46 protein-coding genes (2 of these 46 cut by a window edge) are annotated in these 57671 nt (G+C 65.2%); 29 read left to right on the top strand and 17 right to left on the bottom strand.

What is annotated here, in order from left to right:
- Both VRZ08_RS19380 and VRZ08_RS19385 read left to right on the top strand, forming a co-directional pair.
- On the top strand, positions 1–134 hold the 3' portion of the coding sequence (locus VRZ08_RS19380; RefSeq protein ID WP_414533569.1) for a TIGR02217 family protein. 505 nt of this gene lie to the left of the window's left edge; 134 of the gene's 639 nt are visible here — the last part of the coding sequence; its start codon lies beyond the left edge, outside the window; its stop codon occupies positions 132–134.
- 91 nt (positions 135–225) lie between these two features.
- The gene (locus tag VRZ08_RS19385) at positions 226–1758 is read left to right on the top strand and encodes a hypothetical protein (RefSeq protein WP_414533570.1); all 1533 of its coding nucleotides are present in this window, start codon (positions 226–228) and stop codon (positions 1756–1758) included.
- A 286-nt stretch (positions 1759–2044) separates the two neighbouring features.
- On the opposite strand, the gene VRZ08_RS19390 is transcribed toward VRZ08_RS19385, so the two are convergent.
- The 3 genes from VRZ08_RS19390 to VRZ08_RS19400 form a co-directional block, all read right to left on the bottom strand.
- The gene (locus VRZ08_RS19390; RefSeq protein ID WP_263991316.1) at positions 2045–3052 is read right to left on the bottom strand and encodes a transporter; all 1008 of its coding nucleotides are present in this window, start codon (positions 3050–3052) and stop codon (positions 2045–2047) included.
- 118 nt (positions 3053–3170) lie between these two features.
- Complete coding sequence (locus VRZ08_RS19395) at positions 3171–4166, bottom strand: HAD family hydrolase (protein WP_414533571.1); 996 nt, start codon at positions 4164–4166, stop codon at positions 3171–3173.
- 17 nt (positions 4167–4183) lie between these two features.
- Positions 4184–5878: an arylsulfatase gene (locus tag VRZ08_RS19400; RefSeq protein ID WP_414533572.1), complete on the bottom strand. Its 1695-nt coding sequence runs from the start codon at positions 5876–5878 to the stop codon at positions 4184–4186.
- Positions 5879–6369: 491 nt separating this feature from the next.
- On the opposite strand from VRZ08_RS19400, the gene VRZ08_RS19405 reads away from it, so the two are divergent.
- From VRZ08_RS19405 to VRZ08_RS19420, 4 genes are all read left to right on the top strand, one after another.
- Positions 6370–7560, top strand: coding sequence for an anaerobic sulfatase maturase (locus tag VRZ08_RS19405; protein WP_414533599.1), 1191 nt, complete (start codon positions 6370–6372; stop codon positions 7558–7560).
- A gap of 128 nt (positions 7561–7688) precedes the next feature.
- Positions 7689–8600 carry a DUF2163 domain-containing protein gene (locus tag VRZ08_RS19410; RefSeq protein WP_414533573.1) on the top strand — a complete coding sequence of 304 codons (912 nt, stop codon included), beginning with the start codon at positions 7689–7691 and terminating at the stop codon, positions 8598–8600.
- 39 nt (positions 8601–8639) lie between these two features.
- A complete protein-coding gene (locus tag VRZ08_RS19415) occupies positions 8640–9092 on the top strand; it encodes an NlpC/P60 family protein (protein ID WP_414533574.1) in 453 nt (150 codons plus the stop codon).
- 65 nt (positions 9093–9157) lie between these two features.
- On the top strand, positions 9158–9583 hold the full coding sequence (locus tag VRZ08_RS19420) for a GFA family protein (RefSeq protein WP_107357462.1): 426 nt from the start codon (positions 9158–9160) through the stop codon (positions 9581–9583).
- Positions 9584–9622: 39 nt separating this feature from the next.
- On the opposite strand, the gene VRZ08_RS19425 is transcribed toward VRZ08_RS19420, so the two are convergent.
- Positions 9623–10090: a hypothetical protein gene (locus VRZ08_RS19425; protein ID WP_107355105.1), complete on the bottom strand. Its 468-nt coding sequence runs from the start codon at positions 10088–10090 to the stop codon at positions 9623–9625.
- A gap of 152 nt (positions 10091–10242) precedes the next feature.
- Between VRZ08_RS19425 and VRZ08_RS19430 the strand changes: the two genes are divergently transcribed.
- The 14 genes from VRZ08_RS19430 to VRZ08_RS19495 all read left to right on the top strand — a co-directional run bounded on the left by VRZ08_RS19430 (position 10243) and on the right by VRZ08_RS19495 (position 26812).
- The gene (locus VRZ08_RS19430; RefSeq protein WP_414533575.1) at positions 10243–10716 is read left to right on the top strand and encodes a MarR family winged helix-turn-helix transcriptional regulator; all 474 of its coding nucleotides are present in this window, start codon (positions 10243–10245) and stop codon (positions 10714–10716) included.
- The gene (locus VRZ08_RS19435) at positions 10717–11169 is read left to right on the top strand and encodes a hypothetical protein (RefSeq protein WP_414533576.1); all 453 of its coding nucleotides are present in this window, start codon (positions 10717–10719) and stop codon (positions 11167–11169) included.
- 26 nt (positions 11170–11195) lie between these two features.
- On the top strand, positions 11196–11741 hold the full coding sequence (locus tag VRZ08_RS19440; RefSeq protein WP_414533577.1) for a cytochrome b: 546 nt from the start codon (positions 11196–11198) through the stop codon (positions 11739–11741).
- Between the two features lie 120 nt (positions 11742–11861).
- The gene (locus tag VRZ08_RS19445; RefSeq protein WP_414533578.1) at positions 11862–15731 is read left to right on the top strand and encodes a baseplate multidomain protein megatron; all 3870 of its coding nucleotides are present in this window, start codon (positions 11862–11864) and stop codon (positions 15729–15731) included.
- A gap of 9 nt (positions 15732–15740) precedes the next feature.
- The gene (locus VRZ08_RS19450) at positions 15741–17108 is read left to right on the top strand and encodes a DUF2793 domain-containing protein (RefSeq protein WP_414533579.1); all 1368 of its coding nucleotides are present in this window, start codon (positions 15741–15743) and stop codon (positions 17106–17108) included.
- A 123-nt stretch (positions 17109–17231) separates the two neighbouring features.
- Positions 17232–17990: a glycoside hydrolase family 19 protein gene (locus VRZ08_RS19455; RefSeq protein WP_414533580.1), complete on the top strand. Its 759-nt coding sequence runs from the start codon at positions 17232–17234 to the stop codon at positions 17988–17990.
- A 2-nt stretch (positions 17991–17992) separates the two neighbouring features.
- On the top strand, positions 17993–18565 hold the full coding sequence (locus VRZ08_RS19460; RefSeq protein WP_164634687.1) for a 3TM-type holin: 573 nt from the start codon (positions 17993–17995) through the stop codon (positions 18563–18565).
- A gap of 111 nt (positions 18566–18676) precedes the next feature.
- Positions 18677–19351, top strand: a complete 675-nt coding sequence (locus tag VRZ08_RS19465) for a response regulator transcription factor (RefSeq protein WP_011157420.1) — start codon at positions 18677–18679, stop codon at positions 19349–19351.
- A gap of 15 nt (positions 19352–19366) precedes the next feature.
- Complete coding sequence (locus tag VRZ08_RS19470) at positions 19367–20758, top strand: ATP-binding protein (protein ID WP_414533581.1); 1392 nt, start codon at positions 19367–19369, stop codon at positions 20756–20758.
- Between the two features lie 96 nt (positions 20759–20854).
- Entirely contained in the window at positions 20855–21319 is a 465-nt protein-coding gene (locus VRZ08_RS19475) for an RT0821/Lpp0805 family surface protein (protein ID WP_414533582.1), read from the top strand.
- A gap of 224 nt (positions 21320–21543) precedes the next feature.
- On the top strand, positions 21544–22947 hold the full coding sequence (locus VRZ08_RS19480; protein ID WP_263991328.1) for a hypothetical protein: 1404 nt from the start codon (positions 21544–21546) through the stop codon (positions 22945–22947).
- A gap of 162 nt (positions 22948–23109) precedes the next feature.
- Entirely contained in the window at positions 23110–24216 is a 1107-nt protein-coding gene (gene ccmI / locus VRZ08_RS19485) for a c-type cytochrome biogenesis protein CcmI (RefSeq protein ID WP_414533583.1), read from the top strand.
- A gap of 113 nt (positions 24217–24329) precedes the next feature.
- Positions 24330–24833, top strand: a complete 504-nt coding sequence (gene ccmE / locus VRZ08_RS19490) for a cytochrome c maturation protein CcmE (RefSeq protein WP_107355116.1) — start codon at positions 24330–24332, stop codon at positions 24831–24833.
- Complete coding sequence (locus tag VRZ08_RS19495) at positions 24830–26812, top strand: heme lyase CcmF/NrfE family subunit (protein ID WP_264076245.1); 1983 nt, start codon at positions 24830–24832, stop codon at positions 26810–26812. The genes ccmE and VRZ08_RS19495 overlap by 4 nt, the downstream gene beginning before the upstream one ends.
- 1 nt (position 26813) lies before the next feature.
- Here VRZ08_RS19495 and VRZ08_RS19500 read toward each other — a convergent pair whose 3' ends face one another.
- Positions 26814–27290, bottom strand: a complete 477-nt coding sequence (locus tag VRZ08_RS19500; RefSeq protein ID WP_263991331.1) for a helix-turn-helix transcriptional regulator — start codon at positions 27288–27290, stop codon at positions 26814–26816.
- Positions 27291–27299: 9 nt separating this feature from the next.
- Complete coding sequence (locus VRZ08_RS19505; protein WP_107343890.1) at positions 27300–27542, bottom strand: type II toxin-antitoxin system RelE family toxin; 243 nt, start codon at positions 27540–27542, stop codon at positions 27300–27302.
- A 136-nt stretch (positions 27543–27678) separates the two neighbouring features.
- Between VRZ08_RS19505 and VRZ08_RS19510 the strand changes: the two genes are divergently transcribed.
- On the top strand, positions 27679–28143 hold the full coding sequence (locus VRZ08_RS19510; RefSeq protein WP_107355119.1) for a cytochrome c-type biogenesis protein: 465 nt from the start codon (positions 27679–27681) through the stop codon (positions 28141–28143).
- A 116-nt stretch (positions 28144–28259) separates the two neighbouring features.
- On the opposite strand, the gene VRZ08_RS19515 is transcribed toward VRZ08_RS19510, so the two are convergent.
- The 3 genes from VRZ08_RS19515 to VRZ08_RS19525 form a co-directional block, all read right to left on the bottom strand.
- Positions 28260–29282, bottom strand: a complete 1023-nt coding sequence (locus VRZ08_RS19515; protein ID WP_414533584.1) for a formamidase — start codon at positions 29280–29282, stop codon at positions 28260–28262.
- A 405-nt stretch (positions 29283–29687) separates the two neighbouring features.
- Entirely contained in the window at positions 29688–30176 is a 489-nt protein-coding gene (locus tag VRZ08_RS19520) for a ferritin-like domain-containing protein (RefSeq protein WP_107355121.1), read from the bottom strand.
- Positions 30177–30229: 53 nt separating this feature from the next.
- The gene (locus tag VRZ08_RS19525) at positions 30230–31138 is read right to left on the bottom strand and encodes a ferritin family protein (RefSeq protein WP_107355122.1); all 909 of its coding nucleotides are present in this window, start codon (positions 31136–31138) and stop codon (positions 30230–30232) included.
- Between the two features lie 367 nt (positions 31139–31505).
- On the opposite strand from VRZ08_RS19525, the gene VRZ08_RS19530 reads away from it, so the two are divergent.
- From VRZ08_RS19530 to VRZ08_RS19550, 5 genes are all read left to right on the top strand, one after another.
- Positions 31506–33077, top strand: coding sequence for a Do family serine endopeptidase (locus VRZ08_RS19530; RefSeq protein WP_164634671.1), 1572 nt, complete (start codon positions 31506–31508; stop codon positions 33075–33077).
- Between the two features lie 276 nt (positions 33078–33353).
- Positions 33354–34034 carry a winged helix-turn-helix domain-containing protein gene (locus VRZ08_RS19535; RefSeq protein WP_414533585.1) on the top strand — a complete coding sequence of 227 codons (681 nt, stop codon included), beginning with the start codon at positions 33354–33356 and terminating at the stop codon, positions 34032–34034.
- Positions 34035–34396: 362 nt separating this feature from the next.
- Entirely contained in the window at positions 34397–35566 is a 1170-nt protein-coding gene (locus VRZ08_RS19540; protein ID WP_413776056.1) for a PAS domain-containing methyl-accepting chemotaxis protein, read from the top strand.
- A 226-nt stretch (positions 35567–35792) separates the two neighbouring features.
- A complete protein-coding gene (locus VRZ08_RS19545) occupies positions 35793–37241 on the top strand; it encodes a sensor histidine kinase (protein ID WP_414533586.1) in 1449 nt (482 codons plus the stop codon).
- Positions 37238–40210, top strand: a complete 2973-nt coding sequence (locus VRZ08_RS19550; protein ID WP_414533587.1) for a bifunctional [glutamine synthetase] adenylyltransferase/[glutamine synthetase]-adenylyl-L-tyrosine phosphorylase — start codon at positions 37238–37240, stop codon at positions 40208–40210. The genes VRZ08_RS19545 and VRZ08_RS19550 overlap by 4 nt, the downstream gene beginning before the upstream one ends.
- A gap of 58 nt (positions 40211–40268) precedes the next feature.
- Here VRZ08_RS19550 and VRZ08_RS19555 read toward each other — a convergent pair whose 3' ends face one another.
- Complete coding sequence (locus tag VRZ08_RS19555; RefSeq protein ID WP_414533588.1) at positions 40269–40520, bottom strand: hypothetical protein; 252 nt, start codon at positions 40518–40520, stop codon at positions 40269–40271.
- 217 nt (positions 40521–40737) lie between these two features.
- On the opposite strand from VRZ08_RS19555, the gene VRZ08_RS19560 reads away from it, so the two are divergent.
- Together VRZ08_RS19560 and VRZ08_RS19565 are read left to right on the top strand one after the other, a co-directional pair.
- The gene (locus VRZ08_RS19560) at positions 40738–40953 is read left to right on the top strand and encodes a hypothetical protein (RefSeq protein WP_414533589.1); all 216 of its coding nucleotides are present in this window, start codon (positions 40738–40740) and stop codon (positions 40951–40953) included.
- Between the two features lie 318 nt (positions 40954–41271).
- On the top strand, positions 41272–44124 hold the full coding sequence (locus VRZ08_RS19565) for a TrlF family AAA-like ATPase (RefSeq protein WP_414533590.1): 2853 nt from the start codon (positions 41272–41274) through the stop codon (positions 44122–44124).
- Positions 44125–44272: 148 nt separating this feature from the next.
- Here the strand turns inward: VRZ08_RS19565 and VRZ08_RS19570 are convergent, their stop codons facing one another.
- A complete protein-coding gene (locus VRZ08_RS19570; RefSeq protein ID WP_414533591.1) occupies positions 44273–45295 on the bottom strand; it encodes a helix-turn-helix domain-containing protein in 1023 nt (340 codons plus the stop codon).
- Positions 45296–45691: 396 nt separating this feature from the next.
- Here VRZ08_RS19570 and VRZ08_RS19575 point away from each other — a divergent pair, with 396 nt between their 5' ends.
- The gene (locus VRZ08_RS19575; protein WP_414533592.1) at positions 45692–49162 is read left to right on the top strand and encodes a S8 family peptidase; all 3471 of its coding nucleotides are present in this window, start codon (positions 45692–45694) and stop codon (positions 49160–49162) included.
- A 390-nt stretch (positions 49163–49552) separates the two neighbouring features.
- Here VRZ08_RS19575 and VRZ08_RS19580 read toward each other — a convergent pair whose 3' ends face one another.
- The 6 genes from VRZ08_RS19580 to VRZ08_RS19605 all read right to left on the bottom strand — a co-directional run.
- Entirely contained in the window at positions 49553–51862 is a 2310-nt protein-coding gene (locus tag VRZ08_RS19580) for a PAS domain-containing sensor histidine kinase (RefSeq protein WP_107355129.1), read from the bottom strand.
- A 217-nt stretch (positions 51863–52079) separates the two neighbouring features.
- Positions 52080–53459, bottom strand: coding sequence for a cation-efflux pump (locus tag VRZ08_RS19585; RefSeq protein ID WP_414533593.1), 1380 nt, complete (start codon positions 53457–53459; stop codon positions 52080–52082).
- Between the two features lie 124 nt (positions 53460–53583).
- Positions 53584–54552 (bottom strand): zinc-binding dehydrogenase, encoded by a 969-nt coding sequence (locus tag VRZ08_RS19590; RefSeq protein WP_414533594.1) that lies wholly within the window; start codon positions 54550–54552, stop codon positions 53584–53586.
- A 45-nt stretch (positions 54553–54597) separates the two neighbouring features.
- Entirely contained in the window at positions 54598–55593 is a 996-nt protein-coding gene (locus VRZ08_RS19595; protein WP_164601683.1) for an NAD(P)H-dependent flavin oxidoreductase, read from the bottom strand.
- 242 nt (positions 55594–55835) lie between these two features.
- Positions 55836–56621, bottom strand: coding sequence for a fumarylacetoacetate hydrolase family protein (locus tag VRZ08_RS19600; RefSeq protein ID WP_414533595.1), 786 nt, complete (start codon positions 56619–56621; stop codon positions 55836–55838).
- Positions 56622–56837: 216 nt separating this feature from the next.
- Positions 56838–57671, bottom strand: partial view of a 2-dehydropantoate 2-reductase gene (locus VRZ08_RS19605; RefSeq protein WP_414533596.1) — the 3' portion only. It continues 147 nt past the right edge of the window; 834 of the gene's 981 nt are visible here — the last part of the coding sequence; its start codon lies off the right edge, out of view — the gene reads right to left on this strand; its stop codon occupies positions 56838–56840.

Consider the following 57671-nt stretch of genomic DNA (forward strand, 5'->3'; position numbering starts at 1 on the left):
CCGGCGCAGCGGTGACCGCCGGCTTTCAGTTCGACGTCCCGGTGCGGTTCGACACCGACTACCTCGAAGTCGATCTCTCGGCGTTTGCCGCCGGCGCGATCCCGAAGATCCCGTTGGTCGAGATCAGGGTGTGAGTTCGAACGTGGACTGAGCCGAAGCTGCGAGTCTGTATTACCCTTGGATGCAATCAGATAGTTAGATCATTAATCCTGTGCTGAAACCGGCATGATCGTTGGGCGACACGCGCATCTGATCAGAACAGTTTACACCTCTGAATTTACCCGGTGGCAATCAGGCAGTGCCGATCCTCAGCGCCTTCATGCGACCCGCGCGGTCGGCATTAATGGCGGCGTTGAGAATTTCATGCAGCGACTCATACTTTTGGTTTTCGGCCTTCTTCTGCCAATGGCCGCAGATGCGAACGAAGCTGCTCCGGCGATACCTCATCGGTGTGAGAACTGCAGCTCGACACCGGTCGAGGTTGCGACGCAGTCCCGCGAAATGTCGGACATGTGCCGTTCCGCGGGTGGGACGCCACGATCGGGGCCTGACATTCAGCAGGGCCGTTTTCCGGACGGTCCCGTTTTCTGGGCGATCGACGAAGCCACGCTCGCTTGCGATGGAGCAGCAGCACTGTTTTCCACCAATCACGGAGCAGTGGTCCACATCTTCGTCGAAACCGACGATGGGCACGCAATCCAAGCTTTCGAACACGCGGCCGTTGGAGTGACGTTGGAGCGTAGCAGCGACGCCAACAGGGTTTGGTTGAACGTTGGCGGTGCGCTCTGTGGTCAGAACACGGATGGTCTGTCGACAGCGGACATGCGCGCGTGTCAGCGTCCCCTCAAATGGGACGCTGGGACCCGCAAGCTCGATTTTGCACCGCTGTCGGAAATCCGGGATTTGCCGCAGGCCGAGGATCAGGAGGCGCAGGCGGGCGAATTGCCCGCCAACAGGATCTACGATTCCGGTTCGGAGCTCGTGAGTAAGCGGGATTACGTTCTCAACGCATACTGGAAGGACAAGATCGACCTCATTCCCTTGAAGCCACGCGGTGCCATGCAAGGGACGATCTTCAATTGGCCGTTTGCGTCACCGGATGGACGATCGTTGATGGTATCGCTGCTGCAGGCACCAGCGGTCTGCACCCCCAAATGTCCGGCGCGCTTCATCAATGCACAACACCGGGTCGTGTTGGAAATCATGGTGTGTGCCGACAGAACAAAACACGGGTTCTCGCCTGATAACAGGACGTTCATCGCCTGCGGAGAACGGTTCTCCATCCCGCAGGTCGACGAGCGGACGGCACTCCTTGACAATGCCCCGCCGGGTTCGAACCCCGAGGCTTATCTCGAGGTCCAGCGTCGCCTTCGTGCGCAGCCAAAAAACAGGCCGGAGCCGATCCGAGTTGATTCAGCGCTTCACAACGATTCCCAGATGCTCATTCGCGAGTGGAAAGACGGTTCGGTCGAGATCGCCTATGACGTCCCGAAGCAAACACTGCCCGTGGTGCAGGGGACGTTGTTGTTCCGTGGCACGCGTAGCGGTTCAAATTATCAGGGAACGGCGTTCACGTTTCGAGACGGTTGTGCGCCCGCGCCCTACGAAGTGCGCGGATATCGAGACGCGAAGCGGGAGCTGGTCGTTTTGACCGGTGCGGCCCCTCGGCGCGGCAGAGGCTGTGACATCATCGGGGATTCGGTTCGCTCCAATCATGCGCGACTCGTGTTCGACACCCGAGAGCTGGGCGACAAATAAGGACGAGCCCGCCGCTGCGCCGCGGGCTCTGTGCGAACCGTAGCTAACTGACCAGCCGGCCTGGACGACCAGCGTGAGGTTATGAACGCCCGGTCGGCACCGTGTCAGATCGGGCCGAGACCCGGTCGTGCATTGCCAGAGTCGCGCGCAGGTCCCCCCATGCTCACCATTCCGTCGGCCTTGCAGGCGAAGCTCGCTACCGGCGCGATTCCGAATCTCTCGCTGGTCGAGATCAGGGTGTGAGGGGTTTCTCCCGGAGGCCGCGGTTCGAGCCTCAGCCGTTGCTTCAAGGCTTTCGCGGCATCGGCCCCGCGGCTGCCGGCTGCGGCGGTGCGGGCGATACGACGAACGACAGCCAGGCGTTCCAGCCTTCCGGCCGGTTCTGCGCGGCGAACTCCTTGTAGCCCTTCAGGTTCAGATAACCCTGCATGTCGCCGACCGGAAACAGGATGCCGAGCTGCGGTCCGACGCCGGCGACACGCGACCGAAACCCGCCAAGCAACGCCGGCGCGCCGGAATCGTCGCTGATCTGCTGGAAGTAATAGCCGACCAGCCCAAGCTGGAATTGTTTGGTGAGGAAGTGCGACGCGCCCCAGTCGACGTGAAAGTCGACGCCGTTCTGGTAGTTCGCCGATGTGTTCTTGAAGTTGTAGGTCGCACCCGCGACCGCCGAGAATTCGTTGCCGGCGAGTGGATTGAAATAGGTGTAGCCGACACCGAAGTCGATTGCGCCGTGGCCGATGCCGAGATTGGCGAGGCGGTGCCGGTCGTAGTCGCCGACCGGAATGTCGCCGGTGCCATACACCATGAAATTATTGACGCCCACGTTCCATTTCAGTGCGATCTGCGGAATCACGTCGCCGTATGAGGTGAGATCCTGCGTCCGGCCTAGCGCGATGGTGCGGCCGGAGACATCGCTCAGCGACGCTTCAGCCGCCGCCTGGTTGCGGCCCGCAACGCCGAGCAGGGTCGCGGACAATTGGCCACCGAGAACCGGCGTCGCGAACACGTAGCTCGGGCCGTACAGGCCGAGGTCGCCCTTGCCGGAGACCCCGACATCGACCCGTCCGCCCCGGGGAAACTGCATGCCGGCGCCTGCGCTGACGTCTGTGTGATAGTAGATTGAGATCCAGGACCAGCCTGGCGTGCCCGGTGCCGCTGCAAGGCTGCCGAAGAAGCCAGGGACCCAGAAGCTGATGCCCCCTTCGTCGGCCGATGCCGCTTGCGGGCCTTGGAGGGCCAGCAGCGCTACGGCTGCCAATCCGCCGATGATACGGTGCGAATATTGCGACATGCCACGTTCCGGTGTGTTCTGGTCGGCTCTGACCGTTGTCACGTCTGCGCCAAAACCGGCGCAGGATAATTGTGCGGAGACCACCCCGGATCGCCGGCCCGGGCGATCGGCGCGGGCGTCATTCCGTAAAGATCCGGCTCCAGTCGTTCTTCATGTCGACGACCGTCCAGCCACCCGCGGCCGCCGCATCGAGCGCCTTGTCGAGCTTGCCGATTTTGGACTGGCGGTCGTAGGCATATTCCCGTTCGGCATCGGTGTGATGGACGAGCCCGGCAAACCGCGGGCCGGCGCCGGCGACGGTCCATTGCAGCATTTCGAAGTCGCCGTCCGAATTGCCGAATGCGAAGATCGGCCGGCGCCCGATGAACCGGTTGATGCCCACCGGCTTGCCGGGGCCGTCGTCGACGAATTCGACCTTGGTGAGCTTGATCAAGCGCGGCTTGCCGGTGGCATCAGTCTCGAATTTGACGACGCCGGACGAGCCGACCACCTGCTCGGGCGGTATGCCGTAGGCTTTCTCCACCCACGGCCGCATGAATTCGACACCGCCGCCCGATACGATGAAGGTCTTGAAGCCGTTCGCACGCAGATATGCCAGCAGTTCCAGCATCGGCTGGTAGGTCAGTTGGTTGTAGGGCCGCCCGAAGCGCGGGTGCCGTGCGGTTGCCATCCAATCCCGCACCGCATCGGTGAACTCGTCCGTCGTCATCCTCGCATGAGTTGCCGCGACGACCTCGAGCAGGCCACTTTCGCCCGATGACGCGAATGCCGCCTTGTCGTTTTGAAGCAGCGCCTTGAACGGCTCGTGATCTTTCCATTCCGGATGCTGCGGAGCCATCGCCTTGATCCGATCGAACGCAAAGGCGAGTTGGAAGTAATAGGGCTGCTCGGCCCACAGCGTGCCATCATTGTCGAAGGTGGCGATCCGCTCGGCTGTTGGCACGAAATCCGCACCTTGCTCCGTCGTCACGCGCGCGACGAAGGCGAGGATCGCCTGTTTCGCGGTCCCGTTCGTCCATGACGGCAACGGATCGGAGGCGCCGGTCGCGAAGCCGACGACGGGCGAGCCGAACACGGCGGCCGAGAGAGCGAGCAGGCTGCGTCGGGTGATCATGGCCGTTCTCCGGGGCCTCAATTCTCGTTCGGTCTCGCCGTCGTGATCTTCTCCATCACGTCGCTGATGGTGAAGCTCGCGGCCTTGGCCCGCGGCGGAAACTCTTTGAAGCTCTCAGCCCAATGCGCCACCAGGGCCTGCGCCGGGATGATCAGGAACATGCGGTGATCCATCCAGTCGCCGTAGTTCAGGCTGGCGGTGGCTCTTTCGAATGGATCGGCCCGCAAATTGTAGATGTTGGGGGCGCGAAGCTTGGTGAACTGGCCCTGCCAGACGCCGGCGGGCGTTTGCGGCGAGACCTCGGTGTTCTGCTCCAGGAAAGCGAATTTCCAATTCCGGATTCGGATCGCCATCAGTTCGCCGTCGTCGCTCCAATACAGGAAGCCTTCGCGCGGTGACTGTTTCACTTCATTCTTGAAGAACGGCAGCAGGTTGATCCCGTCGAGATGCACCTTGAACGGCTTACCGTTCAGGGTCGTGCCTTGCTTGAGACGATCCACGATGCCGGTGTCGCCGGTCGCGGCCGCAAAGGTCGGGATGAAGTCCTCATGCGCGCAAATATCGTTGACGATCGTGCCGGGATTGATCACGCCCGGCCAGCGGATCAGGCAGGGCACCCGGAAGGCGCCTTCCCAATTGGTCGCTTTCTCGCCCCGGAACGGCGTCGTGCCGCCGTCGGGCCATGTGAACACTTCGGCGCCGTTGTCGGTGGTATAGACCACGATGGTATTGTCGACGGCTCCGAGGTCGTCCAGCAGTTGCAACAGCTCGCCGACATGGCCATCGGTCTCGACCATCCCGTCCGGATATAGTCCGAGCCCGCTCTTGCCTTGCGATTCCTTTTTCAGATGCGTGAAGACGTGCATCCGCGTGGTGTTGAAGTAACAGAACCACGGCGTTTGAGTCTTGTGCTGCCGGCTGATGAAGTCTTTGGCCGCGGCGAGAAACTCCGCGTCGACGGTCTCCATGCGCTTGGTGTCCATCGGGCCGGTGTTCTCGATCACCTGCTTGCCGACGCGGCCGTAGGTCGGATCAATCGTCGGGTCGTCGCGGTCGCTCGCTTTGCACTTCAAGACCCCGCGCGGCCCGAACTTGGCGCGGAAACGCGGATCCTTCGGATAGTCCGGGTTCTCCGGCTCCTCCTCGGCGTTGAGATGATAGAGATTGCCGAAGAACTCGTCGAAGCCGTGGACGGTGGGTAGGTGCTCGTTGCGGTCGCCGAGATGGTTCTTGCCGAACTGCCCGGTGGCATAGCCGTACGACTTCATCACGTCCGCGACGCTCGGATCGAGCGGGCCGAGCCCGAGTTCGGCCCCGGGCAGCCCGACCTTGGTCAGCCCGGTGCGAATGGGGGATTGCCCGGTGATGAACGCGGCGCGTCCCGCCGTGCAACTCTGCTGCCCATACCAGTCGGTGAAGGTGGCGCCTTCTCGGCCGATCCGGTCGATGTTGGGCGTGCGATAGCCCATGATCCCCATGTTGTAGGCGCTGACGTTGAACCAGCCGATGTCGTCGCCCATGATGAACAGGATGTTCGGTTTGGATCCGGCGGTTCCGCCTGCGACGGGAGAGGCCGGAGCTTTCTTGGCGGCTTGTGCGAATGCACCGGTCGTTAGTGCCGCCGCCGCGACCAGGGTTGATGTCCCCAGCAGGAGATTCCGACGATCAATGGCGCCATTGGGCACGCGCTGGTGCTTGTCTTCGCTGTTCATCTGACACTCCCGATTGTGATCCGGTGTGCATTCGGCTGCGGCGATCCGCCCGTGAAGAGGCGGTGCGCGGAACGAGCGTTGCGGAGTGAAGTCCGATGATCTGGCTGGGCAGAGGATGGAATCGCGTTTGCGGTGGAGCGCGATCGTCGTTGAGGCGCGGTGCGATCACTGGTCGGCACGAGCCGGTCTCCAGCGAGTCATGAGGAGCGTTCATGCACCATGATTGTGTGGTCGTGCTAACCATCTGTCGTGCAATCAATCTGGAATGGAGTTGCACTGCGTTGCAGGATCGCACTACGAAATATGATAAGGATGCAGCTAATCGGCGTGCAAATCGTTGAGGCTCGTCAATTGCGATACTGTGTCGGGTTTCGTGTAATAATGGTATGCCACTGAGGGATCAGTACCAGGTCACCAATTCCGAGTGAGTGCTGCTCGTGCCCGACAAACGGCAGTTATCGCAGGTTGGCGTTCAACGCCGCTTCCACGTCATGGCCAAGCCTGCGGGCTCGTCCTGCAATCTCGACTGCAGATATTGTTTCTATCTAAGTAAGCAGACGCTCCGAGGAGGGCCTGGTACCGGGCGGATGGCGGACCGGACTCTGGAGCTGTTCGTTCGGCAGTATATCGAGGCGAATACCGGGCCGGAGGTGGTGTTCTCGTGGCAGGGCGGTGAGCCGACGCTGCTCGGCCTGGAGTTCTTCCAGAAGGTCGTCGAGCTGCAAAGACGATACGCGAAGCCCGGTCAGCGTATCGAAAATGACCTTCAGACGAACGGAATTTTGCTCGATGCCGGATGGGCCGAATTTTTGAAGGAGCACCGGTTCCTGGTCGGACTTAGTATCGATGGTCCGCGCGAACTGCATGATCGCTACCGGGTGAACAAGGGAGGCGCGCCGACATTCGACAAGGTCATGGCTGCGGCGACGGTGTTGCGGAAGGCAGGGGTGCCGTTCAATACGCTCACCTGCGTACATCGCTTCAATGCCGAGCGCCCGCTGGATGTCTATCGCTTTCTCCGGCGGGAGCTGGATTCGACCTACATCCAGTTCATTCCGATCGTGCAGGCGAGGGGTTTCGAGACCGATGCGCCGGATGATTACGACACCGGGCGTATGCCGATCATTGGAAGCGCGCGGTCGAAGCCCGATCATCCGGAATCGATCGTCACCGACTGGTCGGTCGATCCCGACCGGTACGGCTATTTCCTGTCACGCGTATTCGATGAGTGGCGACGGCGAGATCTCGGCAGGGTGCTGGTCAATCATTTTGAAACGCTGGTCGCTCAGCATCTCGGGCTGCCCGCGCAGATCTGCATCTATCATCAATTCTGCGGCAAGGGCGTGGCGCTGGAGCACGATGGCGGCGTTTATGCGTGTGACCACTATGTGTATCCCCAATATCTGCTCGGCAATCTCAGCGAGACGCCATTGGCTGAGATGGTCTTCTCTGAGCGTCAGATGGCATTCGGCTACGCCAAGTCGGAGATGCTGCCGGACGACTGTCGAGCCTGCGAGTATTTGCGGGATTGCTGGGGAGAGTGTCCTGGAAATCGTCTTCTGCGGACGCCGTCAGGCGAGCCGGGGCTTAACTATCTGTGCAGTGGACTGAAGAAATTCTTCAAGCACGCACGGCCAGCCATCGACGAAATTGCGGCCGCGATCCGGAAGCAGAACGGCTAGCCGGGACCGCAGGGCCGATGCGCCGATGATGCTGAGTAATCTCGCGTCGACCTCGACCTGTCGCTGCCAGCTTACGATTCATCCGTGATTCAAGCGACGCGCTATTCCCGCTCCAGGACAGGTCCCCCATGCTCACCATTCCGTCGGCCTTGCAGGCCAAGCTCGATGCCGGTGTGACCACGCTGGCGCAGTGTTGGATCGTGCGGCGGCGCGACGGCGCTGTGCTCGGCTTCACCGATCACGACCGCGACCTCACGATCGACGGCGTGAGCTGCTGCGCCGGCACCGGCTTCTCGGCGTCCGAGGCGTCGCAGCGGTTCGATCTGTCGGTCGATGGCGCGGAGATTTCCGGGGCACTCGATGACGCGCTGCTGCGCGAGGCGGATTTGGCCGCCGGGCGCTTTGACGCTGCGGCGATCGAGAGCTGGCTGGTGGATTGGAGCGCGCCCGAGCTGCGGGTGCTGATGGCGCGCGGCACGCTCGGCGAGGTACGGCGCGAGGGCTCGGCCTTCACGGCGGAACTGCGCGGGCTGGCCGATCTGTTGTCGCAGGAGACCGGCCGGCTCTACACCGCGGCGTGCAGCGCCGATCTCGGCGATGCGCGCTGCCGCGTCGATCTGAATAGTCCGGCCCGGCGCGGCGAGGGGGCGGTCGTCGCGGCGCCCGGCACCTCGACCCTCACGGTTTCGGGTCTCGACGGCTTTGCGCCCGGCCTGTTCAGCGCAGGGCGGCTGAGCTGGCGCAGCGGCGCCAATGCCGGCGCGGCGGTCGAGATCAAGCAGCATCGCGTCGTCGGCGGTGAGGTGCGGCTATCGCTGTGGCAGGCGATGGCCGAGCGGATCGCCCCCGGCGACAGCTTCGTCGTCACCGCCGGCTGCGACAAGCTGTTTGCGACCTGCCGCGACCGCTTCGGCAACAGCGACAATTTCCGAGGCTTCCCGCAGATCCCCGGCAACGATTTCGTCGTCAGCTATCCGGTGCCCGGCGCGCCCGGCAACACCGGCGCGCCGATCGGCCCGGTGCTGCGCGGCGACGTCTGACCGCCGGCATAGTCCCTCATTCGTTCGAGCGAGAGCACCATGGATCAGCCACTGGGTCGCGACGCGCTGGTCGCCGAGGCACGCAGCTGGATCGGCACGCGCTATCGGCATCAGGCGTCGGTGAAGGGCGTCGGCTGCGATTGCCTCGGCCTGGTGCGCGGGGTGTGGCGCGCCTGTCTCGGCGAGGAGCCGGAAACGCCGCCGCCTTACGCACCGGATTGGGCCGAAGCCGGCGGCGACGAGACGCTGGCGGCGGCCGCGCTGCGCCATCTCGTGCCGGTGCCGTGCGATGCGTTCGATCGCGGCGACGTGCTGCTGTTCCGCTGGCGCGACGGCTGCGTCGCCAAGCACGCGGCGATCGCCAGTTCGGCGACGACGATGATCCATGCGCATGACGGCGCGGCGGTGTGCGAGGTGGCGATCACGCCGTGGTGGCGGCGCCGGCTCGCCTATGCGTTCACGTTTCCCGGCGTTGCAGATCCGCTGCGTTGACGTTGGCGAAGGCGTCTGGTCAGGTCCGGCCGAGTTTCGAACGGACCAACCTGGAGGCCTGCGGGATGGATCACGACAGCAACGTGCGGACCGGCGGATGCCACTGCGGGGCGGTGCGCTTCGAGGTGACGCTGAGCGATGGCTTCGACTCGATCCGGCGCTGCACCTGTTCGTATTGCCGGATGCGCGGCGCGGTCGTCGCCATGGCGGAGATGGGCGGGATCAAGATCCTGCAGGGCGAGGACGTGCTGACGACCTATCGTTTCCACACCGGCACGGCGCAACACTTCTTCTGTTCACGCTGCGGCATCTACACCCATCATCAGCGGCGATCCAATACGAACCTGTACGCCGTCAATGTCGCCTGCCTCGACGGCGTCAGTCCGTTCGACTTCACCGAAGTGCCGGTGATGGACGGCGTCAATCACACCAACGACACCGGCCAGCCGACCCGCCGCGCCGGCACGCTGCGCTTCATCGCGTCAGAGTGACGACGCGCGCTTAGCTCGGCTGGTCTGGACGGCTGAGGCTCAGGCCGACGCCTTGGCGCGGGCGGCCTTGGTCTCGACGATCATCCGCTTGATGGCGTCGACCGTCTCCGGCGGCAAATGCTTGGCGGCGCCGAGGGCGACGTACAGCGCGTTGAGCGTGTTGCGGCGGGCCTCCGGCGGGATCACCATCTTGGCGCGCGGGCCTTCGGCGAGGCCGTACAGCGCCTGGGCGGCGAGATCGAGATCGTAGCCCCACACCCAGCACCACAGCCGCACCGCGGTCGACCATCCGCGCTCATAGGCGCGCAGCGAGGTGCCGGCTTCGAACAGCGCCTTGACCGCGGCATCGCGGGTCTCCTCGGGCGCGCCGGCCTCGACGCCGGAGTAGCGCTCGGCGACGTCGAGCACTTCGATCCGCTTGGCCTGCAACGCCACCACCGGCTTGCCGATGAAATACACCGCGCCATAGGCGACGATCGCCACCACTACGCTCGCTAGAAAATCCATCGCCTGATCCTGCCGGCCGCCTCGCCCAAGCCGGGTACGATGCAAATGTCGTGCACGCCGTCAACGCCGCCGGCATTGAACTTCCGTCGCGTCCGGCCGAGCAGGGCGCTCGGCTAATTGACAGCAAGCTGTCAAAATGACAGAATGCTGTCATGATGCAAACCGGTCACGCCCCGTTCGACCATCCCGCCAACGCCCTCGTGCTGGAGGTTTTCCGGCTCAACGGCGCGCTGATCAGGTTCGGCGATGCGCTGGTGAAGCCGCTCGGGCTGACCAGCGCGCGCTGGCAGGTGCTGGGCTCGATTGCGCACGGCCGCGGCACGTTTTCGGTGGCGCGGCTGGCCGACAACATGGGCCTCGCGCGGCAGTCGGTGCAGCGGATCGTCGACGAGCTGGCTGAAGCCGGGCTGGTCGGCTTCGCGCCGAACCCGGCGCACAAGCGTGCCAAGTTGGTGCTGCTGACGCCGCGCGGCGAGCGGGTGTTCAAGCAGGCGAGCGAGCTATGGGCGCCGGTCGCCGACGCGATGATTGCCAGCGCCGATCCGCGCCAGCTGCGCAAGACCCGCGACGCGCTGATCGCGCTGCGCGAACGGCTCGACGAGCAATTCAGTGACAGGAGTGCGTAAATGATCAGGAAGCTTCACCCGATCGCGGGCATCATCGCGTTTCTCACCATCCTCGTGTTCTGGACGTCGACCGTCGTGGTCGAACTCGGCGGCGACGAGGCGGCGATTGCGGCCGTGAAGCTCCGCATCCTGTGGGGCCTCGCGGTGCTGATCCCGGCGATCGCGCTCGCCGGCGCCAGCGGCTTCAAGCTCGGCGGCAAGTCGCCGCATCCGGTCGTCGCCGCCAAGCGCTGGCGGATGCCGTTCATCGCGCTCAACGGCATCGCCGTGCTGGTACCGTGCGCAATCCTGCTGCAGCAGCGCGCCGCCGCCGGTCAGTTCGACCAGATCTTCACGGTGGTGCAGGCGGTGGAGCTGATCGCCGGCGCGATCAACCTGACGCTGATCGGCCTCAGTATCCGCGACGGCTTCCGGCTGGCGCGCCGGTTCGGCCTGTCGGCCGCGGCGCGGTGAGATCGTCAGCAGCCAGGACGATCACGATGGCGCTGCATAGTTCATCCGATCAATACGGCACCGTGGCTGTGACGATTCACTGGCTCACCGCGGTTCTGATCCTGATCGCGCTGCTGACTGGCTTTCGCGCTGCGGCGGCCGAGGAGGCCGCCACCAAGGCGGCGTTGCTCCGGGTGCATCTGCCGGCGGCCGCGCTGGTGCTGGTTCTCACCGTCGTCCGCGTGGTGTGGTGGCTCGGTATCGACAACAAGCCGGAGCCGATCGACGGCGCGCCACGCTTGCAGCAGTGGATCGCGCGCGCGGTGCATCTCATGTTCTACGTGGTGGTGTTCGGCATGATCACGAGCGGCATCGGCATGATGCTGGCGAGCGGAGCAGCGCCGGCGATCTTCTCGCACGAGGTAACAGCCTTGCCGGAGTTCTGGCACTACCGGCCGCGTATCCCGCACGGGTTCGGTGCACGGCTGTTGGTGCTTCTGCTGATCGTGCATGTCGCGGCGGCGCTGTATCACCATCTGCGCGGCGACCGCGTGTTCGGCCGGGTCTGGTTTCCGCGGGGCTCGCAGCCTTAGAGGTTCGCGCGAAACGCGATCCTGAGAATTCAGCGCTCACTCTCTCGACATCGTGCCCGGCCTTGCGCCGGGCATCTTCGTTTTTGACCAACGTTTACGCCCTCGATCGAAGTCAATCCCATGGCAGCTCTCGTTCTTTCCGTCGCCGGCGCTGCGGCTGGCGCGCTGTTCGGTCCGGTCGGCGCGATTGCCGGGCGGATCGCGGGCGCGCTGATCGGCAATGCGCTCGATCAGTCGCTGTTCGGCGGCAGCAGCGATAGCTCGCGCGCGGTCGAAGGGCCGCGGCTCGCTGATCTCGATGTGATGGCCTCGACCGAAGGCGCGCCGATCCCGCGGGTCTATGGCCGCGCCCGGCTCGCCGGCCAGGTGATCTGGGCGACCGCGCTCGAGGAGGTGATCAGCGTCGAGCAGAGCACCACCGGCGGTGGTGGTGGCGGCAAGGGCTTTGGCGGCGGCGGGGGCGGGCAGACCACGACCACCACCACGACTTACAGTTACTTCGCCAATTTCGCGGTCGGACTGTGCGAAGGACCGATCGGCCGGGTGGTGCGGATCTGGGCCGACGGCAAGCCGCTCGATCTGTCGGGCCTCAACGTTCGCGTTCATCGCGGCACCGAGGATCAGGCGCCCGACGGACTGATCGTCGCCAAGGAAGGCGCCGGCAGCACGCCGGCGTATCGCGGGCTGGCGTACGTCGTGTTCGAGCGGCTGCCGCTCGCCGATTTCGGCAACCGGATTCCGCAATTGTCTTTCGAGATCGTGCGGCCGATCGGCGAGCTCGAACAGATCACCCGCGCGGTGACGCTGATCCCCGGCACCACCGAATTCGGCTACGAGCCAGCGACGCGGGTGCAGGTGCTCGGCGCCGGCAGCGCCGCGCCGGAGAACCGCCACGTTGCCTATGCGCCGTCCGACGTGCTCGCTTCGCTCGACGATCTGCAGGGCGTCTGCCCGGGGCTGCAGCGCGTCGCGCTGGTGGTGGCGTGGTTCGGCACCGATCTGCGGGCGCAGGCCTGCACGGTCGAGCCCGGCGTCGAGCGCCGCGACAAGAGGCTCGATCAGGGCTCCTGGTCGGTGGCCGGCGCGACCCGCGCCAGCGCACGGCTGATCTCGCAGGTGAATGGACGGCCCGCCTATGGCGGCACGCCGTCCGACGACAGCGTGGTGCATCTGATCGGCGAGCTGAAAGCCCGCGGGCTGAAGGTCACGTTCTATCCGTTCGTGGTGATGGACGTGCCGGCCGGCAATGGCCTTGCCAATCCGTGGACCGGCGCGGCGCCGCAGCCGCCTTATCCCTGGCGCGGCCGCATCAGTTGCGATCCGGCGCCGGGCGTGCCGGGCTCACCGCAAGGCACCGCGACGGCTGCCGCGCAGGTGGCGCAGTTCTTCGCCGGCGGCGCCTGGAATTATCGCCGCATGATCCTGCATTACGCGCAGCTTTGCGCCAATGCCGGCGGCGTCGATGCATTCCTGATCGGCTCGGAGCTGCGCTCGCTGACGCGGGTGCGCTCGGCGCCCGGCGTGTACCCGGCGGTGCAGCAGCTCGTCGCGCTCGCCGCCGACGTCAAGGCGATCGTCGGCGCTGGCACGCTGGTCACGTATGGAGCCGACTGGACCGAATACGGCGCCGACGTGGTGACGCCGGATGCGTCCGAGGTGCGGTTTCCGCTCGATCCGCTGTGGGCGTCACCGGCGATCGGCGCGATCGGGATCGATTACTACGCGCCGCTCGCCGACTGGCGCGACGACGCCGGCCATCTGGATTCGGCGATTGCTGCCACCACTTACGATCGCGCTTATCTTGCCGGCAATGTCGAAGCCGGGGAGGGCTACGACTGGTACTATCCGGACGCGGCGGCGCGCACAGCCCAAGCGCGGGTGCCGATCACCGATGGGCTCGGCAAGCCGTGGATCTACCGCGTCAAGGACATCCGCAGCTTCTGGTCACAGCCGCATCACGAGCGGGTCGGCGGCGCCGAGCTGGCCTCGTCGACCGGCTGGGTGCCGATGAGCAAGCCGGTGTGGCTGACCGAGGTCGGCTGCCCGGCGGTCGACAAGGGTGCCAATCAGCCCAGCGTGTTTCCCGATCCGAAATCGAGTGAGAACTACGCGCCGTATTTCTCCAGCGGCGAGCGCGACGATCTGATCCAGCGCCGCTATCTCGAATGCCTGATCACGGCGTTCAGCGCCGACGCCCGCAATCCGGTGTCGCCGCTATACGGCGGGCGGATGATCGACCTGTCGGCGATCCATCTGTGGACCTGGGACGCGCGGCCCTATCCGGTGTTTCCTGCCGCCGATGAGGTGTGGAGCGATGCGCCGAACTGGACCAGCGGGCACTGGCTGACCGGCCGGCTCGGCGGTGCGCCGCTCGATGCGCTGATTGCCGCGCTGCTGGCCGATGCCGGTGTCGGCGGCGTCGACAGCCGCGATCTGCGCGAGGGTTGCGACGGCTATGTGGTCGACCGGCCGATGGCACCGCGCGCGATGATCGAGCCGTTGGCGCTGGCCTACAGCTTCGAGGCGGAGGCGGCCGGCGGCGTGCTGCGCTTCGTGCAGCGTGGCGCTGTGCCGGTGATCGAACTGAATGAGGACGATCTGGTGCTGCCCGACAAGGGCGCGCCATGGCGATTGACGCGGGCGCAGGAGACCGAGCTGCCGCGCGAAACCGCGATCGCCTACAGCGATGCGCTGGCCGACTATCGTCGCGCCGCCGCTGGCTCGCGCCGGCTGGTCGGCGGCGCGGCGCGGATGGTGAAGGCCGATCTTGCGGTCGTCACCAACGATGCGGCAGCGGCGCGGCGCGCCGAGATCGTGCTGCAGGATCTGTGGGCCGGCCGCGAGCGCGCCAGCTTCACGCTTGGCTTGCGACATCTGCGGCTCGCGCCCGGCGACGTGGTGGCGCTGACGCTCGCGGGCCGGCGGCGGTTGTTCGAGATCGACGAACTGGTTGACACGAATACGCGGCAGGTGACGGCGCGCAGCATCGATCCCGACGTGTTCGCGCTGCCGCAGCGGATGCCGCGGCCGTCCGCGGTGGCGATCCCGGCCGCGCTCGGCCCCGCGGAAGTGATCGCGCTCGATCTGCCGGTGATCGATGCGACTACGCCGGACGTGCTGACGCGGCTCGCGGTGTTCGCCAATCCGTGGCCGGTGGCGGAGGCGATCTACGTCTCGGCCGATGGCGCGAGCTATCAGCCGCTGGCGAGCGCGGCGGCGCGGAGCATCATCGGCACCACGCTCGATCCGCTGCCGCGCGGGCCACTGGCGCGGTGGGACCGCGTCACCTCGTTTCGCGTCCAGATCGCCGGCGGCGCGCTGGCGTCGCTGTCGGAGCTGCGGGTGCTGGCCGGCGGCAACGCGGCGGCGGTGCAGACTTCCGACGGCGGCTGGGAGATCCTGCAATTCGCCGGCGCCGAACTAATTGACGGCAACACTTATCGACTCTCGCATCTGCTGCGCGGGCAGGCCGGCAGCGATAGCGCGGTGCGCGACCTGGTGCCGGCCGGCGCGCGGTTCGTGCTGCTCGACACCCATCTGGTGCCGATCGCGCGCGGGCTGTCGGCGCTCGGCCGTAGCCTGCGCCTGCGGATCGTCGCGGCCGGGCGCAGCCATGACGATGCGAGTGCGGTCGACCTGACCGTGGCGCCGGGGCTGACCGCGCTACGGCCGCTGGCGCCGGTGCATCTGTCTGCGCGCCGCACCGCCGACGGCGTTCGCATCGGCTGGATCCGCCGCACCCGGATCGACGGCGACGGCTGGGGCGTCGAGGTGCCGCTCGGCGAAGACAGCGAAGCCTATGCGGTCGACATTCTCGGCGGCGGCGCGGTGGTGCGGACCATGCAAACAACCGTGCCGCAGGCGCTGTATCCGGCCGCGGACGAGCGGGCCGATTTCGGCGCGGCGCAAGCCTCGCTCACGCTCCGCGTCGCGCAGCTGTCCGCCACTGTCGGCCCAGGCTTTGCCGCCACCGCCACCTTCGCGCTGTGAGGACTGATCATGACCACTGCCAATCTCGGCCTGCCGCTGATCGAGGCGAGCCAGGCGCAGAAGCACGTTACCCACAACGAGGCGCTGTTCAGCCTCGACGGTCTTGTGCAACTCGCGGTGCTGTCGGCGGCGCTGAGCACGCCGCCGCCATCGCCAAGCGAGGGGCAGCGCTGGATCGTCGCGGCCAGTGCCAGCGGCGCCTGGGCCGGCAAGAGCGGGCAGGTCGCCGCGTACTACGATGGCGACTGGCGGTTCTTCGCACCGAACCCAGGCTGGCTCGCCTACGACCTGTCGACGCAAACGTTGCTCGCCTGGAGCGGCGCGGCGTGGGTCAACGCGCTGGCGGCGTTTCAGAACCTGCCGCTGCTCGGCGTCAACACCACGGCGGATTCCGGTCGGCGGTTGTCGGTGAAGTCCGACAACGTGCTGCTGTCGAACGACGACGTCACGCCCGGCAGCGGCCATATGCGCGTGACCATCAACAAGAGCGCCGCCGCGAAAGACGCCGGGCTGATCCTGCAGGACAATTGGAATTCGCGAGCGCTGCTCGGCCTGCTCGGCAGCGACGACTTCGTCGTCAAGCTGACGCCGGATGCGGCGAATTACTACGCGGGCTTGCGCGGATGGTCGGGGTTGCACGGCCGGCTCGATCTGAAGGACGCACGGCGCCGGCAGCCGCTGCAATGGTCGCCGCGGCCGGGCAGTACCACGCTCGATATGGTCGGCCTCGGCGCTACGCTCACCGGCACCGCGACCGCGGTGAGTCCATCGGCCGGCAATCTGTTTCTGTCGTCGCCGCGGCTCGATCTCGTCTCCGCCGCGACAAGCGGCGCATCGGCCGGGGTGAGCGGATCGGCGCTGACGCTGTGGCGCGGCAATGCCGCGAGCCTCGGCGGTTTCTATTTGCTGATGCGGTTCGGCATCGAGTGGTTTCAAACCAACTGCCGGCTGTTCGCCGGGCTGTATGGCTCGGCGAGCCCGATCGGCAATGCCAATCCGAGCACGCTGCTCAACCTGATCGGCGTCGGTTTCGACTCCGGGGATACGACGCTGTCGCTGCTGACGAACGACGGCAGCGGCGCCGCAACCAAGACCAGCCTTGGCGCCGGCTTCCCGACCACCGGCGGGCAGGATCTATACGAGTTGTTACTGTCGGCCGAGCCGAACGGCGGCGAGATCCGCTACCGTGTCGAGCGGCTGAATTCGGGCGACGTCGCGACCGGCGTCGTCACCAGCGACCTGCCGGCCGCGACGCAATTCCTCACCCCGCATCTGTGGATGAACAACGGCAGCACCGCCGCGTCGGTCAACGTCGCGCTGTTCCAGATGTACGCCGAGCCGGCGGCGCTTCTCGGCTCGCGTGGCGCGATTGGGTAACTATCAAGTCATTCAACCTCGTCATTGCGAGCGAAGCGAAGCAATCCAGAGCGCCGAGCACTGAAGCTGGATTGCTTCGTCGCTGCGCTCCTCGCAATGACGCTCCGCCTCAGAGGCAATCCCATGAAAATCGACGAATCCTTGCTGCGGCGATTGTGGCCGCGGGGCGATCGGCGCGTGGCGGGACTGATTGCCGGCACCGCGGCGGCGTCGGAGAGCGTGTTCGCGCGCTTTGGTATCACCACGCCCGAACTTGCTGCGCATGTGATGGCGCAACTCAGCCACGAATGCGGGGCAGGGCAGGAGGTGGTGGAGAACATGAACTACACCGCGGCGCGGATGATGCAGGTATGGCCGTCGCGATTTCCGACGCTGGCAAGCGCCGCGCCTTATGCGCATGATCCGCGGGCGCTCGCCAACAAGGTCTATAACGGCCGCATGGGCAACCGCGCCGGCTCCGACGACGGCTGGAGCTATCGCGGCCGCGGTGCGGCGCAGACCACCGGGCGCGAGGGCTACGCGAGGCTCGCCGCGCTCACCGGCCTCGACTTGGTCAATAATCCCGAGCTGCTAATCGATCCGCGCTACTTCCTCTTGTGCGGCGTCGCTGACTTCGTCGCTTGCGGCTGTCTGCCGTTCGCGCAGGCCGACGACATCGTCGGCGTCACCCGCCGGCTCAACGGTGGCACCATCGGGCTCGCCGAACGCAAGGCGTGGCTGGCGAGCTGGAAGGCGGCGCTGGCCGAAGCGCCGGTGGTGATCGCATCGCCGCAGCCGTCGCCGCCGCGCACCGAAGTGCCGCCTCAATCGCAAACACAACCGCCGCCGTCGCGGTGGAGCCAATTCGTCGCCGTGCTGCGCGCGGCCTTCCGGAGGAGCTGACCATGGATTGGGCCGATCTCGCCAAACAGGTGATTGCGCTCGGCGCGCCGATGCTGGGCACCGCGCTCGGCGGACCGCTCGGCGGCGCGGCCGGCAAGATCCTGTCCGATGCGCTCGGCGCGTCGGTGCCGACCCCGGAGGTGGTGCAGGCGTCGCTGCCGGCGGCCGCGCCGGAGCGGATCGCGGAGGCCGAGGCGCGGTGGTGCGAGGCGGTCCGCGCCGAGGCGGAAGCCCAGCGCACTGCGATCGCCGAGACCCAGGCGACGATCCGGGCCGAGCTCGCCGCCAGCGACCCGGTGCAGCGCTGGTGGCGGCCGGTGTACGCCTTCGAGCTGACTGCCGAATGCGCCGCGCTGTGGGCGGTGCTGGTGCACGAATTCTGGACCGGCGACGTCGCCACCATCAACGCGCTGATCGGTGCCACTGCGCTCCTGGTCGCCTATTGGGGTTTCCGATTCGGCGTGCTAGGCGTCTATGTCAGCGGTCGGACCCGCGAAAAGGTCTGTGCCGCCACCGGGCAGGACAGCCCGGGTATGATCGACAGGCTGGTCAAAGCGGTCGTGAAGAAAAAGTAATCCGGCGCCGCGCCGTCGTTCACCGCGCATTCACCCCGCCGCCGCTCATCTTCACATCCGTCATGCTGTCAGCGCTTCGCCTGCCAGTGCATCAAACGACCGGAGTTGAAGGTGCGTCTGCTCGTCGTCGAAGATGACCCCGATCTCAACCGCCAGCTCACCACTGCGCTGACCGATGCCGGTTACGTGGTCGACCGCGCCTTCGATGGCGAGGAGGGGCATTTCCTCGGCGACACCGAGCCGTACGACGCCGTCGTGCTGGATATCGGCCTGCCGAAGATGGATGGCATCTCGGTGCTGGAAGCGTGGCGGCGCAACAGCCGCGCGATGCCGGTGCTGATCCTCACTGCGCGCGACCGCTGGAGCGACAAGGTGCAGGGCTTCGACGCCGGCGCCGACGATTACGTCGCCAAGCCGTTCCACCTCGAGGAGGTGCTGGCGCGGATCCGCGCGCTGCTGCGGCGGAGCGCCGGCCACGCCCAATCCGAACTGACCTGCGGCCCGGTGGTGCTCGACACCCGCACCGGCCGGGTCAGCGTCAGCGGCAATCCGGTGAAGCTGACCAGCCACGAATATCGGCTGCTGGCCTATCTGATGCACCACTCCGGCCGGGTGGTGTCGCGCACCGAACTGGTCGAGCATCTTTACGATCAGGATTTCGACCGCGACAGCAACACCATCGAAGTGTTCGTCGGCCGCATCCGCAAGAAGCTCGGCGTCGACATCATCCAGACCGTGCGCGGGCTCGGCTATCTGCTGTCGCCGCCGGCCGCGGACGCGCATTAGCGCGCCGGCGACGCGGTGACCGCCAAACCCTCCCGCCGCGGCAGTTCGCTCGCCACCCGGCTGTTCCTGTCGGCGACCGCGTGGGTGGTGGTGATCCTGGCGATCACCGGCATCGCGCTGTCGTCGGTGTATCGCGGCGCCTCGGAGCGCGCGTTCGATCGCCGGCTCAACCTTTATCTGCGCACCATCATCGCCGAGGTCGCCACCCCCGACACCACCCAGGAGGCGTTCCAGTCGATCGGCGAGCCGCTGTTCGATCTGCCGCTGTCCGGCTGGTACTGGCAGGTGGTCCGCACCGACGGCGAGAAGCCGGAAACCCGCGCCTCGCGGTCGCTGTGGGACCGCAAGCTGCCCCGGCTGGAAGATCAGGGCATCGAGCTCGGTCCGTCCGGCGTGCGGCACGGTTATGTCGACGGGCCGGAAGGCCAGACCCTGCGGATGGTCGAGCGGCCAGTTGATCTCGGCCTCGACGGCAAGTTCGTCGTCACCGTTGCGGGCGACGCCACCGAGATCTTCGAAGAGACCCGCACCTTCGACTACTATCTGGCCGGCACCTTCCTGGCGCTGTCGATCGGCCTGGTGCTGACCACGATCTTCCAGGTCCGGTTCGGCCTCGCGCCGCTGAAGCGGATCTCGGAGTCGATCGCCGACGTCCGGTCCGGCCGTGCCGAGCGGCTGGAGGGCCAGTTCCCGGTCGAAATCGCCACCCTGGCGCGTGAGACCAATGCGCTGATCGAGGCCAATCGCGAGATCGTCGAGCGCGCCCGTACCCATGTCGGCAATTTGGCGCACGCGATCAAGACGCCGCTGTCGGTGCTGGTCAACGAAGCGGGCGCCCGGCCGGGCGACCCGCTGGCCGCAAAGGTGATGGAGCAGGCCGAGCTGATGCGCAGCCAGGTCACCCACCATCTGGAGCGGGCCCGGATCGCGGCCCGGCTCACCGTGGTCGGCACCATCACCGAGGTCGAGCCGGTGATCGAGGCGCTGCGCCGGACCATGGAGAAGATCCACCGCGACCGCGCCATTCAGGTCCGCGCCGAGGTCGCTGCCGGCCTCAAGTTCCGCGGCGAGCGCCAGGACCTCGAGGAGATGGTCGGCAATCTGGTCGACAACGCCTGCAAATGGGCGGCCGGACGGGTGTTCATCGCGGTCACCGGGGAGAAGAGCGACGAGCCCGGCGGTCCGCCCAAACTGCGGATCGTGGTCGACGACGACGGTATCGGGCTATCGGCTGAGCAGCGCGCGCTGGTCGCCCGGCGCGGCAAACGGCTCGACGAGAGCAAGCCCGGCTCCGGCCTTGGATTGGCAATTGTCGTTGATCTTGCAGCGCTTTACGGCGGCGAGCTGAAGCTCGACAACGCCCCGATCGGCGGCCTGCGCGCCGAGCTGACCCTGCCTGCGGCATAACGAGCCCCGCGATTGCCACAGGGGCGCCAGAATTTGCATCTTGTTTTCCTTAACGGTTATGGATGTAGGCTGTTGGCCTTCGGGGAGCCGTTGGGGATGACCATGACGTCTTGGGGGGTGAAGCTGCTGTTGCTGCTCGCCGGCGCGCTGGCGCTGGCCGGGTGCGATCGCACGTCCGGGCTGGTGGCCCGGGTGGATTCCTTCACCAGCACCGCGACCTCGGATTTCGGCCGCAATGACGGCAGCGCCGCGGTCGATGCCGCCGCGATGGGCGGCCTGATCGGACCGAAGATCGGCGCGCTGCTCAATGCCGAAGACCGCCGGCTGGCCTATGCGGCCGAGCTGGAGGCGCTCGATCGCGGCGAATCCGGTGCGCCGGTGGCGTGGAAGAACGCGTCCTCGGGCCGCTACGGCAACATCGTGCCGGGTCCGGTCTATATGAAGCAGGGCTCGACCTGCCGCGGCTATTCGCACGCGGTGACGATCGGCCAGCAGATCGAGATCTCCCGCGGCACCGCCTGCCGCGCCAATGACGGCGCGCCCTGGACCGCCCAAAGCTAGCCTTGCGTCCGCCAGCTGAGGTGTTGGAAAACGAAACTTTCCAGCACCTTATCCACATGAGCGGCAGTGTCAGAAGAGTGTGAATCCAGCGTTCGACGCGGTCACCTCAACCCCTTCTTAACATCGCCGTGGCTATCTCTGGAGGGTAGCGCCGTGGCGTGACGGGCACCGTGCGAGCGGTGCGCAAGTCCACGCGTGCGGACAGCCTGCAAACCATTGGGCGCATGAGCCAGACACCCACCGAACGGCTGAGAGATTATCTCTCCCAGCTCCCGCCGCAGTCCCAAGCGCTGCTGATGCGGGAATTCGAGCGTGCGCTCGAACGGGGCGAGGATGTGGCGGTCGCCAGCTTCGTGCTGGAGGAGTTGCGCAAGATCGTTCGCGGCTCCGAGGACGACAACAAGCCGCGCTCCGATGATCCCGCCCGGCTGATGTTCCGGGTGTTGGAACCGTTCCTGATCGATCCGAAGGAAACGCCGCGGCCCGGACAGCTCCGGCGCTCGTCGCTGACCTCGGTCTGGCAGTGGCTGGAGCGCGAGGGCATCCCGGATCAGATCCGCGAATTCGAGGCCGGGCTGATCGGCCTGCGCGGCGCGCCGGCGTCGCAGGTCGAGCAGCTGGTCCGCAAGCTGCAACAGGCCGCGGCCGCCGCGATCGACAAGCTGATCAACCCCGAGCCGGGAGTCGACCGCCAGCGCACGATGTCACGTGTCGGCCCGCCGTCGGCGGTCGAAGATCTGGCGCCGATCGGTGCGGTGCTGAAGAACCGCGACGCCATCGACACCTTCAACGGCAAGCTCTCCAGCAACCTGCGGGTGTTCGGCGACAGCCAGGTTAATTCGATGATCGCGGCGCTCAACGTGCCGGCGCTGCAAACGCCGATCCTGCTGCCGTTCGCGTTGACGCTGATCCTCAACCACCTCAATCAGCCGTGGCAGATCGTCCGGTTGGCCATCAAGGTCGCCGGCTCGGACGACGAGATCAAGGTCGCTGCCACGCCTTACGGCGTCGCCGTCACCATGGCGATCCAGGATCTGGCGCGGCTCACCGCCGATCTGCGCGAGGAAATCCGCCGCGGCCACTACGGCAACGTCGCCGAGAATCTCAAAGTGATTCACGACGGCATTCGCGGCCTGCGCACCGAGCTCGACATCCGCAGCGACTCGTCGTGGGGCAAGCAGCTCGCCGCGATCCGCGTCGACATCTCCAATGCGGTGAAGTCGGAGATCGAGAGCGTGCCGGGCAGGGTGCGCCGGCTGCTGCGCCAGCGTCCCGACAAGGACATCGCCAGCGGCGCCAGGCTCGACCAGCTCGAGGTCGACGAGACTGCCGCGCTGATCGATTTCGTCGCGGTGTGCCGCACCTATGCCAGCGAACTTGCGATCAACGAAGTGACGCAGCGGACCTATTCCGAGCTGCAGCAATATGTCGAGAAATCCACCGACGCGCTGGTGCAGTCGCTGCGCGGCTCCGACGCCCGGGTGAAGCCGTTCCGGCATCAGCAGGCGCAGGCCGCGGTCCGGTTCTGCGAATTGCTGTTCAGCCACGACTACGCCTCGCTGATGAGTCGCGCGGTCGAAAACGCCATGGTTGTAGTGGAACGCAAGCCGGCGGCGCGGGCGGGCTGAACTCCCCTTTGATTCAAATCAAGTTTCGTCCCCTGCGGCGCCTTATCCGGTGCCGCAAATGTCAATTGCGGCTATCGTCCGACCATGGTGTAACCCGCCCGGATTTTCGACCTGCCGGGCCGGTGCCGCGGCTCCATAGTCTTCACCCGGAACCTCGCTCGAATGGCGCTTTGGTTTGTGTTCGCGATGATGACGGCCGTGGCGGTGTTCGCCGTGCTGTGGCCGCTCGGGCGTAGCGTCAAGGCGCAGCGCGATGGCAGCGAGGCGGCGGTCTACAAGGACCAGCTCGCCGAAGTCGACCGCGACGCCGCGATCGGGTTGATCGGTCCCTCCGAAGCCTCCGCCGCCAAGGTCGAGATCGGCCGCCGGCTGCTTGCCAGCGCCGAGGCCGAACGCTCGACGCCGACCACCACCCGCCGCGGCCTGCGCCGCATGGTCGCGGTGGTGGCGCTGATCGGACTGCCGGTGCTGGCGATCGCTGTGTATCTGCCGCTCGGCTCGCCGATGCTGCCGGACGAACCGCTGGCCGCGCGTGCCAAGGCGCCGCCGAGTTCGCAGCCGCTCGACAATCTGGTGGCGCAGGTCGAGGCGCATCTGGAAAAGAACCCGACCGATGGCCGCGGCTGGACCGTGTTGGCGCCGGTGCTGGCCAAGACCGGCCGGTTCGACGATGCGGCGCGCGCCTATCGCAATTCGATTACTTACGCCGGCGAGACCGCCGACCGCCGCGCCGATCTCGGCGAGGTGCTGACCTCGGCGGCGGGCGGCGTCGTCACTGCCGATGCCAAGACCGAGTTCGAGCGTGCGGTCGCGCTCAATCCGGATGAAGCCAAGGCGCGCTACTTCCTCGGCCTTGCGGCCGAGCAGGATGGCCGCCCGAAGGACGCCGCGACGATCTGGCGCGCGATGCTGGAGAAGGGGCCGGCCGACGCGCCGTGGCGGCCGATGCTGCAGACCGAGCTCGCCCGCGTCGACGGCACAGCCAAGCAGCCGGCATTGCCGGAAGGCGCGGCCGCTGCCGTGCAGAACATGAGCGAAGCCGAGCGTGCAGCGATGATCCAGGGCATGGTCGCCAAGCTCGCCGCGCGGCTCAAGCAGAACGGCGACGATGTCGACGGCTGGCTGCGGCTGGTGCGCGCCTATATGGTGCTCGGCGACACCGACAAGGCCAAGAGCGCGCAGACCGAAGCGCGCCAGGCGGTCGCCGACAAGCCCGACCGGCTGAAGCAGCTCAACGAAGGCCTCAAGGGCCTCGGGCTCGACGGCTGACGATTGCAGCACGAACGATGTGGTTTCGACATCTTCGTCAGACAAACACTTCGAGCGACGCCGCCAAGCGTCGCTTGTGAACATCCGGTAGAGGACGCCGAGGCGAACGAACCATGACGCGTAAACAGCGGCGGTTGTTGATGATCGGGGGCGCGGGCGTGGTGCTCGTGATTGCGGTGGGCCTGGTGCTCAACGCGCTGCGCGACTCGATCGTGTTCTTCTCGACGCCGAAGATGGTCGCCGAACAGCACATCGAGGCCGGCCGACGGTTCCGGCTCGGCGGCGTGGTCGAGCCCGGCTCGCTGCAGCGTGGCGAGCAGCTCCGAGTGTCGTTCAAGGTCACCGACGGCAGTGCCACCCTGCCGGTCGCCTACAAGGGCATCCTGCCGGACCTGTTCCGCGAAGGGCAGGGCGTAATCGCCGAAGGCTCGCTCGACAAGGCCGGCGTGTTCGAAGCCGACACCGTGCTTGCCAAGCACGACGAGAAGTACATGCCGAAGGAAGTCGCCGACGCCTTGAAGAAGGACGGCCACTGGAAGGACGACTACGGCAAGAAGTCGCCCGGTGAGACCACCGCCGGCCAGACCTCGGCGAATGCGGCGGAGGGCGGCAAATGATCGCCGAGGCCGGGCACTACGCACTGGTTCTGGCGCTGGCCCTGGCGCTGATTCAGTCCACCGTTCCGCTGCTCGGCGCCCGGCTCAATGACGGCGCGCTGATGAACGTGGCGCGCTCGACCGCGCTGGTGCAGCTGTTGTTCGCCGGCCTGTCGTTTACCGCGCTGGTGTGGCTGCACGTCACCTCCGACTTCTCGGTGGTGAACGTCTACGAGAACTCCCACTCGATGAAGCCGCTGCTCTACAAGATCACCGGCGTGTGGGGGAACCACGAAGGCTCGATGCTGCTGTGGGTGGCGATCCTGGCGCTGTTCGGCGGCCTGGTCGCGGCGTTCGGCAACAACCTGCCGCTGTCGCTGCGCGCCCACGTGCTGGCGGTGCAGGGCTGGGTCGCGACCGCGTTCTATCTGTTCATCCTGATTACCTCGAACCCGTTCGCGCGGATCGCCAATGCGCCGGCCGAAGGCCGCGATCTCAATCCGGTGCTGCAGGATATCGGCCTCGCGGTGCATCCGCCGATGCTGTACCTCGGCTATGTCGGGTTCTCGATCTCGTTCTCGTTCGCCGCCGCGGCGCTGATGGAAGGCCGGCTCGACGCCGCCTGGGCGCGCTGGGTGCGGCCGTGGACGCTGATCGCCTGGATCTTCCTGACCCTCGGCATCGCGATGGGCTCGTATTGGGCCTACTACGAACTCGGCTGGGGCGGCTGGTGGTTCTGGGACCCGGTCGAAAACGCCTCGCTGATGCCGTGGCTGGCCGGCACCGCGCTGCTGCATTCGGCGCTGGTGATGGAGAAGCGCAACGCGCTGAAGGTCTGGACCATCCTGCTGTCGATCCTGACCTTCTCGCTGTCGCTGCTCGGCACCTTCCTGGTCCGCTCCGGCGTGCTCACCTCGGTGCACGCCTTCGCCACCGATCCGTCGCGCGGCGTGTTCATCCTGATCATCCTGTGCGTATTCATCGGCGGCAGCCTGACGCTGTTCGCCTGGCGCGCGTCGTCGCTGAAGCAGGGCGGGCTGTTCGCGCCGATCTCGCGCGAAGGCTCGCTGGTGTTGAACAATCTGTTCCTCACCACCGCCTGCGCCACCGTGTTCGTCGGCACGCTGTATCCGCTGGCGCTGGAGGTGCTGACCGGCGACAAGATCTCGGTCGGCGCGCCGTTCTTCAATCTCACCTTCGGCCCGCTGATGGTGCCGCTGCTGGTCGCGGTGCCGTTCGGTCCGCTGCTGGCGTGGAAGCGCGGTGATCTGATCGGAGCCGCGCAGCGGCTGATCGCCGCCGGGGTGGTGGCGCTGCTGGCGGTCGCCTTCGTGTACGCCTGGGTTCATGGCGGCGCGGTGCTGGCGCCGCTGGCGATCGGGCTCGCCGTGTTCGTGATCGTCGGCGCGCTGGTCGATATCGCCGAGCGGATCGCACTGTTCCGCGGTCCGCTGTCGATCTCGCTGCGCCGCGCCTCCGGCCTGCCGCGCTCGGCCTGGGGCACGATGTTCGCCCATGCGGCGCTCGGCGTGACGCTGATCGGCATCGTCTGCGAGAGCACCTGGAACAGCGAATACATCGCGGCGATGAAGCCGGGCGACAGCACCAAGCTCGCCGGCTACGAATTCAAGTTCGAAGGCGCCAACCAGCGCCAGGGCCCGAACTATCGCGAATTGCTGACCCAGTTCACAGTCACCGAAAACGGCCGGCTGATCGGCGGGATGGCGCCGTCGAAGCGCAGCTTCATCACCCGCGGCTCGTCGACCACCGAGGCGGCGCTGCTGACCCGCGGCTTCAGCCAGCTCTACGTCTCGCTCGGCGACATCAACGAGCAGGGCGCAGTGACGGTGCGGATCTATCACAAGCCGATGGTGCTCTTGATCTGGTTCGGCCCGATCCTGATGGCGCTCGGCGGCCTGCTGTCGCTGTCCGATCGCCGCCTGCGGGTCGGTGCGCCGAAGCCCGCCAAGGCGCCGCGCGTGCTGCAGCCGGCCGAGTAGGCTATTCGTGACCTCGGCTTCGCCGCGTCTCCGCGACGGCCTTCCTCTGTGTCGCAACGCGCTGCGGGTCGGCCTCCTGCATCGAAACTGCGATTGACGAGAGCAGATCGAACGGGACGCCGAGGCTGGCTGCGATCTTGCGATGCAGTTCAAACGGCCCTTTGCGCTTGCCGGTTTCGAGGTCGGACAGATAGTTCTGAGTGATCCCGACACCTTCGGCTGTGGCGAGCTCAGCCTGAGTCAGCCCACGGAACTGACGCAGCACACGGATCGGGTTTTCGCCGGAAGCCAATCGCTCGACGACTTCGATTGGCAGCATCGGTGCACCATCGGCGACGTCGCGCTTCGCTTGGGCGACCAACCGCGCGGTGCCGGAGTCCTCGAGGCTTTCGCGCTCGATCTCCTTGAGGCGTTCGTACTCGGCGCGCGGCAGGATCGCCACTTCGCCTTCCGCCGTCGACTTGAATTTGACTTTCATCGATCCCTCTCAATCGTAGATCTCGCGTCGGTGACCGACTGCGGCGATTACGATCTGTTCGTCGTCCTCGTAGAAGATCACCCGCCAATCACCGACCCGAAGTCGGGCGCCGGCTTGGCCCTTGAGCTTTTTGATATCGCCCTGGCCCGAAGCCGCGAAAACGTCGAGTTTGGCGCGTATCCGTAGCCGAACTTGCGGAGCAAGCTTCAGCCATTGGCGTGTCGCTGTTGGCGTAAACGCAATGGGACGCATGTATCAATATCGCACAATGCGATATTGATGTCCAGCCCTGGTCCGATTGCCGCGAGGCTCGAAACTCTGGTAGATCCTTGCGGCCGAACCGGTGGAGTTTGATGTGAGGTTCCTGCGCGCCTTTTTCCTGTCCTTGATGATATTGGCATTCGCGGCGCCGCTGGCGCATGCGGTGCAGCCCGACGAGGTGATGGCCGATCCCGCGAAGGAAGCGCGCGCGCGCGAGCTGTCGCGCGAGCTGCGCTGCATGGTGTGCCAGAACCAGTCGATCGACGATTCCGATGCGACGCTGGCCAAGGATCTGCGGCTCTTGGTGCGCGAGCGGATCGCGGCCGGCGACAGCAACAAGCAGGTGATCGATTATCTGGTGTCGCGCTACGGCGAATTCGTGCTGCTGAAGCCGCGGTTCGAGACGCACACGCTGCTGCTCTGGCTGCTGCCGCCGCTGGTGCTGGTCGCCGGCGGCCTCGGTCTGTGGCTGCACATCCGCCGCCGCGGTCGCGACGCCGCCCGCGCCACCGACGCCCCGAAGCCGCTCAGCGCCGACGAGCAGGCCCGGCTCGACAAGCTGCTGGCCGAAGGCGCGGATCAAGCGCGCTAACCTTTCAGCAGAGTGGCGAAGTGTTGGAGGGCGGTCCGGCATTCAAGCCCACCTCACTCAAGGACCCGGTCGCCGTGGCGGCCGGGTCTCCCTTGAGATGACGAGATCGGTGGGAGCTACTCCGCCGCGATCGGCTTCGGCATCGGACCGAGCTTGACGCCGTCCGGATAATACTTCCAGCCGTCACGGACCTTGATCTTGTCGTCCCAGGGAAGCGTGTAGTTGCCCTCGGCGAGATCACGTACCCAGGTCAGGTAGTTCGCCTTCTCGCCGCCGGGCTTGCCGACATAGGCGCGGCAGCCGAGGTTGAAGATGTTGTTCTCCAGCGCCCAGTTCTCGCGCGCCTTGTCGACCAGGCGGGGGAATAGCTCGGCGGTGACGATCTCCCAGGGATTGCGGTGGCCCTGCTGGATGACGTTGCCGTCGTAATTGCACACCGTACCTTCGCCGAAGTAATAGAACACGCCGTCGTAGCCGGCCAGGTTCACCGACATGGTGTACATCAGGTTCTGCCAGGCGTTGGTCCGGTTGGTCCAGATCCACTGATCGTTGACCTGAGTCGAATAGCCGGAGATCCGGATATAGACGTTGGCGCCCTTGTAGGCGGCCTCGCGCGCCAGCTCCGGGAACATGCCGTCGTGGCAGATGCAGACCGCCAGCTTGGCGCCCTTCGGGCCGTCGCACACCGGCATGCCGTAATTGCCCGGCGACCACGGCTCGATCGGCACCCACGGCTGCAGCTTGCGATAATGCAGCGCCAGTTCGCCGTCGGCGTTGATGATGATCGCGGTGTTGAACGGCGGCAGCGACGGATCGTCGTTGCGCTCCATCAGCGAGAACACGCCCCAGACCTTGTTGCGCTTGCACGCCGCCTTGAAGGCGCCGATCTCCGGTGAATCCACCGTCAGCAGCATCTCGTCATAGGTCCAGATCGCGGTGTTGAGACCCTGAGTCGAATATTCGGGGAACACGATCAGATCGAGATCGGGGTAGCCGGCTTTGGTAGTGTCGACCGCGCGGCAGATCTGCTTGACCTGGGTTTGGATATCCTTCGGCCCGCTGACCACCGGCACGGGATATTGGATCATTGCGACGAGCAGGGCTTCGTCCCACGCGCTTACGCTTCCGGTACTTGCCATAACTTGGCTCCATGTAACGTTAGAACGTCAGGTCTATGGAACCGCAGCGGTCGGTGGCGAATACGCTGTTCTACGTAACGTGCTTCGTAATCTTGAGCAGAGACGATCGGATAATGCCTTCAAGCCGCATTGGTTACCGTAGCCATCGTGGAAACGGATCTGACAGGCAGTGGTAATTGGCGCGATCAAAGATCGTGGCAGGATCGGGATTGGCCAGCCATCGCTCCAGCACGGTGATAACGCGGTCGCGGATCATCGATGCGAGCATGCCGACGATTGCGATCTGCTGGCCACGACTTTGCACCGCGTCTTGCGATCAGATCGCAGTAAATGGTGGCGAGGCCGTCGTCGGCCTCGCGCAGTTCGATCGGATGGCCAGTCGGCGGGGCTAGGAGCCGCCGCGGCTTAGAACGGCGTAATTTCCATCGGCAGCGGCTTGCCGGCCTTGTGCAGCGCGATCCAGCGGTGCAGTTCGGCGACGTGACCGCTTTCCTCGGCGACGAATTCCTTCGCCAGCATCTTGATCTCGGGATTGTCGGTGGTGTCGAGGACGTTCTTGTACCAGTCGAACGCACCTGTCTCGGCTTCCAGCGCGATCTGCAGCGCGAGGTCGCGGCCGATGAACGGGTCGGTGCCCCAGATCGCGGCGGCTTCCGGGCTTTCCAGGCCCGGCCATTGGAAGTCGCCGGGCTCCATCTGCGGGATGTCGCGGAAGCCGGCGCGCGCCTGCGCATCGGCCTGATGCATCCGCGAGTAGTCCGCGAGCTGGCGGAACAGCTTCGATACTTCCTTGTTGCCGCAACTATCCATCGCGTCGGCGAGCTGACCGAACCGCAGCGCGGCTTCCTGCTCGAGCTTGATCGAATGCGCCAGAAACTCTTCGACTGTTTCCATCGTCGTCTCTCCTTGTTCGGCCGTCGCCGGAGTGGCGACGGCCGTCGCTGTCGTCAGGCGTTCTCCGCAGCCTTGGAGGCGTGCTTGAGCGACCATTCCTCCTGGGTGATCCAGGCCTCGAGAATGCGGACGTGCTCGGCTTCTTCGTTGACGAATTCCTTGGCCGCCGCGGCGACCTCGGGCGATTTGGTGGTGGCTTCGACCGCGCGATAAAACTCATAGCCGCGCCGCTCGCCCTGCAGCGCCGCCTTCAGCGCGCCGAGCCGGGTGAGGGTGGTGTCCGAGGCCCACACCGCGGCGCGTTCCGGCGTCGCATGGTCGGGCCAGGCGTAGTCCGGCGGCACGTTCTTGCTGAGGTCGACGCTGCCGGCGCGCGACTTCACTTCGGCCAGGTGCAGCCGCGAGAAGTCGGCGAGCTGCGCGAACAGCTTCGCCACCGGCGCGTTGCCGGCATCCGCCATCGCCTTGGCGAGGCTGTCGTAGTGCAGCGCGGCGTCTTCCTCGACCTTGGCGGCGTAGCTGAAGAACTCCTGCGGCGTGTTGATCTCCATGCCGCCCTTGTAGTGAGCGGCGGCCGGCGTCACGGCGAGGCGCTGCGGCTTGGTCTTGTCGCCCTCGAACCGCACCAGGATGTCTTCGTTGCGGACGAAGCACTGGCAGGCGAGGCGATAGCGCGGCGGGATGTCGTTGACTTCGGCGTTGGCGATCTCGTCCTTGGTGATCTTGCCGAGCTGGCGCAGCACTTCCTTTTCCTTCTCGGTCAGCGCCACCGCCGACTTCGCTTTCGGATTGAAGTGCTCGACCTGCACCAGGCAGGAGCCGCATTCGCCGTCCTGGCAGTCGAATGGAATCGGAATGTTGTGCGATTTCGCAACCGCCAGAATGGTCCCGCGATCGCCCGCCACCGCATACACGGTGACGTCCTTCGCCATGACCGGGGATGAGAAGGTAATGTTCGCCACGTCGCACTCTCCTGTCGTCAGGGGTTGATCGACGCCTTGCCGGCGCCCTCCGGCAGCGCCTTGGCAAGAACCAGGCCAGCGGTGATCACTAAGTAATTCAGTAGTTGCAGCGCATGGGCGATCCCCGGCTGCGACCAAAGGCGGATCGGATTCCCGACACGAATGTATGAACGGCGACAATTCTGCGGGCCGGCGCAGGGCGGGTAAGCGACCATCCGTCGCGCCCCGCGGCGGCCGAATACCGCCAAAATTACAAAAGTTTAATTCCCTCGCCAGACCGCCGTAAGGCTCCAGCCCCCATCTTCCGAAGCAACGGTGCTGATCAGTCCGCACCTTCCGTTTCAACTGGTCTTCGGAGCCTCACGCAATGCACGATCGTCGTCCCGTCCTGTCCACGCAGTCTTCGCACCGGCCGTTGTCGAGGTCGCTGCTGTCGGCGCGCAAGTTCGCGCTGATGGCCTCGGTCGTCGCCGGTCTCGGCGCGGGCGCTGTCGGGCTCGGCCATGGTCCGTTCGATCTGATCGCCACCCCGGCGCATGCGCAGCAGGTCGGCGCCAACGTCCAGCCGTCGCAGCAGCCGGTCGGTTTCGCCGACATCGTCGACAAGGTGAAGCCGTCGGTGATTTCGGTGAAGGTCAACATCGCCGACAAGATGGCCAAGAACGAAGACCGCGAGGACTTCTCGCTGCCGCCCGGCTCGCCGATGGAGCGCTTCTTCCGCCGGTTCGGCGGCGAGATGCCCCCCGGCCTGCGCGGCCATCGCGGCGGCGGCATGATCACCGGCCAGGGCTCGGGCTTCTTCATTTCGGCCGACGGCTACGCGGTGACCAACAATCACGTGGTCGAAGGCGCCGACAAGGTCGAAGTCACCACCGACGACGGCAAGACTCACAAGGCCAAGGTGATCGGCACTGATCCGCGCACCGACCTGGCGCTGATCAAGGTCGAAGGCGCGTCGAACTTCCCGTACGCCAAGCTGTCCGAAGGCAAGCCGCGGATCGGCGACTGGGTGCTGGCGGTCGGCAATCCGTTCGGCCTCGGCGGCACCGTCACGGCCGGCATTGTCTCGGCGATGGGCCGCGACATCGGCAACGGTCCGTATGACGATTTCATCCAGATCGACGCGCCGGTGAACAAGGGCAACTCCGGTGGCCCGGCGTTCAACACCGCGGGCGAAGTGGTCGGCGTCAACACCGCGATCTACTCGCCGTCGGGCGGCAGCATCGGCATCGCGTTCTCGATCCCGGCCAACACCGTCAAGGCGGTGGTCGAGCAGCTCAAGGATCGCGGCACGGTGAGCCGCGGCTGGATCGGCGTGCAGGTGCAGCCGGTGACCCCGGAGATCGCCGACAGCCTCGGCCTGAAGAAGGCGGAAGGTGCGCTGGTCGCCGAGCCGCAGTCGAACGGCCCCGCCGCCAAGGCCGGCATCGAGTCCGGCGACGTGATCACCGCGGTCGACGGCACCTCGGTGAAGGACGCTCGCGAGCTCGCCCGCACCATCGGTGCATTCGCGCCGGGGCATTCGGTGAAGCTCACCGTGTTCCACAAGGGCAAGGAGCGTGAGCTGACGCTGACGCTCGGCGAACTGCCGAACAAGATCGAAGCTAGCAACAACACCGACCGCGGCGATCGCGGCGGCGCCAATCAGGGCCTGGACCTGCCCAAGCTCGGCCTGACGCTGGCTCCGGCCAGCTCGGTCGCCGGTGCCGGCAAGGACGGCGTGGTGGTCACCGACGTCGATCCGAAGGGCGCCGCGGCCGATCGCGGGTTCAAAGAAGGCGACGTGATCCTCGAGGTCGCCGGCAAGAACGTGTCGAGCCCGGCGGATGTCCGCGACGTGCTCGCCACCGCGAAGACCGAGAACAAGAACAGCGTGCTGGTCCGGGTCCGCAGCGGAGGCGCCTCGCGCTTCGTTGCCATCCCGATCGCCAAGGGCTGATCGCCCGCGCTGAGAAATTGGAGAGTGTCGCCGGCAATCGTCGCCCCCAGCCGACGGCGCTGTCCCGGGGACGGGTCCCAACCCCGCTCGTCCCCGCCTTTACACCTTCCGGAAGGAGTTCAGCCCCCCTCCGTCGGAAGGTCTAGGCGGGCGGTGGAGTCCCCCAGCTCCATCGCCCGTTCCCCCCTTGGGGCCGATCGAGCCGCCTTGCAAGGAGGCTGAAGCCGCGTCATGTTGCATCAGAGCCCGCAGAGTTTGAACAAATCCGACAGCAATATGCGTCTGTTGATCATCGAGGACGACCGCGAATCCGCCGACTATCTCGTCAAGGCGTTTCGCGAGGTCGGCCACATCGCCGATCTCGCCAGCGACGGCGAAGAGGGCCTGGCGATGGCGGAGAGCGGCGACTACGACGTGCTGGTGGTCGATCGCATGCTGCCGAAGCGCGACGGCCTGTCGGTGATCGGCAGCCTGCGTGACAACGGCAACCGCACGCCGGTGCTGATCCTGTCCGCGCTCGGCCAGGTCGACGACCGCATCAAGGGCCTGCGTGCCGGCGGCGACGACTATCTGCCGAAGCCCTACGCCTTCGCCGAACTGCTGGCGCGCGTCGAGGTGCTGTCGCGCCGTCACGGCGGCCCGGCGGAAGAAACCAGCTACCGCGTCGCCGATCTCGAACTCGACCGGCTGTCGCATCGCGTCACCCGCGGCGGCGAGGAGCTGACGCTGCAGCCGCGCGAATTCAGGCTGCTCGAATATCTGATGAAGCACGCCGGGCAGGTGGTGACCCGCACCATGCTGCTGGAGAACGTCTGGGACTATCACTTCGACCCGCAGACCAACGTCATCGACGTCCACATCTCCCGGCTGCGCGCCAAGATCGACAAGGGCTTCGATCACCCGCTGCTGCACACCATCCGCGGCGCCGGCTACATGATCCGCGACGGGCTGCGCTGAGCCTCGCTCTGCGCCTCGTCGCGCCTGTGGCAAGGCTCTCCGACAAGACCAAACAGATGCTCGACGGCCGCGCAGACGCCCAGTCTGGCGCCGTCTGCGTAGCGCTGCTCAGCGGTGGCGAATGCTGCAAAAGCACTACCCCCGTAGTGTTGCTGGGTATCTAAATACAGCGCGCCCATCGTTTCTTAACTTTCACATGCGAACGTCCTGCAAACTCACTGCTAATCAGGGATGTGAAAAGCCGCATGTTGATGGGACGCCAGAAGAAACAGGAGCTGCTGCAGAAGGCCGAATGGCTCGACACCCTGTCGCTTCATTGCGGCATCGGATTGTGGGACGCGATCCTGCACGAAGGCGATGCGATGCATCCCAAGGCGCGGTGGACCTGGTCGTCCGAATTCCGCCGGCTGTGCGGCTATAGCTCCGAAGCTGAATTCCCGAACGTCGTGCAGTCCTGGTCGGACCGCTTGCATCCCGACGATGTCGCGCCGACCTTCGCGGCCTTCACCCAGACCTGCCAGACCGGCATCGGTTACGACGTCAAATATCGCCTCAAGGTCAAGGACGGCAGCTATCGCTGGTTCCGCGCCACCGGCGGTGTGGTGCTTGACGAGAACCGCAAGCCGCGGCGCGCCTGCGGCTCGCTGGTCGACATCGACGACCTGGTGAAGGCGGAAAACCAGAAGCGCGACTCGATCCATCAGCTCGCCAGCGATTTCGAAAGCGCGATCGGCAAGATCGTCAGGACGGTGTCGACTGCGTCGGCCGATCTCGAAAGCTCGGCGCGCCAGCTTGCCACCACGGCAGACACCTCGCAGCATCTCGCCAGCAACGTCGCGGCCGCGTCCGAGGAAGCGACCTGCAACGTGCAGTCGGTGGCCTCGGCGACCGATCAGTTGTCGTCGTCGATCCGCGAGATCAGCCAGCAGGTGCAGGAATCGGCGCGGATCGCCGGTGACGCCGTCGGCCAGGCGCGCAACACCACCGAGCGCGTCAGCGAGCTGTCGAAGGCCGCGACCCGGATCGGCGACGTCGTCGAACTGATCAACACCATTGCCGGCCAGACCAACCTGCTGGCACTAAACGCGACGATCGAGGCCGCCCGCGCCGGTGAAGCCGGTCGCGGCTTCTCGGTGGTTGCGGCCGAAGTGAAGGCGCTGGCCGAGCAGACCGCGAAGGCCACCGGCGAGATCGGCCAGCAGATCAGCCGCATTCAGTCGGCGACGCAGGAATCGGTCGGCGCGATCAGCGAGATCAGCGGCACCATCGAGAAGCTGTCGGAAATCTCCGCGCACATCGCGTCCGCAGTGGAAGAGCAGGGCGCGGCGACGCAGGAGATCTCGCGCAACATTCAGCAGACCGCGCAGGGCACCGAGCGCGTTTCCGCCACCATTCTGGACGTCAAGCGCGGCGCGGTCGAAACCGGCTCGTCGTCGACGCAGCTATTGTCGTCGGCGCAGTCACTGTCGCAGGAGAGCGGCCGGCTCGAAGACGAAGTGAGCCGCTTCCTCCGCACCGTGCGCGCCTCATAGCGCCGCGCCGCCGCCTGCCGCGGCGGACTGTGCTATTCCAGCTATCACTCACACCGAGGCGTCGCCTGTCCAAAGGCGGCGCCTCGGTTTTTGCTGTGTCCGGCTCTTCGAGCGCTGCAGGCGTAGCTCCGCTACTTGAACGATTTGTCACTTTGGATTCAGGGCCGAACTGTCTAATTTGCCGGCATGAAAGCCCTTCAAGAGCATCGCCGCCGGGACGTGATCCGTGACCGCCTTCGGTAAGCTGATCCGAACCACCGCGTTTCGGCTGACGCTGGTCTATCTGTTTCTGTTCGGGCTGTTCGCGGCCTCGCTGGTGGCGTACTTCGCCTGGACCACGCGCAAGCTGATCACCGATCAGATCACCACCACGGTCGACGCCGAGATCGCCGAGATCAACGACATCTACGGCCGACGCGGTCTGCGCGGCGTGGTGTTCACGCTCGAGAACCGCGCGCTGCGGCCCGGCGCCAATCTCTATCTCGTCACCACCCCGGCCGGGCAGGCGGTCGCCGGCAATGTCGGCGCGCTGGCGCCGGGGGTGATGAGCAAGCTCGGCTGGAGCGAGACGTTCTATCGCCGGCTCGACGATCAGGAGCGCTCCGATCACCGCGCGCTGGTGCGCGTCACCGAGTTGTCGAGCGGCTTTCGCCTGCTGGTCGGCCGCGACCTCGAAGAGCGGCGGCGGCTGAACAAGGTCGTACGCTCGGCGGCGCAATGGTCGGTGCTGATCGTCGTCGTGCTCGGCCTCGGCGGCGGCGTGTTCGCGGCCCGCCGCGTGCTGCGACGGATCGATGCGATGACCGGCACCACGCAGCGGATCATGGCAGGCGATCTGTCGGGCCGGTTGCCGGTCGGGCGCAGCGGCGACGAGCTCGACCGCCTGGCGGAGAATCTCAACGCGATGCTGGAGCGGATCGAAGCCCTGATGTCGGGGATGAAGGAAGTCTCCGACAACATCGCGCACGATCTGAAGACGCCGCTGACGCGGCTGCGCAACCGCGCCGAGGAGGCGCTGGCGCGGGCCTCCAGCGAGTCCGACTATCGCGTCGCGCTGGAGCGCACGATCGAGGAGTCCGACGGCCTGATCCGCACCTTCAATGCGCTGTTGATGATCGCGCGCGCCGAGGCCGGTTATGCCAGCGGCGACATGAGCGATTTCGACGCCGCCGAGATCGCCCGCGACATCCACGAATTGTATGAACCGCTGGCGGAAGACAACGAGCTCAGCCTGCAGGTCGAAGCTCTGGCCGCGCCGGTCCGCGGCAATCGCGAATTGATCAGCCAGGCGCTCGCCAATCTGGTCGAGAACGCGATCAAGTACGGCAAGCTGCAGCCGCCGGCGGATGGCAGCGCCGGGACCACCGCCGCCACGGTGCTGATCGAGGCGCGACGCGATGGCGATCAGGTGCTGCTCAGCGTCACCGACCACGGCATCGGCATTCCGGAAGGCGACCGCAAGCACGCGATCGAGCGCTTCGTCCGGCTCGAGGCCAGCCGCACGCTGCCGGGCTCTGGGCTCGGCCTCAGCCTCGCTTCGGCGGTGGCGCGGCTGCACGGCGGCGAACTGCGACTCGCCGACGCGGACCCGGGTTTGCGCGCCACGCTTGCAATTCCGGCCCGCACGGGCGAAGGACAGGCCTCCGCAACAACTCTCGAACCGGCGCCGGCATGATTTTTTCCGCGATCACCGCGGACCTCGATAACACCGCTTTGGCCGCGCGCTTCGGCGCCGGACCGCGCCTGTACGATCCCGTACTGGCGGCGGAGCGTTGGGCTGGCTGGCTGGGCGATCTGGCGCCTGAACAGGCCGATGCGATCGCCGCCCTCGGCAACGCGTTCCCCGACCTGCAGACCGCACTGCAATCGATCGCCGAGGCCTCGCCGTATCTGTTCGATCTGATCCGGGCCGATCCGGTTCGGCTGCGGCGGGTGCTGCGCGGCGCTCCGGAACAGCGGCTGGCCAAGCTGCTCGAAGACGCCGAGACGTTGGTCGCCGCGGCGTCAGCCGAGGACGAGGTGATGGCGGTGCTGCGCCGGCTGAAGGCCGAGGCGGCGCTGTTGATCGCGCTGTGCGATATCGGCGGGATCTGGCCGGTGATGCAGGTGACGCAGGCGCTCACCGATCTCGCCGGCCGCTCGGTGCAGATGGCGCTGCGCTTCCTGCTGCGCCAGGAAGCCGGCCGCGGCCGGATCGTGCCGCCCAATCCCGATTGCCCGGAGCAGGGCTCCGGCCTGATCGTGCTGGCGATGGGCAAGATGGGCGCCGGCGAACTGAACTATTCGAGCGACATCGACCTGATCGTGTTCTACGAGCTCGATGCGCCGACGCTCGCGCCCGACATCGAACCACAGCCGTTCTTCGTCCGCGTCACGCAGGGGCTCAGCCGGATTCTGCAGCAGCGCCGCGGCGACGGCTACGTGTTCCGTGTCGACCTGCGGCTGCGGCCTGATCCGGCGTCGACGCCGGTGGCGCTCTCGACCGTGTCGGCGCTCAATTACTACGAACGCGAAGGCCGCACCTGGGAACGCGCCGCGATGATCAAGGCGCGGCCCTGCGCCGGTGATCTCGTCGCCGGCGAAGCGCTGCTGTCGGAGATCGCGCCGTTCGTCTGGCGCAAGCATCTCGACTTCGCCGCGCTGTCCGACGTCCACGACATGAAGCGGCAGATGCAGACCTATCGTGGCCAGACCGAGATCGCGGTTGAAGGCCACAACGTCAAGGTCGGCCGCGGCGGCATCCGCGAAATCGAATTCTTCGCCCAGACCCAGCAACTGATCGCTGGCGGTCGCCATCCCGAACTCCGCGTGCGGCCGACGCTGGAGGCGCTGGAGATTCTGGCGGCGCGCAACTGGATCACCTGGCAGGCGCGCGACGAGCTGACCGAAGCGTATCTGTTCCTGCGCAAGGTCGAGCACCGCGTGCAGATGATCGCCGACGAGCAGACCCACGCGCTGCCCGACACCGTCGAGGCGATCGAACGGTTTTCGCGTTTCCTCGGCTACGACAGCCGCGACTCGTTTGCGCGCGATCTGCTCGGCTATCTCGAACGGGTGCAGGGCCATTACGCCAAGCTGTTCGAGGGCGATCCGACCGGCACCGCCAAGCTGCCGCCGGTCGATTACGGCGCCGGCCCCGAAGACACCCGGTTGCTCGATCACCTGCTGTCGCTCGGCTACAAGAAGCCGCTGATGATCGCGACGACTCTGCAGCAATGGATGACCGGCGGCTATCGCGTGCTCAAGGTCGAGACCACGCAGCGCGCATTCCGCGAATTCGTACCGGCGCTGATCGAGGAGCTGGCGCTCGCCGAACAGCCGGACGACGCCGTCAATGCGTTCGATCGCCTGCTGCAGGCGCTGCATCGCGGCGGCCGGCTGATTTCGCTGCTGAGCCAGAACCGCGAACTCTTGACGCTGGTGGCGCTGGTGCTCGGCGCCGCGCCGCGGCTCGGCGACATGCTGGCACGGCAGCCGCAGATCCTCGACGGCTTGATCGACCCGCGGTTCTTCGGCGCCATGCCGGATCAGACCGAACTGTCGGCGCGGCTGGCGGTGACGCTGGCGGATGCGGGGTCGTACGAAGAGTTTCTCGATCGGCTGCGGCTGTTCGGACAGGAGAGCCTGTTCCTGATTGGAACGCGGATTCTGTCCGGCACCGTTCCAACCCAGCAGGCGGCGGTGGCATTCGCCGACGTCGCCGAAGGCATCGTCGGCACGGTGCATGGCCTGGTCAGCGAGCAGTTCGCCTCGACCTATGGCCGGGTCAAGGGTCAGCAGACTGCGATCCTGGCGATGGGCAAGCTCGGCAGCCGCGAGATGACGGCGTCGTCCGATCTCGACCTGATCCTGATCTATGATTTCGACGACGATCAGCCCGACAGTGACGGCGAACGCTCGCTGCACGGTGCACAATACTTCGCGCGGTTCACCCAGCGGCTGATCTCGGCGTTCACGACGCGGACCAATTACGGCGTGCTGTACGACGTCGACATGCGGCTGCGGCCGTCGGGCCGCGCCGGTCCGGTGGCGTCGCGGCTCGATGCATTCGCCGCTTATCAGGAGCAGGAAGCCTGGACCTGGGAGCATCTCGCTCTGACCCGCGCGCGGGTGATCTCGGCCGCGCCGGAGTTTCGCAGCAGGATCGAGCAGGTGATCCGCGCGGTGCTGACGCGGCCGCGCGACGCGGCGATCATCGCCAACGACGTCGCCGAAATGCGCCGCGCGATCGCGCAGGAGAAGGGCGAGGACGACGTCTGGGATCTGAAATACGCCGCCGGCGGCATGGTCGATATCGACTTTATCGCGCAGTATCTGCAGCTCGTGCACGCGCACGAGGCGCCCGACATCCTGCACGTCAACACGCTCTCGGCTCTCGATAATGCGACCCGGCTCGGCTTTCTGGCGCAGGCCGATGCCGAAGTGCTGCGGCCTGCGGCCCGGCTGTATCAGAACCTGACGCAGATCCTGCGGCTGTGCGTCAGCGAGAAGTTCAACCCGGACACCGCCGGCGACGATCTGTTGCGGGTGATGGTGCGTGCCGGCGACGCGCCGGACTTCTCGTCCCTGCAGGCGCGGGTGAAAGAGACCCAGTCCGACGTGCGTGCGATCTTCAACCGCCTGATCGGCGGCGAGGACGCTTAGGGCGCAGTTGCGTGCGCCGCAGTTTTCTCGAGCGGCGAGTTGTAATCGTCCGGAGCGATTACTTCGCGGCGTCGGCAGAGGGCAGCTGTTCGCAATCCATCGAATACACCAGCTTGCCGCTCGCGGTCTGGCCGATCGGCTTGCAGCCGGTCACGCCATCGTCGATCGGAGCCGCGATGGAGGCGGGCGCCGTCGCCGGTGTCTCGTCCTGCTTGGTCATGACGATGTAGCCGATGCCGATCGCGGCGCCGACGAACGCCAGCCGAAACATCCAGACCGAGGTCTGGTGGAAGGCGGTGCTGAAATCCACGCCGGGCTCCTCGCATCAATCGTCGGTTCGCTCTTACACGGCCGCTCCGAACGCGGACAAGCCGGATTTTAGGCTATGGTCTTAGATAGAATTCTAGACCCGTTTCACCATTGCCCCCCGTGTTATGCTTAACAGGAAGGGGAGGTGATTTCGGCAGCCAAAGAGCGAAACTGGACGTACAGGTTATCCAAAAAATGGTACTTGTGCGCGAAAGAAGATGGCAGCATACGCCGCAGCGTTGAACCCGCCGCGAGGTTTCTTGGGTCATGAAGGATTATGCACACAGCAATCACGCACGGCAATGATCCTGCTATTTATTGACGATCTGGTAGGTCGCGGCAATGGCGCCCGCGACCGTGAAAATGAAGCTGATCTTGTTCGTCCTGATGCAGAAGTCGAAGAGCCATTCAAACGTTCTGTACAGACAGATTAGCGCATGAGCGATGAGAAACGGCCCCATCGTGAGCGAAATATAGCCGACGAAGGCTCATCCGCTGATGGACTTGAGCGACACAGCAATGATCGCCAGTGCCATTGGATGGAGAGCATCTTCGCTTCGATTGCTGAGAAGAACAGTCTCTAGCTGTTCGAGATTGACGGAGCCCCAAAAGGGCTCTCTTTTTTGCTGTCGGTCTTTGAAAACACTGCAGGGTTTAAGTTTCTCTAAGATGCCTCTACCCAAAGTTGAACTTGCGCAGCCCATTTAGTGACCTCACAGATTGCCCAGCTTTGTAGATTTGAGAAGACGTTGATGCCCCACCCAAAAGGACTTCACCCCGGAACGATTTGGTACAAGTCAGACCTACAGTGCCACACACCACGGGATCGTGGATGGATGGGAGCCACCATCCTGCCAGGCGGCACACTTGAGAAGGAGGATGCGCGACATGAGTGGGCGCGAACCTTCATCAAGGCGTGCTCGGATAAAGGAATATACGTCGTTGCGATAACAGACCATCACGATGTTGCTCTGGTCTCGTACATCCAGAAGGCGGGCGCAGCGAGCATGCCACCCGTCGTCGTTTATCCTGGCGTTGAGGTCACCTGCTCGGACGATGCCCAATGTCTCGTTATCTTCGATCCCAACGAGGCGGACGAAGTTCTAAGGAAGTTCCTGAGTCGGCTTCCCGATGTAATGCCTTCGCCAGACCAAGAAGAGAGAACTTGCGAAATTCTTCCGGCGGGCATCACCGTCGCACAACTGCATTCTCTCATTCAAGACGACATCTGCCTTCGGGATGCCTGCATCCTGTTCCCGCACTTCGGAAACGAAGGTGCGCACAAAACGGTAAACAAAGCAGGCCATCATATCCGGTTCGCCAATCTTGAGAGCGATGGCGTATACATTGAGGAACCGTTCAACCAGCTCACGCAATCTACGCTCGACAAGGCATATGGAAAGATTGAGCAATGGGGAAATCGCAGGCGGGCTATCCTCGTAACTGGAGACGCCCGATCTGACACGTTCGATCGGCTCGGCTTGTACGATTGCTGGATCAAGCTTGGTGAGCCGAACCTTGAGGGCCTTCGTCAGGCTCTCTTGGCCGACGAGGCGCGGATCGCCTACGAAGAGCCTCAAGAGCCCCTTGAGCGCATTGTCGAGATGACGGTCAAATCGACCCTCACTGGGCCAGCGCCCGTCACCATTAAATTCAATCCGGGATTCAATGCGATAATTGGTGGTCGCGGTTCCGGAAAGAGCGCCATCCTGGAGTACCTTCGCTTTGGCCTTGCTCGCACCGAGCGGGACTTGGAGAACGAGTCAGACCTACAGCGCGAAGAGCAGCTGATAGAAGAAACGCTTGATGAGGGATTCGTCGAGGTAGCGATTGAGCGAGAGGGCGTTGGCGAACGCTGGCGACGCGACCTTCGGCGTGACCAGATCGAGGTTACTCCTTCATCTGGATCTCGCCTCGTCCTTTCACTCGCCGAAGCAAGGAGTCGCTTCAGAGGGCGTGCGTTCTTCCAGAAGCAGCTTTCCACCACCACGAGGAATGCGGAGTCCGCAGTCGAGCAGATTACTGGGATCGCCGCCGCTGAACAGCTTGATAAGAAGCGAGCAATCGACCAAGAGATTGTAAACGCTCAGAGAACCGTCAAGACGACACTGCAGCAAGCAGTCGCTCACTGGCAAAACAGGTTTGAGCAGTCTCGCGCATCGACAGCTGCAGCAGACTTGATGAACCGAATTGCATCCATCGGCGAACGCCTGAAAGCTGAGGGTGTTTCGGAAGAGCATCGGAAAATCATCGCAGATGAACTCCGCTATGCTCAGGGTCGTAATCTTCTTTCTCTCGCCAATTCTATTCTGCCAACTGAGACGGAGACTCTTGAGCTCGCCAGAAGGCACTCGCTCTTTATTCCTCTTGATCAGTACCCGGAGGCATCCACGTTTCCGGAAATTGCTCGGATGATCGACCGGATCAATGAGACCCGCGAGCAAATCAGGGCGAAGCTGACTGAGGCCATGAGCCTTGTAGACCGGTTGGCCGAGTCGATCACCGTCGCAGAAGAATCCTACAGCCTGCGAGAGGATGCATTCAAGAAGGAGCTTGCTACAGCCGTTGATTACCAGAAGAAGCACAAACTTCTCTTGGAAGAGAATGGAAGGCTCAACTCCGAACTTAGAAATATAACTGACCAAATCTCCAAATTGGCTACCAGGGCACAAGCTTCGGAAGGGTCTCAACAAGCTTTCCAGGACTCGCGCGACAAGCTGAAGAAACTCGTTGCAAGTCGCCGTGCCATTCTTACCGAGGCAGCAAACCAAGTTGCCGACAAATCGAGCGCGCTTCTCAAAGCAAAGTTGAAGAAAGACCCAAGTCCATCGCAATATTGCGAGTCGATCCAGGCTCTTATGGATCGAGCCACGGTTCATAGTGTCTTTGAAAGATGCACCTCATGGGTTCAGCAAATAGTCAAGGACAACCCAGATGACGCTTGGGATGCCATCTGCGAATCTATGCTGGAGATCTACAAGGACAAGATCGCAGCTGGCCACCCGGTGGAGCCAGACAATGTGTTGGACGGCAAGTTGAAGTCGTTCCTCGCTATCGACGGGGGCACCACAGAGCGTCAGCGCAAGAAGATCTACGACAACATCAACGACGCGACAGTCGGAGACATTCTGGCTGCGGTACCAAACGACTATATCGCGATGACGTATGTCGATTCGGGCCGTAGCATGGACTTCGCCAAGGCTTCTCCGGGTCAGCAGGCATCTGCACTTCTTGAGTTGCTCCTGAAGCAATCCGCCGGAACTCTTATCATCGACCAGCCCGAGGATGATCTGGATAACCGGGTGATCATGCGGATCGTTGACTTGATCCGGCTGTCAAAGAGTCATCGACAGCTCATCTTCTCAACGCACAATCCGAATATGGTCGTAAATGGCGATGCTGATAAAGTCATAGCTCTCAAAGCTGGCGATCCCGTTATCGGAAACCAGCCTGAGAATCCAAGAGTCGAGATTCTTGAGGATGGAGCAATCGAAACTCCTGCAGTCTGCAAGGTAATCACCGACATCATGGAAGGCGGAAAGGACGCCTTCGACCTTCGCAGCCGAAAATATCGATTTGATGGAAGAAAGCGCCAAGAGGATTGAGATACGCCATATCGCGTTGGACTAGAGTGGGCAGCTCATGATTGCCTCATGAGTGGCCCTTTTCATGCCTCCATCCGATAGACGGCCTTGGAAGCATCAGACTCTTAAGTGTCGTCCTTGCTCGCGCCCTCCGCGGGAATGCTGTCGCTCAGACGGCCTGCCGGAATGGATCGCGCGCCACCGCGGTCCACCATTGCTGCACCACCGCCGGGCTGGTGAGCTGGATCGCCGCCGAGGCATCGAGCTGCGCCTTGCGATAGGCGCTGGCGGTGATGCCGAACCGGGCGCGGAACGAGCGGCTGAAATGCGCCTCGCTCTTGAAGCCGAGATCGGAGGCGAGGCGCGACAGCCGCCGCGTCTCCACCGGATCGGCCAGCGCCGCCTGCACCGCGAGCAGCCGGCGTTCCTGCACGTAACGCATCACCCCGCCGCGCTCGGCGAACAGCCGGTACAGCGAGGCGCGCGACACGTCGAGCTGCTGCGCCAGCCAATCGGGCGACAGCTCGGGCTGCGCGAGGTTGTCGCGGATCAGTGCCTCGGTCAGCGCCAGGATGGTCTCGTCGGCGCCGCGCTGTGGGGCGAGATCCGCTTCGGCCGACGGCGCCAGCAGGCGGCGGAGGAAGTCGGCCGTCTCCGCCACTGTCGTTGCCACGTCGGCCTCGGTGAGCTGCGCGCTGCGCTCCTGCAGCGAGCGGATATAGGCGGCGAGCAGGTCGTTGCGCAGCGGATCGAGCTTCGGCTTGAGCGCGTGCAGCGGCACACCGCCGAGCAGCTTGCGCGGCACGATCAGGCACATCGTGTTCGACGCGAACGCCCGGGTCGAGATCGGGCAGGCGAGATCGATCAACGCCACCTTGCCGGGGCCGATCACGGTCTGCTGCCGCGTCACTTCGCCGTTGAAGCCGCCGGACACGTAGAGGTGCAGCAGCAGGTGGTCCGGCGTCACCGCGATGCGCTGGGCGTCACGGACGAAGTCCTGGGCGTTGAACGCCACCTTGGCGACCACCAGGTCGCCGATGATGATGCCATAGGCCGATCCGGTCGGTATCTTGCGGCTCGGACCGCAGGGACGCGGCTCGAACAGCGGCGAGATCACCGCACGCCAAGTCGCGAATGCGTTGGCCTCGTCGAGGCCGGAGGTCACGTAATACAGACGGGGAAGGGACGCCATCGGGTCGATTGATCTTCAAGCCGGCTCGATCAGGCCATCGGTATTTCGCTGCGCCCGCGGCCAAGTGCTTTCAGCTTAGCGGTTTTTTCCGAGAAAGACGATTCGTCTCCGCACCGCCAGCAGCCGGACGCGGTAGCCATGTATTGCGCGCTCTGCGTGTATCCGCGCCAAGGCGAATGGATGGCCAACGTAGCCGTCCCATCCGGTTGTGAGACGCAAAGTCAAAGGAAAGCGCCGCCTTCAACCTGAATCCGGCCGCTCCGCTCTGTCGCGACGCATTCGCACCGATTTAGAACTACGCGAACACCGAGGCGAAGTGTTCGTCAGTTCGCCGATCGAGACAGAAGACCGAGCATGCGCGGCTGAGGCGCCTGCTCGGACAGGAAGGGAAAGTCCGTGAGCACCGTGGGGCGTTTTCGTCATCTCTCGTCGCTGCTGTTGTGTACAACGTTTCTTGTCAGCACTCCGATGTCAGCCGCGTTGTATGCGGCGGAATCGCCTTCGAAATCGGTTGCCAAGTCTGCGTTGTCGCCTGACCTGAAGGCGAAGTTCTCCGATGCGATGCGGCAGGGCGAGCGCGCGCTGATCGCGCAGGCTTACGACAGCACGTATCGCGATCCCGGACTACGCGACGCCGTGGTGCGCCATGTCTCCACGCTGGCGCCGACGGCGGTGCGCGACGTCACCACCGCTGCCGATCTCGGCGTGCTGACCTCCGGCCAGCGGATGGTCCTCGCGCCGAACGCTGCGCAAGTGCTCGCGACCCGCACCGCGTCGGTCTCCGGATTGAACGCGTCGTCGTATCAGAACGTCGCGATGGCGGTGAACAACTCGCCGAACCTGCCGAACCCGCTGCCATCCACGACCGAGCAGACCTGGAACCTGGATATGATCGGCGCCCAGGGCGCCTATAATCGCGGCTTCACCGGCGCCGGCGTCACCGTCACGGTGGCGGATACCGGGTTCGACGCCACCAATGCTGGCCTCGTCAACAAGCTGCGCACCAACCTCGGCAAGAACTACATGGTCGAGATCGGCAAGGCGTTCGATCCGAACGATCTCTCGCCGGAGAGCGCGCAGAAGACCGACATCCATGGCTCGCACGTCGCCGGCATTATCGCGGCGGAGAAGTTCGACAATGTCGATGCGCACGGCGTCGCCTACGATGCCAGCATCATTCCGCTGCGCGCGATCGCCGAGAAAGGCTACACCACTTACGGGAACGTCGACTCCTCCGCGCTGGCGCTGAACTACTTCGCCGGCCTGAGCGGGACGATGGTCTATAACGCCAGCTACGGTCCGAACTCCGACGGGCTGACCAATCTGAAACTATGGACCGTCGGAAACATCGACGATGAGGCGAATGCCGCGTTCAATGTCCTCAAAGCCGGCAAGATCATCGTCGCCGCGGCCGGCAACGACCGCGCCGACAATCCGATCGCCGCCCGCAATGCCAATGGCCTTGCACTGCTGCCGTTCTTCAATCCGGCGCACGCCGCGCTCGGTGTCTATGACGATCAGGGACAGCAGCTCGACGGATCTGCTCTCCAGCATCAGCAGGGGCAGATCATTTCGGTGATGTCGGTGGGCATCACCAAGGCGGCTGCGTCTTATTCGAATCTCTGCGGCGTGACCGCGAGCTGGTGCGTGGCCGCGCCCGGTGGCGATGATGCAACGGGGGCGCTGGTGTATTCGACCGTGCCGGTGAACACCTACGGCTTCGCGCAAGGCACTTCGATGGCGGCGCCGACGGTGTCGGGCGCGATCGCGGTGCTGATTCAGGCCAATCCGAGCTACAACGCGCAGGACCTGTCGCGCCTGTTGTTCTCGACCACCGAAGATCTCGGCGCGCCGGGCGTCGATGCCGTGTTCGGCTACGGCCTGATCCGGCTCGATCGGGCGACCGATGGTCCGACCACGCTCGCTGCTAACACGGCGGTGTCGGTGCTCGCCGACCAGACGACCTATTGGAGCCGGCTGCTCACCACCGATGGCGATTTCTCCAAGGTCGGCACCGGCATTCTGAGCATCTCGGGCCGCACCAACGCCGGCGGCAATGTGTTTGCGCAGCTCGGCACGCTCGCGGTCGACGGCACGCTGACGATGTCGGCCGGCCATCGCCTCGAAGTCGCGCAGCCCGCAACCCTGGCCGGCTTCGGCACGATCGCCGGCGACACCGTGATCGCGGGCACGCTGTCACCAGGCAAGATGGCCAATATCGGCGACCTGGTGAGCAACAACGTGGTGCCGGCCGGCACGGTGCTGAACGGCAACTCGGTCGGCTCGCTGACCTTCAATGGTAATGTCACGCTGACCTCGAGCGCCACGACTCGGATCGACATCGACGGCTCGCTGATCGTGCCGGGCGGCCCCGGCACCTACGACAAGATCTACGTCACCGGCGCCGGCAACGTGTTCTACGCGGCCGGCACACTGACCCCAGTGCTGCGCGGCAGCGTCGGCACCGTCAGCAACTACACGCCGGCGATCGGCACCGAATTCGCTTTTGTGCAGGCGACCAACGGCGCCAGCACCGCCGGCAGTTTCTCCAAGCTGGTGCAGCCGACGTCGGGTCTGCCGGCCAATGGCCGCTTCGACCTGATCTACAACCCGACCTCGATCACGCTGGTGGTGACGCCGTCGAGCTTCAGCCAGCTTGCCGATGCCGATAAGCTCGGCCCGACGCAGCGGTCGATCGCCGGCATCCTCGACAAGGACCGCGCCGCCTCGGGCGAGATGCCGACCGCCAACGAGAAGGCGCTGTACGACGCGCTGTACAAACTCAACTCCGAGGCGGAATTCGACAAGGCGCTGAATCAGCTGTCCGGTCCAGGCCAGCCGGCGATGGCGAGCGCGCCGCTGCAGGCGTTCACCGGCTTCCTCGGCGCGATCGGCGATCGCCAGGACATGCTGACGTCCGGCAGCGAGATCGGCCAGAACGGCACCGCGCAATCCTTCGCGATGTCCTATGCGGGTCGCAACACAATGAGCGCAGGCACCAATGCGGCGATGAACGCGTTCGCCAGCATCTCGCCGGCCGAGCGGGTGCAGGACGGCTGGTCGGTGTGGGGCCAGGGCTTCGGTCGCAACAGCCGGGTCGGCGACAGCGGCGATCTGTCCGGTTCGAAGGCGGTCAGCGCCGGCTTTGCGGTCGGCGTCGATCGGCGGTTCTCCAACAGCTTCAACGCCGGCGGTGCGTTCGGCTACACGCGCACCACGGCGACTAGCACCGACATGCAAGGCACCGTCGATACCTATGCGGGCGCCGCCTATGCGAGCTGGACGCCGGGCGCCGCCGTGCTCGACTTCCGCATCGCGGCCGGTCCGAGTCAGATGGCGACCAGCCGCCAGATCCTGCTGTCGCCGACCAGTCTGCAGGGCAGCGCCAATGGCGTCGGCGTCGGCACCACGTTCGAGGCCGGTTATCGGTTTGCGATGGGGCACGACGTGACGCTGAAGCCGTTCGTCGGCATGACCTGGCAGGGCTTCCGCCGCGACGCTTACAGCGAAAGCCAGCTGCCGATCGGCCTCGTCTATGCGGCCCGGACCTACGACAAGCTGACCTCCACGGTCGGCGCGGCGGTGAGCGCACGGCTGCGCACCACCGACGGCACCACGCTGGCGCCGGAGCTGAAGGTCGGCTGGGGCTACGATCTGCGTGACAGCACGCTGGTCAGCGAAGCCGCGCTGCTCGATGAAGCGTTCCTGGTCGATGCGGCGCAGCCGGGCCGCAACGCGGCGCTGGTGAGCGCCAAGCTGTCGGGCTGGCGCACCGAGACGTTCCGGATGTTCGCCGCCTATACCGGCGAATATCGCAGCAACGCCACCAGCCACCAGGTCTCCGCCGGCGCCCGCGTCAACTGGTAAGCGAAGCTCTCACCGCTCAAGCAAGCCCCGGTTCTGAGCGATCAGAACCGGGGCTTGTTTTTGCGCGTAGGTGGAAGGCATTGGCTGATGCGGAAGAGGGGGCGAACTGGACCGCACGCCTCTCTCAATGTGGTCGCCGGTCGATCGCGTGGAGGCCTGGTATCAGAGCATCTCGGGATTCCGGGTTCGCTCACTGCGTGAGCGCCCCGGAATGACGTTGTGTGGAGCGTCCGAACTCACCCCGAGTCATTCCGGGGCGCGCGAAGCGCGAACCCGGATTCTCCTTCTGCGCTGCGGAGTCACGCCATCGCCGTGCAACGGCAGAGACGAGGCCGTGAAAAGAGACCAGGGCGGGCAAGAGGCCAGACGGCGAGATCAGACTGAGCGAGATCAGGCGGCGAGGGGGCGCTGCTGGCAGGTGCGGGGCAGGCTGACCATCACGATGGTGCCGGCGCCGAGGGTGGAGCGCAGCCGCATCGAGCCGCCGTGCAGATTGACCAGCGACTTGGCGATCGCAAGGCCAAGGCCGGAGCCGTGATAGCTCTTGGTGAGCTGGCTCTCGACCTGTTCGAACGGCTGGCCGAGGCGGCGCAGCGATTGCGGCGGAATGCCGATGCCGGTGTCGGCGATCATCAGCACGATCGAACCGCCGGCGATGCGGCCGCGCACCGTTACCCGGCCGGCATCCGGGGTGAACTTCACCGCGTTCGACAAAAGGTTGATCAGGATCTGCTTGATGGCGCGGCGGTCGGCGACGATCGGGATCTGGTCGTTGAGCTCGGAGCGCAGGTCGAGATGCTTGTGCTCGGCGCGTCCGGCGACGACTTTCAGTGACTCGCCGATGGTCTTGGCGAGATCGAGCGGCTCCATCTCCAGCCGCATCCGGCCGGCTTCGATCTTCGACATGTCGAGGATGTCGTTGATCACCTCCAGCAGATAGTGACCGCTGGTCATGATGTCGTGGCAGTATTCCTGATACTTCTCCGAGCCCAGCGTGCCGAACATGCCGCTGCCCATGATCTCCGAGAAGCCGATGATGGCGTTGAGCGGCGTGCGCAGCTCGTGGCTCATATTGGCCAGGAATTTCGACTTGGTTTGATTGGCTTCTTCGGCCCGCCGTTTTTCGTCGGCGTATTTGCGGGCGAGGTCGGCGAGTTCGAGCGCCTGCTTCTCCAGTTTCGACTGCGTGATCTTGAGATCGGCAACGGTGGCGCGCAGCCGCAGGTCGTTGTCGACCAGCTTCTGTTCGTGCGCCTTGATCCTGGTGATGTCGGTGCCGACCGCGACGTAGCCGCCGTCCTTGGTGCGCCGCTCGCTGATGTGCAGCCAGCTGCCGTCGTCGAGCTGCGCCTCGAAGGTGCGGGCGCCGGGCATCACCGCGCCGTTGTCGCACAGCCGGGTGCGGAGCTGCGGCATGCGGCCGACTTCGAGAATGGTCTCGTAGGAGGTGCCGGGCGTCACCGCCGAGTCCGGCAGCTTGTGCAGGCGCTGGAAGTGCGAATTGCACAGCACCAGCCGGTTGTCGGCGTCCCACAGCACGAAGGCTTCCGGGATGGTCTCGATCGCGTCGCGCAGGCGCAGATCGGCTTCGACCGAGCGCTCGGCGAGGCTCTTCTGCTCGGTGATGTCGACCGCGATGCCGATCAGGTGTTTCTCGGTCGAGCCGGACTCCTGGGTGAGCTCGCAGCGCATCCGCAGCCAGATCCAATGGCCGTGGGCGTGACGCATCTGGAAGCTGTGGTCGATGTGATCGACCCGGCCCGCCATCAGTTCGTCGGCGATCGCGAACAGGTCGATGTCCTCGCCCTTCACCAGCGCGTTGACCTCACCGAAGGTGAGGAGGTCGTTGCGGCTCTCAAGGCCGAGGATCGTGAACATCGATTGCGACCAGAAGATCCGGCCGCGGCTGAGGTCCCAATCCCATAGGCCGCAGCGGCCGCGATTGAGCGCGGTGTCGATCCGGCTGCGCACGGCGTCGTTGATCAGGTCGCCCTCGCGGGCGCGGGTCGACTGCCAATGGAAGGCGAAGCCGAGGATCAGCACCACGAATCCGGTGGTCGCCGACAGCGTCACCTGCAGCGCGGTGTCCGATCGCAGCACCGAGCCGGTGTCTTCCTGAATGATGACGACCTGGCCGGGCAGCGACTTCACCACATGCATCGTCGCCAGCGCGGAGGCGCCGCCGGGCAGGGTGATTTCGGTGACACCGTTCGACTGACCGGACTTGGTCAGCGACGCCGCGCCGAGCACTTCAAGGAAACGGTTGTCGAGGCTAGGTTCGGCGCCGATCGGCACGCGCGCGAGAATCCGCTGATCGGCGCTGGTGACGATGACGTGCCGACCCGCGGCGATGCCCCAGGTCGGGATCAGTCCGGGCAGCAGGTTCTGCAGCCGTTCGATCGAGGCCGGGCGGTCGAGCCGGACCACGCCGATATGCTCGAGCCGTTCGGCGATCAGATCGGCGAGTGCGCTGAGATCGCGGTTCATCGCACCGCGCTTCTGCTTGCTCTGCTCGATGATCTGAACAGCGGCACCGAAGAAGATGGTGACCAGAAATGCGATGATCAGCAAAGGCACCGCGCGCCGCAACACCGGCTCTGCATTCAGCAGCCGATGATAGGCGGGTTTAGCGATCGACTGCGCCAATCCTTTAATGGAATCGGATTGAGCGCAGGCGTCCGCTGCCTGCACGCGCGCCATACGTGGCCCCCACCAAGTATCCGTCAGCACCCGTTCGAAGCAGCGAGCGCCGTTCGAATCATGATTAGGATTTGAATCGACTTTTAGGGGGCTGTCGAGAGTCAACGACTCAGGCCGCCTGAAAAATTCTTATCCAAAGGTGAATCGCGCCGACATTTTTTCGTGAGTCGAGTCCGAAACAAGAACGGCCGCAAAGTTTATTGCGGCGCTGTTCGTCTCAGTCGGCGTTCGGCGGTTCGGCGTGACTGATCACGCGCTTCACCGAGGGGAACTTGGCGCGCAGCTTGCGTTCGATTTCGTCGACGTGCTCGTGCACCGAGATCACGCTCATCGACGGATCGGCGTAGCAGTGGAAGTTGACGATCTCGCCGGCCTCGGTGTCGCGCACACGGACGCTGTGCACGTCATGAATCGCGCCGTCGTGGGTGAGCTGGCGCAGCGCCAGCCGAATCTCTTCGACACGCGCGGGCGCGGCGTCGGAGCCCTGCGGCAGCTCCGGCTCCAGCGGTTCGATGTGGGTGTCGACTTCGACATCGGCACCGAAGTCCTCGCGGATGTGATCCTCGAGCTTGTGTGCGATGTCGTGCGCTTCGATCAGCGGCATATCGCCGTCGACCTCGAGATCGATGCTGACGATCAGCTTGTGACCGAGATCGTGCACAGTGACGTGGTGGACGGCGAGGCCGGAATTGCGCGCGATCACCATGATGCGCTCGCGCACGCTTTCATTGTCGCGCGCCACCGGAATCGCCGTGAAGGTGAGGTCGGCATCGCCGAACATCGCCGACATCGATTCCTGCGCCTTGCGCTTGATCTCGTCGATACGGTCGATCGGGTAGGTGCGGGGCACTTCGACGAGGGCGTCGATGAAATGCGTCGGGCCGACCATGCGGGCGCGCAGCCGTTCGATGCCGACCACGCCCGGCACCGCGCCGATCGCTTCGCGTGCTTTGTCAGAGACGCCTTCGGGCGCGCGGTCGAGCAGGGTCTGGATGGTCGAGCGGCCGAGCCGCAGGCCGAGCAGCGAGATCATCACCGCGACGCCGATCGCAGCCGCAGCGTCGCCCCAGTGAAAGCCCGCGGCGGCCAGCGCGAGGCCGGCGATTACCGCGAACGAGCCGAGCACGTCGGAAGCGAAATGCAGCGCGTCGGCGGCGAGCGCCTGGCTCTTGGTGGCGACAGCGGTCCGGTGCAGGGCCCAGGCGCGCCACAGATTGACGACGATATCGACGCCGAGAATGGCGAAGGCCAGATATGAGAAGGTCGGCGGCGGCGCGCCTTCGCGCAGCCGGCTGTAGGCCTCGACCAGAATGCCGCCGGCCAGCACGTACAGCATCGCGATCACGCCGAGCGCCGACAGGCTCTCGATCTTGCCGTGGCCGTAGTGATGCGCATCGTCGGCGGGGCGATCGGAGATCCGCACCACGAACCAGGTGATGATGGTGGCGACCAGATCGATCGAGCTGTGCAGAGCTTCGGAAATCAGCGCCAGCGAACCGATGGCGATGCCGATGGCGAATTTCGCCGCCGCCATGGTGGCACTCGCCACAACGGAGACCGCGGCCACTCGCGACTTGGTGCTGGCGATGTCGTTCATGGCGGGGGATTTAGCAGCCTCGTGCGACGCCGAAAAGGCGCGCGGCCCGTTACCCTGGTGGTAACGGGGCGGTTTGGACTAGCTGCGAATTAGTCTCAGCTTAGGGCGTGGTCGCTGGCGGCCGTTACAGCGTCACCACGATCTTGCCGAGGTGCCGATTGGCTTCCATGTGGGCGAAGGCGGCGCCGATCTCGGCGAACGGAAACACCTTGTCGACCGGCACCTTCAAGATGCGTGCTTCGACCGCCGGCCAGATGTCGCCGCGGACCTGGCGGAAGATTTCGCGGACCTCTTCGACGCTGCGGCTGCGGAAGGTGACGCCGACATAGTCGATCCGGCGCGCGGCGTGCAGATCGAAATTGAAGTCGGCATGGGTGCCGCCGAGCCGGCCGACATTGACGATGCGGCCGAGCACCCGCGTCGCGGCGAGGTTCTGGTTGGCGACCTTGCCGGAGACCTGGTCGATCACGAGATCGACGCCGGCGCCGCCGGTGGCGGCGAGCACCTGATCGACCCAGCCGTCGCCGGAGGAGTCGATCGCCAGATCCGCGCCGAACTGATGCAGCTTGTCGCGGCGGCTCTTATCGGTCGACGAGCCGATCACCTTGCGGGCGCCCTTCAACTTGGCGATCTGCATCGCCATCAGCCCGACGCCGGAACTGGCGCCTTGCACCAGCACCGATTGCCCGGAGCGCAGCTTGCCGATCGCCACCACCGCATTGTGCATCGTGGTGAGGGCGACCGGCAGGGTGGCGGCGTCTTCGAAGCTCAAGCCGTCCGGGATCGGCAGCAGCCGGCCGTGATCGGCCAGGGTGTACTCGCCGAACGCGCCGGCGGTGGAGCCCATCACCCGGTCGCCGACCTTGCAGCCATAGGCCTCGTCGCCGAGCGCTGCGACTTCGCCGGCGAACTCCATGCCGAGCACCGCGCCCACGCCGCCGGCGGCGCCGTGAGCGTGGCCCTTGGTCATGCCGAGGTCGGCGCGGTTGAGCCCGCAGGCGCGGACCCGGATCAGGACTTGCGGGCCTTTCGGCGCCGGCTTGTCGACTTCAGTGATGGCGGCGCCGGCGGCGCCGTAGACATAGGCTTTCATCGCAAGCTCGTCCTGTTCTCGCGGCGCCGGCCCGGCGCGCGCCTCTTACTCCGCGGCCTCGCGCGCGCCGCCCGAGGTCATGGCCTCGAGCCGGCCGCGGATGATCGCCTCCGCCTCGCGCACGATCCGCGACACCAGCTCGGCGCAGCTTGGAATATCATGGATCAGGCCCTGCACCATGCCCGCCGACCATACGCCTTCGTCGGTGTCGCCGTTGACATAGACCATCTTGCCGCGCGAGCCGGCGACCAGCTCCTTGACCTGCTCAAAGGTCGCGCCCTGCTTCTCCAGCTCGATCACCTGCTGGCTGATCGCATTCTTGGCGACCCGCGAGGTGTTGCGCAGGGTGCGGAAGATCAGGTCGGTGGAGCGCTCGTCATTGGCGACGATCTTTTCCTTCACCGCCTGATGGATCGGGCTCTCCTTGGTGCACATGAAGCGGGTGCCCATGTTGATGCCGTCGGCGCCGAGCGCCAGCGCCGCGACCAGGCCGCGCGCATCGGCGAAGCCGCCGGAAGCGATCATCGGAATCTTGATCTTGTCGGCAGCGGCCGGGATCAGCACCAGGCCGGGGGTGTCATCCTCGCCCGGGTGGCCGGCGCATTCGAAGCCGTCGATCGAGATGCCGTCGACGCCCATCCGCTCCGCCGACAGCGCGTGGCGGACGCTGGTGCATTTGTGCAGCACCTTGACGCCGTGCTTCTTGAACTCCTCGACGTGCTCCTGCGGCTTGTTGCCGGCGGTCTCGACGATCTTGACGCCGCTCTCGATGATGACGCGGCGATACTCGGCATAAGGCGGCGGCTTGATCGCCGGCAGGATGGTGAGATTGACGCCGAACGGCTTGTCGGTCATCTCGCGGCAGCGCGCGATTTCCTTGGCGAGATCTTCCGGCGTCGGCTGCGTCAGCGCGGTGATCATGCCGAGCGCGCCGGCATTGGCGACGGCGGCGACCAACTCGGCCCGGCCGACCCATTGCATGCCGCCTTGCACGATCGGATGTTCGACGCCGAAGGCTTCGGTGAAACGGGTCTTGATCATTTGGGTCCCCCTTGGACAATCCGGCGCCTGACGCGCCTGTTGCTGTTGCTGGCGGCCGGGAGATTGCCGAAGCGACAGCGAAATGTCCAATGCGCGGGGAGGGGAGCGTCATCTCACCGAGTCATTCCGGGGCGCTCGCGCCAGCGAGCGAACCCGGAATCTCGGCGTCGTGAAAACAATTTCGAGATTCCGGGTTCGCGCTTTCGCGCGCCCCGGAATGACGTGTGTGTGGCGAGAGAGCGTCAGGCTTTCGCCGCCTGGCGGAATTCGTTGTGCAGCTCGCCGATGCCTTCGATCGCGATGGTGACGGCGTTGACCGGTTCTTTCATCACGCCGACGCCGACCGAGGTGCCGCAGCAGATCAGGTCGCCGGGCTCCAGCGTCATGTCGTGCGACAACAGGCTGACGAGCTTGTGCGGAGCAAAGATCATGTCGGCGACCGGATAGTTCTGCCGCTCAGCGCCGTTGAGGATGGTGCGGATCGATAGCGCCTGCGGATCGAGCCCGGTGGCGATCGCCGGGCCGAACGGACCGAAACCGTCGAAGCTCTTGGCGCGCGCCCATTGCGGGAAGCTCGGATCGCGATTGAGGATATCGGCGGCGGTGATGTCGTTGACGCAGGTGTAGCCGAAGATGTGCGACGCTGCGGCTTCTTCCGAGACGTTGCTGCAGCGCTTGCCGATGACGATGCCGAGCTCGCCCTCGTACACCACCTTGCCGTCGTAAGAGGCGGGACGGTTCACCACGGCGCCGTGCGATGCGACGCTGGTGGTGGCTTTGAGGAAGTACAACGGCTCCGGCGGGATCGACTGATTGAGCTTCGCGGCGAGCGCGCGGAAGTTATTCCACAGCCCGATGATCTTGCCGGGCGCGCATGGGGAAAGCAGCTCGACATCGCCGAGTTGCAGCGTCTGCCCGGTCGGTTTGTTGGCGCCGAACATGTCGCCATCATACACGGCGATATCGGAATGCGCGATCGTGCCGAACCCGACCGCGCCCTTGGCGCGAAAACGAACCCATTTGGTCACGGCGTGTTTTCTCCTTTGTTCCTATAACTGAAGCTCTTCCAGCGTCATTGCGAGGAGCGTAGCGACGAAGCAATCCAGCTCCGTGCTCGGCGCTTCTGGATTGCTTCGCTGCGCTCGCAATGACGGGGAGAGGCTTCGTTGCTAACAACCTCGGGATTCCGGGTTCGCTCGCTGGCGCGAGCGCCCCGGAATGACGGGGCGTGGGACGGTGAACCGTCAGTACAGCCCCGCCACCTTCGCGCGCTGGATCACGAGGCCGAGGACGGAGTCGATCGCGGGGGTGGGGATGTTGGTCATCCGGCCCATCTCCTGCACCACGGTGACGAGCGGATCGATCTCCATCGGGCGGCCGCGTTCGAGATCCTGCAGCATCGAGGTCTTGTGCGCGCCGACCTTGCGGGCGCCCTCGATGCGGCGTTCGACGTCGACGCGGAACTTGACGCCGAAGGTCTCGGCGATCTGTTGCGCTTCCAGCATCATCGCCTTCGACAGCGCCCGCGTCGCCGGATCGGACGCGATCACGTCCAGCGTCGCATGCGTCAGCGCGCTGATCGGATTGAAGCAGACGTTGCCCCACAGCTTCAGCCAGATCTCGTCGCGGATGCGGTCGAGGATCGGCGCCTTCAGCCCGGCAGCTTCGAACACCTTCGACAGGTTCTCGACGTCGGGGGTGGTTTCGCCCGACGGCTCGCCGATCGGGAATTTGTCGCCGTAGACGTGGCGGATCACGCCGGGCGCTTCGATCTCGGTTGCCGGATAGACGATGCAGCCGATGCCGCGCTCGGGGCCGAGCTCCTTCCACTGCCGGCCGCCCGGATCGATGCTCTCCAGCGTGCGGCCTTCGAACTCGTTGCCGCCGTGCTTGTAGAAGTACCAATACGGCACGCCGTTCACCGCCGTGACGATGCGGGTGTGCGAGCCGAGCAGCGGCTTCATCGACTCGATCGCACCGGTGATCGAATGCGCCTTCAGGCAGATGATGATGAAGTCCTGCACGCCGAGCTCGGCCGGCTTGTCGGTGGCGTTGGGCTTGATCACCCGCTCTTCGTC

It is taken from the genome of Rhodopseudomonas sp. G2_2311, from assembly GCF_047501505.1.
GTDB classification, from domain to species: domain Bacteria; phylum Pseudomonadota; class Alphaproteobacteria; order Rhizobiales; family Xanthobacteraceae; genus Rhodopseudomonas; species Rhodopseudomonas palustris_H.

Coding starts and splice junctions, on each gene's coding strand:
- VRZ08_RS19385 (WP_414533570.1), top strand. CDS start 226: ATGATCGTTGGGCGACACGCGCATCTGATCAGAACAGTTTACACCTCT.
- VRZ08_RS19390 (WP_263991316.1), bottom strand. CDS start 3,052: ATGTCGCAATATTCGCACCGTATCATCGGCGGATTGGCAGCCGTAGCG.
- VRZ08_RS19395 (WP_414533571.1), bottom strand. CDS start 4,166: ATGATCACCCGACGCAGCCTGCTCGCTCTCTCGGCCGCCGTGTTCGGC.
- VRZ08_RS19400 (WP_414533572.1), bottom strand. CDS start 5,878: ATGAACAGCGAAGACAAGCACCAGCGCGTGCCCAATGGCGCCATTGAT.
- VRZ08_RS19405 (WP_414533599.1), top strand. CDS start 6,370: ATGGCCAAGCCTGCGGGCTCGTCCTGCAATCTCGACTGCAGATATTGT.
- VRZ08_RS19410 (WP_414533573.1), top strand. CDS start 7,689: ATGCTCACCATTCCGTCGGCCTTGCAGGCCAAGCTCGATGCCGGTGTG.
- VRZ08_RS19415 (WP_414533574.1), top strand. CDS start 8,640: ATGGATCAGCCACTGGGTCGCGACGCGCTGGTCGCCGAGGCACGCAGC.
- VRZ08_RS19420 (WP_107357462.1), top strand. CDS start 9,158: ATGGATCACGACAGCAACGTGCGGACCGGCGGATGCCACTGCGGGGCG.
- VRZ08_RS19425 (WP_107355105.1), bottom strand. CDS start 10,090: ATGGATTTTCTAGCGAGCGTAGTGGTGGCGATCGTCGCCTATGGCGCG.
- VRZ08_RS19430 (WP_414533575.1), top strand. CDS start 10,243: ATGATGCAAACCGGTCACGCCCCGTTCGACCATCCCGCCAACGCCCTC.
- VRZ08_RS19435 (WP_414533576.1), top strand. CDS start 10,717: ATGATCAGGAAGCTTCACCCGATCGCGGGCATCATCGCGTTTCTCACC.
- VRZ08_RS19440 (WP_414533577.1), top strand. CDS start 11,196: ATGGCGCTGCATAGTTCATCCGATCAATACGGCACCGTGGCTGTGACG.
- VRZ08_RS19445 (WP_414533578.1), top strand. CDS start 11,862: ATGGCAGCTCTCGTTCTTTCCGTCGCCGGCGCTGCGGCTGGCGCGCTG.
- VRZ08_RS19450 (WP_414533579.1), top strand. CDS start 15,741: ATGACCACTGCCAATCTCGGCCTGCCGCTGATCGAGGCGAGCCAGGCG.
- VRZ08_RS19455 (WP_414533580.1), top strand. CDS start 17,232: ATGAAAATCGACGAATCCTTGCTGCGGCGATTGTGGCCGCGGGGCGAT.
- VRZ08_RS19460 (WP_164634687.1), top strand. CDS start 17,993: ATGGATTGGGCCGATCTCGCCAAACAGGTGATTGCGCTCGGCGCGCCG.
- VRZ08_RS19475 (WP_414533582.1), top strand. CDS start 20,855: ATGACCATGACGTCTTGGGGGGTGAAGCTGCTGTTGCTGCTCGCCGGC.
- VRZ08_RS19480 (WP_263991328.1), top strand. CDS start 21,544: ATGAGCCAGACACCCACCGAACGGCTGAGAGATTATCTCTCCCAGCTC.
- ccmI (WP_414533583.1), top strand. CDS start 23,110: ATGGCGCTTTGGTTTGTGTTCGCGATGATGACGGCCGTGGCGGTGTTC.
- ccmE (WP_107355116.1), top strand. CDS start 24,330: ATGACGCGTAAACAGCGGCGGTTGTTGATGATCGGGGGCGCGGGCGTG.
- VRZ08_RS19495 (WP_264076245.1), top strand. CDS start 24,830: ATGATCGCCGAGGCCGGGCACTACGCACTGGTTCTGGCGCTGGCCCTG.
- VRZ08_RS19500 (WP_263991331.1), bottom strand. CDS start 27,290: ATGAAAGTCAAATTCAAGTCGACGGCGGAAGGCGAAGTGGCGATCCTG.
- VRZ08_RS19505 (WP_107343890.1), bottom strand. CDS start 27,542: ATGCGTCCCATTGCGTTTACGCCAACAGCGACACGCCAATGGCTGAAG.
- VRZ08_RS19510 (WP_107355119.1), top strand. CDS start 27,679: ATGATATTGGCATTCGCGGCGCCGCTGGCGCATGCGGTGCAGCCCGAC.
- VRZ08_RS19515 (WP_414533584.1), bottom strand. CDS start 29,282: ATGGCAAGTACCGGAAGCGTAAGCGCGTGGGACGAAGCCCTGCTCGTC.
- VRZ08_RS19520 (WP_107355121.1), bottom strand. CDS start 30,176: ATGGAAACAGTCGAAGAGTTTCTGGCGCATTCGATCAAGCTCGAGCAG.
- VRZ08_RS19530 (WP_164634671.1), top strand. CDS start 31,506: ATGCACGATCGTCGTCCCGTCCTGTCCACGCAGTCTTCGCACCGGCCG.
- VRZ08_RS19535 (WP_414533585.1), top strand. CDS start 33,354: ATGCGTCTGTTGATCATCGAGGACGACCGCGAATCCGCCGACTATCTC.
- VRZ08_RS19540 (WP_413776056.1), top strand. CDS start 34,397: ATGCATCCCAAGGCGCGGTGGACCTGGTCGTCCGAATTCCGCCGGCTG.
- VRZ08_RS19550 (WP_414533587.1), top strand. CDS start 37,238: ATGATTTTTTCCGCGATCACCGCGGACCTCGATAACACCGCTTTGGCC.
- VRZ08_RS19560 (WP_414533589.1), top strand. CDS start 40,738: ATGGCAGCATACGCCGCAGCGTTGAACCCGCCGCGAGGTTTCTTGGGT.
- VRZ08_RS19565 (WP_414533590.1), top strand. CDS start 41,272: ATGCCCCACCCAAAAGGACTTCACCCCGGAACGATTTGGTACAAGTCA.
- VRZ08_RS19570 (WP_414533591.1), bottom strand. CDS start 45,295: ATGGCGTCCCTTCCCCGTCTGTATTACGTGACCTCCGGCCTCGACGAG.
- VRZ08_RS19580 (WP_107355129.1), bottom strand. CDS start 51,862: ATGGCGCGCGTGCAGGCAGCGGACGCCTGCGCTCAATCCGATTCCATT.
- VRZ08_RS19585 (WP_414533593.1), bottom strand. CDS start 53,459: ATGAACGACATCGCCAGCACCAAGTCGCGAGTGGCCGCGGTCTCCGTT.
- VRZ08_RS19590 (WP_414533594.1), bottom strand. CDS start 54,552: ATGAAAGCCTATGTCTACGGCGCCGCCGGCGCCGCCATCACTGAAGTC.
- VRZ08_RS19595 (WP_164601683.1), bottom strand. CDS start 55,593: ATGATCAAGACCCGTTTCACCGAAGCCTTCGGCGTCGAACATCCGATC.